The organism is Lacrimispora sphenoides JCM 1415 (assembly GCF_900105615.1).
GTDB lineage: Bacteria > Bacillota > Clostridia > Lachnospirales > Lachnospiraceae > Lacrimispora > Lacrimispora sphenoides.
On the sequence record NZ_LT630003.1, the window covers coordinates 230,686 to 288,356 of the forward strand.

45 protein-coding genes, 1 pseudogene and 1 riboswitch (2 of these 47 only partly in view) are annotated in these 57,671 nt (G+C 45.3%); of the genes and pseudogenes, 28 read left to right on the top strand and 18 right to left on the bottom strand.

The window, feature by feature from the left end; translation table 11 throughout:
• On the top strand, positions 1 to 665 hold the 3' portion of the coding sequence (rhaD, locus tag BMX69_RS00960; protein WP_054790695.1) for a rhamnulose-1-phosphate aldolase. 163 nt of this gene lie to the left of the window's left edge; the window shows 665 of its 828 coding nt (coding positions 164-828); the start codon falls outside the window, past its left edge; it ends in the stop codon at positions 663 to 665.
• A 114-nt stretch (positions 666 to 779) separates the two neighbouring features.
• Here the strand turns inward: rhaD and BMX69_RS00965 are convergent, their stop codons facing one another.
• Positions 780 to 1,745: an IS3 family transposase gene (locus BMX69_RS00965; protein ID WP_054792199.1), complete on the bottom strand. Its 966-nt coding sequence runs from the start codon at positions 1,743 to 1,745 to the stop codon at positions 780 to 782.
• Positions 1,742 to 2,419, bottom strand: coding sequence for a helix-turn-helix domain-containing protein (locus BMX69_RS00970; protein ID WP_054792198.1), 678 nt, complete (start codon positions 2,417 to 2,419; stop codon positions 1,742 to 1,744). Before BMX69_RS00970 ends, BMX69_RS00965 begins: the two co-directional genes overlap by 4 nt.
• Positions 2,420 to 2,991: 572 nt before the next feature.
• On the opposite strand from BMX69_RS00970, the gene ltrA reads away from it, so the two are divergent.
• Positions 2,992 to 4,275, top strand: coding sequence for a group II intron reverse transcriptase/maturase (gene ltrA, locus BMX69_RS00980; RefSeq protein WP_054792197.1), 1,284 nt, complete (start codon positions 2,992 to 2,994; stop codon positions 4,273 to 4,275).
• Positions 4,276 to 4,629: 354 nt separating this feature from the next.
• A complete protein-coding gene (locus BMX69_RS00985; RefSeq protein WP_100041292.1) occupies positions 4,630 to 5,352 on the top strand; it encodes a GntR family transcriptional regulator in 723 nt (240 codons plus the stop codon).
• A gap of 64 nt (positions 5,353 to 5,416) precedes the next feature.
• Here the strand turns inward: BMX69_RS00985 and BMX69_RS00990 are convergent, their stop codons facing one another.
• The gene (locus BMX69_RS00990; RefSeq protein ID WP_100041293.1) at positions 5,417 to 6,502 is read right to left on the bottom strand and encodes an aspartate aminotransferase family protein; all 1,086 of its coding nucleotides are present in this window, start codon (positions 6,500 to 6,502) and stop codon (positions 5,417 to 5,419) included.
• A gap of 698 nt (positions 6,503 to 7,200) precedes the next feature.
• Here BMX69_RS00990 and BMX69_RS00995 point away from each other — a divergent pair.
• Genes BMX69_RS00995 through BMX69_RS01015 form a run of 5 tightly spaced genes read left to right on the top strand, consistent with a single transcriptional unit; the run spans position 7,201 to position 12,670 of the window.
• Positions 7,201 to 8,148, top strand: a complete 948-nt coding sequence (locus BMX69_RS00995) for an ABC transporter permease (RefSeq protein WP_100041294.1) — start codon at positions 7,201 to 7,203, stop codon at positions 8,146 to 8,148.
• A gap of 9 nt (positions 8,149 to 8,157) precedes the next feature.
• On the top strand, positions 8,158 to 9,039 hold the full coding sequence (locus BMX69_RS01000; RefSeq protein ID WP_330387575.1) for an ABC transporter permease: 882 nt from the start codon (positions 8,158 to 8,160) through the stop codon (positions 9,037 to 9,039).
• A 30-nt stretch (positions 9,040 to 9,069) separates the two neighbouring features.
• Positions 9,070 to 10,053 carry an ABC transporter ATP-binding protein gene (locus BMX69_RS01005; protein WP_054792169.1) on the top strand — a complete coding sequence of 328 codons (984 nt, stop codon included), beginning with the start codon at positions 9,070 to 9,072 and terminating at the stop codon, positions 10,051 to 10,053.
• Between the two features lies 1 nt (position 10,054).
• Positions 10,055 to 11,020 (top strand): ABC transporter ATP-binding protein, encoded by a 966-nt coding sequence (locus BMX69_RS01010; RefSeq protein WP_100041296.1) that lies wholly within the window; start codon positions 10,055 to 10,057, stop codon positions 11,018 to 11,020.
• A 54-nt stretch (positions 11,021 to 11,074) separates the two neighbouring features.
• Complete coding sequence (locus BMX69_RS01015; protein WP_100041297.1) at positions 11,075 to 12,670, top strand: ABC transporter substrate-binding protein; 1,596 nt, start codon at positions 11,075 to 11,077, stop codon at positions 12,668 to 12,670.
• A 206-nt stretch (positions 12,671 to 12,876) separates the two neighbouring features.
• Here BMX69_RS01015 and BMX69_RS01020 read toward each other — a convergent pair.
• A pseudogene (locus tag BMX69_RS01020) lies at positions 12,877 to 14,087 on the bottom strand (IS110 family RNA-guided transposase).
• Positions 14,088 to 14,384: 297 nt separating this feature from the next.
• Between BMX69_RS01020 and BMX69_RS01025 the strand changes: the two are divergent.
• Positions 14,385 to 15,146 (top strand): creatininase family protein, encoded by a 762-nt coding sequence (locus BMX69_RS01025; protein ID WP_100041298.1) that lies wholly within the window; start codon positions 14,385 to 14,387, stop codon positions 15,144 to 15,146.
• 21 nt (positions 15,147 to 15,167) lie between these two features.
• Positions 15,168 to 16,244, top strand: a complete 1,077-nt coding sequence (locus BMX69_RS01030; protein WP_054791399.1) for a M42 family metallopeptidase — start codon at positions 15,168 to 15,170, stop codon at positions 16,242 to 16,244.
• Between the two features lie 79 nt (positions 16,245 to 16,323).
• On the opposite strand, the gene BMX69_RS01035 is transcribed toward BMX69_RS01030, so the two are convergent.
• Positions 16,324 to 16,968 (bottom strand): MICOS complex subunit MIC60, encoded by a 645-nt coding sequence (locus BMX69_RS01035; protein ID WP_100041299.1) that lies wholly within the window; start codon positions 16,966 to 16,968, stop codon positions 16,324 to 16,326.
• A gap of 371 nt (positions 16,969 to 17,339) precedes the next feature.
• Between BMX69_RS01035 and BMX69_RS01040 the strand changes: the two genes are divergently transcribed.
• The 4 genes from BMX69_RS01040 (at position 17,340) to guaB (ending at position 21,754) form a co-directional block, all read left to right on the top strand.
• Entirely contained in the window at positions 17,340 to 17,630 is a 291-nt protein-coding gene (locus BMX69_RS01040; protein ID WP_025231717.1) for a co-chaperone GroES, read from the top strand.
• Positions 17,631 to 17,707: 77 nt separating this feature from the next.
• A complete protein-coding gene (gene groL / locus BMX69_RS01045; RefSeq protein ID WP_054791400.1) occupies positions 17,708 to 19,327 on the top strand; it encodes a chaperonin GroEL in 1,620 nt (539 codons plus the stop codon).
• Between the two features lie 256 nt (positions 19,328 to 19,583).
• Positions 19,584 to 20,093 (top strand): DUF6106 family protein, encoded by a 510-nt coding sequence (locus BMX69_RS01050; RefSeq protein WP_054791401.1) that lies wholly within the window; start codon positions 19,584 to 19,586, stop codon positions 20,091 to 20,093.
• Between the two features lie 206 nt (positions 20,094 to 20,299).
• A complete protein-coding gene (gene guaB, locus BMX69_RS01055; RefSeq protein WP_100041300.1) occupies positions 20,300 to 21,754 on the top strand; it encodes an IMP dehydrogenase in 1,455 nt (484 codons plus the stop codon).
• 58 nt (positions 21,755 to 21,812) lie between these two features.
• Here guaB and BMX69_RS01060 read toward each other — a convergent pair whose 3' ends face one another.
• From BMX69_RS01060 to BMX69_RS01075, 4 genes are all read right to left on the bottom strand, one after another.
• Positions 21,813 to 22,217 carry a DUF3842 family protein gene (locus BMX69_RS01060; RefSeq protein WP_025231721.1) on the bottom strand — a complete coding sequence of 135 codons (405 nt, stop codon included), beginning with the start codon at positions 22,215 to 22,217 and terminating at the stop codon, positions 21,813 to 21,815.
• Positions 22,218 to 22,320: 103 nt separating this feature from the next.
• A complete protein-coding gene (locus tag BMX69_RS01065; RefSeq protein WP_100041301.1) occupies positions 22,321 to 23,757 on the bottom strand; it encodes a PTS transporter subunit EIIC in 1,437 nt (478 codons plus the stop codon).
• Positions 23,758 to 23,795: 38 nt separating this feature from the next.
• The gene (gene murQ, locus BMX69_RS01070) at positions 23,796 to 24,701 is read right to left on the bottom strand and encodes an N-acetylmuramic acid 6-phosphate etherase (protein WP_100041302.1); all 906 of its coding nucleotides are present in this window, start codon (positions 24,699 to 24,701) and stop codon (positions 23,796 to 23,798) included.
• Positions 24,658 to 25,593 (bottom strand): MurR/RpiR family transcriptional regulator, encoded by a 936-nt coding sequence (locus BMX69_RS01075; protein WP_100041303.1) that lies wholly within the window; start codon positions 25,591 to 25,593, stop codon positions 24,658 to 24,660. Before BMX69_RS01075 ends, murQ begins: the two co-directional genes overlap by 44 nt.
• Positions 25,594 to 25,802: 209 nt before the next feature.
• Here BMX69_RS01075 and BMX69_RS01080 point away from each other — a divergent pair, with 209 nt between their 5' ends.
• Positions 25,803 to 26,654, top strand: a complete 852-nt coding sequence (locus tag BMX69_RS01080; protein ID WP_157724376.1) for a PHP domain-containing protein — start codon at positions 25,803 to 25,805, stop codon at positions 26,652 to 26,654.
• On the opposite strand, the gene BMX69_RS01085 is transcribed toward BMX69_RS01080, so the two are convergent.
• Positions 26,639 to 28,048 (bottom strand): spore germination protein, encoded by a 1,410-nt coding sequence (locus tag BMX69_RS01085; RefSeq protein ID WP_100041305.1) that lies wholly within the window; start codon positions 28,046 to 28,048, stop codon positions 26,639 to 26,641. The two genes, BMX69_RS01080 and BMX69_RS01085, sit on opposite strands and share 16 nt — an antisense overlap.
• 427 nt (positions 28,049 to 28,475) lie before the next feature.
• On the opposite strand from BMX69_RS01085, the gene BMX69_RS01090 reads away from it, so the two are divergent.
• On the top strand, positions 28,476 to 29,348 hold the full coding sequence (locus BMX69_RS01090) for a YitT family protein (protein WP_100041306.1): 873 nt from the start codon (positions 28,476 to 28,478) through the stop codon (positions 29,346 to 29,348).
• An 84-nt stretch (positions 29,349 to 29,432) separates the two neighbouring features.
• Here BMX69_RS01090 and BMX69_RS01095 read toward each other — a convergent pair whose 3' ends face one another.
• Both BMX69_RS01095 and BMX69_RS01100 read right to left on the bottom strand, forming a co-directional pair.
• The gene (locus BMX69_RS01095; RefSeq protein ID WP_100041307.1) at positions 29,433 to 30,821 is read right to left on the bottom strand and encodes an MATE family efflux transporter; all 1,389 of its coding nucleotides are present in this window, start codon (positions 30,819 to 30,821) and stop codon (positions 29,433 to 29,435) included.
• 130 nt (positions 30,822 to 30,951) lie between these two features.
• Positions 30,952 to 31,392, bottom strand: coding sequence for an FMN-binding protein (locus tag BMX69_RS01100; protein WP_025231729.1), 441 nt, complete (start codon positions 31,390 to 31,392; stop codon positions 30,952 to 30,954).
• 230 nt (positions 31,393 to 31,622) lie between these two features.
• On the opposite strand from BMX69_RS01100, the gene addB reads away from it, so the two are divergent.
• The 11 genes from addB to xdhC all read left to right on the top strand — a co-directional run bounded on the left by addB (position 31,623) and on the right by xdhC (position 49,399).
• Positions 31,623 to 35,084 carry a helicase-exonuclease AddAB subunit AddB gene (gene addB, locus BMX69_RS01105; protein WP_100041308.1) on the top strand — a complete coding sequence of 1,154 codons (3,462 nt, stop codon included), beginning with the start codon at positions 31,623 to 31,625 and terminating at the stop codon, positions 35,082 to 35,084.
• A complete protein-coding gene (gene addA, locus BMX69_RS01110; RefSeq protein WP_100041309.1) occupies positions 35,074 to 38,763 on the top strand; it encodes a helicase-exonuclease AddAB subunit AddA in 3,690 nt (1,229 codons plus the stop codon). Before addB ends, addA begins: the two co-directional genes overlap by 11 nt.
• Before the next feature lie 82 nt (positions 38,764 to 38,845).
• Positions 38,846 to 39,892: a selenide, water dikinase SelD gene (gene selD, locus BMX69_RS01115; protein ID WP_100041310.1), complete on the top strand. Its 1,047-nt coding sequence runs from the start codon at positions 38,846 to 38,848 to the stop codon at positions 39,890 to 39,892.
• A 4-nt stretch (positions 39,893 to 39,896) separates the two neighbouring features.
• Positions 39,897 to 41,039, top strand: coding sequence for an aminotransferase class V-fold PLP-dependent enzyme (locus BMX69_RS01120; RefSeq protein WP_100041311.1), 1,143 nt, complete (start codon positions 39,897 to 39,899; stop codon positions 41,037 to 41,039).
• A complete protein-coding gene (locus BMX69_RS01125; protein ID WP_025231734.1) occupies positions 41,036 to 41,941 on the top strand; it encodes a selenium metabolism-associated LysR family transcriptional regulator in 906 nt (301 codons plus the stop codon). The genes BMX69_RS01120 and BMX69_RS01125 overlap by 4 nt, the downstream gene beginning before the upstream one ends.
• Before the next feature lie 66 nt (positions 41,942 to 42,007).
• Positions 42,008 to 42,244 (top strand): putative Se/S carrier protein, encoded by a 237-nt coding sequence (locus BMX69_RS01130; protein ID WP_100041312.1) that lies wholly within the window; start codon positions 42,008 to 42,010, stop codon positions 42,242 to 42,244.
• A gap of 272 nt (positions 42,245 to 42,516) precedes the next feature.
• Positions 42,517 to 42,612: riboswitch (purine riboswitch) on the top strand.
• Positions 42,613 to 42,763: 151 nt separating this feature from the next.
• A complete protein-coding gene (locus tag BMX69_RS01135; RefSeq protein WP_100041313.1) occupies positions 42,764 to 44,044 on the top strand; it encodes an amidohydrolase family protein in 1,281 nt (426 codons plus the stop codon).
• 79 nt (positions 44,045 to 44,123) lie between these two features.
• Positions 44,124 to 45,518, top strand: coding sequence for an NCS2 family permease (locus BMX69_RS01140; RefSeq protein WP_100041314.1), 1,395 nt, complete (start codon positions 44,124 to 44,126; stop codon positions 45,516 to 45,518).
• Between the two features lie 188 nt (positions 45,519 to 45,706).
• Entirely contained in the window at positions 45,707 to 47,989 is a 2,283-nt protein-coding gene (gene xdhA, locus BMX69_RS01145) for a xanthine dehydrogenase subunit XdhA (protein ID WP_100041315.1), read from the top strand.
• Positions 47,990 to 48,023: 34 nt separating this feature from the next.
• Entirely contained in the window at positions 48,024 to 48,905 is an 882-nt protein-coding gene (gene xdhB, locus BMX69_RS01150; RefSeq protein ID WP_054791404.1) for a xanthine dehydrogenase subunit XdhB, read from the top strand.
• On the top strand, positions 48,905 to 49,399 hold the full coding sequence (gene xdhC / locus BMX69_RS01155) for a xanthine dehydrogenase subunit XdhC (RefSeq protein WP_092240116.1): 495 nt from the start codon (positions 48,905 to 48,907) through the stop codon (positions 49,397 to 49,399). Before xdhB ends, xdhC begins: the two co-directional genes overlap by 1 nt.
• A gap of 80 nt (positions 49,400 to 49,479) precedes the next feature.
• Here xdhC and BMX69_RS01160 read toward each other — a convergent pair whose 3' ends face one another.
• The gene (locus tag BMX69_RS01160; RefSeq protein ID WP_100041316.1) at positions 49,480 to 49,944 is read right to left on the bottom strand and encodes a TspO/MBR family protein; all 465 of its coding nucleotides are present in this window, start codon (positions 49,942 to 49,944) and stop codon (positions 49,480 to 49,482) included.
• Between the two features lie 36 nt (positions 49,945 to 49,980).
• The gene (locus BMX69_RS01165) at positions 49,981 to 50,877 is read right to left on the bottom strand and encodes an AraC family transcriptional regulator (RefSeq protein WP_100041317.1); all 897 of its coding nucleotides are present in this window, start codon (positions 50,875 to 50,877) and stop codon (positions 49,981 to 49,983) included.
• Positions 50,878 to 51,017: 140 nt separating this feature from the next.
• Here BMX69_RS01165 and BMX69_RS01170 point away from each other — a divergent pair, with 140 nt between their 5' ends.
• The gene (locus BMX69_RS01170) at positions 51,018 to 53,267 is read left to right on the top strand and encodes a glycogen/starch/alpha-glucan phosphorylase (RefSeq protein WP_054791406.1); all 2,250 of its coding nucleotides are present in this window, start codon (positions 51,018 to 51,020) and stop codon (positions 53,265 to 53,267) included.
• A 70-nt stretch (positions 53,268 to 53,337) separates the two neighbouring features.
• Here the strand turns inward: BMX69_RS01170 and BMX69_RS01175 are convergent, their stop codons facing one another.
• The 4 genes from BMX69_RS01175 to BMX69_RS01190 form a co-directional block, all read right to left on the bottom strand.
• Positions 53,338 to 54,798, bottom strand: coding sequence for a uracil-xanthine permease family protein (locus tag BMX69_RS01175; protein ID WP_100041318.1), 1,461 nt, complete (start codon positions 54,796 to 54,798; stop codon positions 53,338 to 53,340).
• A gap of 194 nt (positions 54,799 to 54,992) precedes the next feature.
• Positions 54,993 to 55,937 carry a carbamate kinase gene (arcC, locus tag BMX69_RS01180; RefSeq protein ID WP_025231745.1) on the bottom strand — a complete coding sequence of 315 codons (945 nt, stop codon included), beginning with the start codon at positions 55,935 to 55,937 and terminating at the stop codon, positions 54,993 to 54,995.
• 109 nt (positions 55,938 to 56,046) lie between these two features.
• Positions 56,047 to 57,240, bottom strand: coding sequence for a knotted carbamoyltransferase YgeW (gene ygeW / locus BMX69_RS01185; RefSeq protein ID WP_100041319.1), 1,194 nt, complete (start codon positions 57,238 to 57,240; stop codon positions 56,047 to 56,049).
• A gap of 183 nt (positions 57,241 to 57,423) precedes the next feature.
• On the bottom strand, positions 57,424 to 57,671 hold the end of the coding sequence (locus BMX69_RS01190) for a YgeY family selenium metabolism-linked hydrolase (RefSeq protein ID WP_100041320.1). The gene runs 1,063 nt beyond the window's last position; only the last 248 of its 1,311 coding nucleotides appear in the window; its start codon lies beyond the right edge, outside the window — the gene reads right to left on this strand; it ends in the stop codon at positions 57,424 to 57,426.

Sequence of the window (57,671 nt, forward strand, 5' to 3'; positions counted from 1 at the left end):
AGCCCATCGGAACCTGTGTAAAGGGTCTGGCAGGAGAGTATTTCATGGTGACGGGAAGCGGGAAGTATTTCCGCAACGTGATCCTGGATCCGGAAGCCAATACCTGTATCATTGAGGTGGATGAAAGCGGTGAGAATTACAGAATCCGCTGGGGATTAGTAAACGGCGGGCGTCCCACCAGCGAGCTGCCTTCCCATCTTATGAACCATGAAGTAAAAAAAGAGGCTACATCCGGTAAACACAGGGTGATCTACCATGCCCATCCTGCCAATGTAATTGCCCTTACCTTTGTTCTTCCATTAGAGGATAAAGTCTTCACCCGGGAATTATGGGAGATGGCAACAGAATGTCCGGTGGTTTTCCCGGACGGCGTAGGTGTGGTTGGCTGGATGGTGCCAGGCGGACGAGACATAGCAGTGGCAACCAGTGAGCTGATGAAGAAGTACGATGTGGCTGTATGGGCTCATCACGGCTTATTCGCTTCCGGAGAGGACTTTGACCTGACCTTTGGTCTTATGCATACGGTAGAAAAGTCTGCAGAAATCCTTGTTAAGGTGCTTTCCATCCGTCCGGATAAGCTTCAGACCATCACACCTCAAAACTTCCGTGACCTGGCGGTTGATTTTAAGGTGAATCTGCCGGAAGAATTTTTGTATGAAAAATAACCTGTAAAAATGGCACTGGAGAGCGTAAGTGATATGCCCCCTGTCAAGTAGACAGGATAAATATCTAAAATGAAGTGCCGAAAAACGATCACACATATTTGTGTGGTCGTTTTTCTATGCACACCATTTCTCTTTATATTTCTCAATTCGTTTGTTTTCGGGAATCGGGTATTCTTTTGGCCTTTCGGAAGATAGCGCTTCGGTTCTTACTTCCAACGGTGTTTTACAATGATATCTATCTTGAGGACGCTCTTTCCTATAAAACCTTATATAATCCTTTATTGCATATCTCAATGATGCTTCATCCATGATTTCATACATTTGGTACATCTCTGTTTTAATGATACCCCAAAAGCCTTCTGTAGGACCATTATCAATACAGTGACCAACTCTGGACATTGATTGTTCCATTTCCTGAACTTTTAGTTTATTTTGGAATACTTTACTTGTATATTGAAAGCCTCTATCACTATGAAAAATAGGTTTTGCATGGGGATTTGAAGAGATTGCTTTATCAAATGTTTTAAATACCAGCTTGCTATCATTCCTGCTACTGATTACATATGAAACAGGATACCTGTCATACAGATCTATGATTGCACTTAAATACAATTTCTTTCTTTCGCCGGGTACTTTGAATTCGGTTACATCTGTTGTCCACTTCTCATTTGGAGCTGTTGCATAGAAATCTCTATTAAGCTTATTCTCAGATATTGTTTCAGGTGTAGATGAATTATATTTCTTCTTTTTCTTCCTGATGACTGAATGTATGCTTAACTTCTTCATAATCCTGTGTACTCTGTTTTGGCTATAGTTGGTATGATTGAAGTTATTAATCCATGAAGTCATTCTACGATAGCCCAGGATATGGCGAAAGCGTTCGTCGTATTCTTTGATAAGTTCTGCAAGCTCAATATTTCCTAATTCCTGTTCCGGAGTCTTACGATGTAACCATTTATAATAAGCTGCCCGGGATATTCCAAGCTGTTTACACATCCATTCGATACTCCATTTCTTTGTTTCATGAAAATATCCAACAGCTAAATATTTTGTTTCGTAGCGCAGTTTGCCAAGTCTCACATCCCTTCGAATTCTTTCACTTTTTTTAACAATTCAACTACCATATCTTTTTCTTCAAGTTGGCGTTTGAGCCTGAGATTTTCCCGACGCAAACGTTCTAATTCACCTACCTCATCATCGGTTTTATGGCGACCACGTTTATCTGATAATCCCTCTTCTCCATTAGCGTCGTACTTTTTCACCCAGGAATAGACCTGACTGTATGAAACATCATAGATGCTTGCAGATTCTTTATAATCACGATTATGTTTAAGACAGTATTCAACGATTTCTTTACGTTCTTCAATAGATGTTCTTCTTCTTGCTTCTGCCATATAGACCTCCTTTTTAGGATTATAATCCTTAAGTTCTCTATTGGCATTATAACGCTTTATCCAGTTTCTGAGTACCTCTCTGGAAGATATATTGTATTTAGCAACGATATCATCTACACTTCCTTCGCCTGATAAAACAGCTTTAACACATATAATTTTAAAATCAGATGAATAGGAAGTGTTACCTGATTTGTGAGCGAATGCTGCAATTCCATAAATCGTATATTTTGAAATCCATTGTCTTAAGGTTTTACTTCCAATGTTATATTTAGCAGATATATAATCGTAGGAACCAACTCCATCAAGATACTCCTGTGAAACCTTTGCACGGAATTCAGGAGTATGTGGTGATTTTGCCATAAAATAATCCTCCATAAGTAGATTTTGGTTATTTACCATGTCTACTTATGGAGGATCATATCAAAGCTTTCCGGTGTCTTTTTGTTTGCGCGCCATGGGCGCGCTCTTATGGGTGCAAGTCCCAAACATGCCCAGGTAGTGGGAAATGTATAGCTAAACAGCAAGGGTGTCCATCGTGAGGTGGAATCTGAAGGAAGCTGTAAGCAAACCTCTGGTCTGACGGACAGAAATCGCATATAAGGCTAGGCTTTGAGAGATAAGTTGGCAAAAGACAACGAAGTCTAATAACTACCACATTTGTAGAAGCAGAGTAAATGCGGCGGATATATGGAGGGAAAGAGCGTACACCTTAAGCGTGGAGGTCTCACAGCGGTTTCATTAGCCGAGTAACAACGAACTGTGAGAAGTCAGCCGAGTCCATAGTAGTGAAGAAGTTTCTGTAATGGAAATGGAGCGAAGGGGCGAACAATCAATCAGTTGGAGTAGGTCTCGTATTGCAGAAATGACAACATCTGCCGTAATCAATCGGGATAATGGTGGTCAAATTTAGCGAGACGGAAAGGAAACAATGCATGGACACAAGTAGTCTAATGGAGCAGATACTAAGTAAAGAAAATCTTAATACAGCATATCTGCAAGTTGCACGAAACAAAGGTGCAGAGGGCGTGGACGATATGAAGTACACAGAACTCAAGGAACATCTTGAAAAGCACGGTGAAACCATTAAGGAACAGTTGAGAGCAAGAAAATATAAGCCTCAACCAGTACGCAGAGTAGAAATACCAAAGCCAGACGGTGGTGTCAGAAACCTAGGAGTAGCAACAGTAACAGACCGATTCGTACAACAAGCAATAGCACAGGTATTAACACCAATCTATGAAGAACAGTTCCATGACCATAGTTATGGATTTAGACCTAATAGATGTGCTCAACAAGCGATCATCACGGCACTTGATATGATGAATGATGGAAGCGCTTGGATTGTGGACATTGACTTGGAAAAGTTCTTTGATACAGTAAATCATGATAAGTTAATGACCTTAATAGGGAGGACAATCAAAGATGGCGATGTTATTTCTATCATCAGGAAGTTCTTGGTTAGTGGAATCATGGACGATGATGAGTACAAGGAATCAGTGATAGGAACACCACAAGGTGGCAACCTTTCACCACTTCTTGCAAATATCATGCTGAATGAACTTGACAAGGAGATGGAACAAAGAGGACTGAACTTTGTTAGATACGCAGACGATTGTATTATCATGGTCGGAAGCGAAATGTCTGCGAAGCGAGTGATGAGAAATCTCACGAAGTTTATTGAGGAGAAACTAGGTCTAAAGGTAAATATGTCAAAGAGTAAGGTGGATAGACCGAGCGGTCTTAAATACCTCGGATTTGGATTTTACTTTGACAGTAGAGCACATCAGTATAAAGCAAAGCCACATGCAAAATCAGTAGCGAAGTTCAAGGCAAGAATGAAACAGATTACTTGTAGAAGTTGGGGAGTAGGAAATGACTACAAAGTAAAGAAACTCAATGAACTTATCAGAGGGTGGATTAACTACTTCAAAATCGGAAGTATGAAAACGCTCTGTGCAAAGATGGATAACAACATTCGCTATCGACTGCGTATGTGCATTTGGAAACATTGGAAAACACCACAGAACAGAGCTAAGAATCTTATAAAATTAGGCGTACCGGGTTGGTCAGCATGGAAAATGGCATACCTACATGGATATGCAAAGCCAGCAAGATGTCGAGATGTACACCAAGCAATAAATAACAAGAGATTAGCCTCATTTGGACTAATCTCAATGTTAGATTACTACACCGAAAGGTGTTACTTGTTAAGTTGATTGAACCGCCGTGTACCGAACGGTACGCACGGTGGTGTGAGAGGTCGAAAATTTCTCAATTAGAGGAATTTTCTCCTACTCGATTATGGGGTTTAGCCTGTTGGGCGTAAGTGGCCTTCTCTTTAGGATAGATACGGTAGTTTTCTGGTTGAAAAAAGTAGATGATTGTAAATATGAATTGTGATATAATGAGTTAAAAAGTTATAAAAAAAAAGCTATAAAATATAAAGGCGATTCGTATCATCTGTGCAAGATTCACTAGGAGCGATGTGGATTTATGAATCCCAAATTAGTGCTAAGCGATGGGTGGTTCGCACAGGATAAGAAATTTTTAAGGAAAGGAAAATATGTAACATGGCAATAGATAAGAAAGGAAATCTTTCTCAATTCGCAGCCGATTATGTTCGCCAGGAGATTCTTCAGGGAAGGTTCAAGCATAAGGAAAAAATTGTAGAACAGGAGCTTGCAGAGAAATTAGGGATGAGCAGGGGACCTGTGCGGGAAGCGCTAAAAATATTGATGCACGAAGGTTTTGTAGAATATGAAGCCAATAAAGGCTGTACCGTGACTCTTCTCTCTCCTAAGGAAGCATATGAGATATTTTTTCTTAGGGGAAGTTTGGAAAAGATCGCGTTGGAATTATGCGACGGTCATCTTCTAAAAGATTGTATATTTCTAATGGAAGAAGCTCTGGAAGGGATGATCTGTGAGGATGAACTGGGGGACATGCCCCGTCTGGTTAGCTGTGACGAACTGTTTCATAAGCAGATTCTTAAGTCCGGTCAGATGGAACGGCTGATAAAGTTGTGGGAGAGTATGAGCCCCATGAATGGTGCCATGTTTCTGACTGCAAGAAACAGCAGGAATAACAGTGCCATGAATGAGCTTTTGAAGGAAAAGTATGTTGTTAATGGTCCAACATCCACATATGAAATTCACAAAGAACTTTTAGAAGTAATCAAGATGGGAGATTTGGAAAAATCCAAACAAGCACTGGATAACCACTACCAGGCAACCGGAGAGCGGATTTACCGTATTGGTATGAAGCTGGAGAATAAAGAGTTATTTTTTTCATAGTTATAATTGGCTGATAAAAAATCAGAGATCTTTTTGACCGTGGTCAGAGATCTCTGATTTTTTATTATTCTTTGGAATTTTTGGGATATTGATTCAGAATATGACAAATATACTGCATCTCCTTTCCCCCATATCTTTGATCGCAGGGCAGCGATAACACATGGTCATAGATATATGCCGCATCAGGATGGCCGGTTAATTGAACAGAAGAAGGAATCGGCCAGTATGCAGTGCTGCTTATACCGTTAGCCGTCAGATAGTCCTGGATTTGTTTCCGGTTTTTTGCAAAGAAAGTAAAGTGACTGGGGACAGTTTCTTCTGCAAGCTCAGGAAAGACTATGGTAAGATCCGGTGAGAGCATCAGGTGTTCCAGAAGATAACGATAATTTTCCCGGCGTTTCCGTCGGATGGTATCAACATCGATGTGTTTTATGATATTGATTGATTCCGGATCGCTTTCATAGGAGTCGAAAATCTGTCGGAGCATAATTTCCGCATCCCAGAATACCGAGGTTGCAGCAGCCAGTTTTTGGGTTGCTATTGGGTCAGAAGAATGACACCAGGTTTCTTTTTCAAGCATGGACGCTGTTCGCATAGCCAGGTGAGGGAAGGAGGGCTCCAGCAGCCTTTTTGTAAAGTGACCATGGGTTTTCATTGCAAAACCGCCTGAGGGAATACCGATCCATTTGCGCAGACTCCCGGCAATATAATCACAGCAGGGATCGATTCCGTTCCATGAAAGGATAGAATGGGTGGTATCCTCTATTATGCGGACACCACATTTCCTGCATAAATGAACAAATTCTCTGTCATAGGTGCAGAAACCATAATAACCACAGAGGGAAAGAACACTGATCTGATTAAGGACGGACTTATCAAATACCGGTGTCATCGACCGGTCAACATCATAAAAAAGCAGCTTATAACCAGCTTTCTTAAAAGGAGCCAGAACAGTCTCGCAGGTATAGATAGGAACGTAAGCAATTCGTTTATGGTCAGTCAACATAATGTCTTCAAGAGCATAATAGATGGCGCACCGGCCAGACATCAGGAAAGCAAGATCCCCTGAATCTGGACATAATTCTTCAAAAAAGTGGTTCTCTGTTTCTGCCAGCTGTTCAAAGCTGAAATAACCGCCAATATTTTTCATGTAATTTTCCTCTTTAAGTTAAATAGCATTTATTCATGCTTACTAAAAGCGCACGATTATTTTAGTTACGGTAATACTTAATAACCATTACTGATTACCTGATTACTTATTTAAAAATCAGTACCCACACACTTTAGTATAGCAGATACAGATATTGTACACAATAAAAATGTAAGTAAATAAAAAATATTGTTATACAATAAATAATATTGTTGACAATCATTATAGATTGTTTTATAATTTTCTTAACAAAATAGAAGGCGCAAAATCAATTTGATTTTGTTGATGAATGGAAATCAATAGTGTATGCTGTTAATTTCAATGTGCGATGACAAAGGGGTCACGTGCGGAGTCTGCTCAGGCAGGCTCTTTTTAATACCTACATATAAGCATTGACCGTTAAATTCTATCGTTAAAGTGAAATTTTTTAATGAAATGCAGAAGTGATATAGATAAATTACTCGATGAAAGACAACATTGAGATCATCAATCGCAGTAAAGTTATTCTTCCTGTTTAATTGATGATTTAATTCCTTTTACGTATTTTAGGGTGTATTTCAACTTCCGATATGGTGATTGCCTATCTGGATCGATCAATGGCAAGGAAATACACGAACCTACAACATCTTAAACCGCATAGCTTCTATTTAGAATATGTGAAGAAAAGCTATGACTATATAATTAAGAGGAGAAGGAGTATGTATAAGTACATGATCAAACGGCTTCTGATGTTAATCCCGGTCATTATCGGAGTCACTTTTATTGTGTTTTTCATCCTGAATCTGTCGCCAGGTGATCCAGCGGCGATTATTCTGGGGGATCAGGCCACTGCGGAAGCACTGGCTATGAAGCGTGAGGAACTGGGATTAAATGATCCTCTTCTGATTCGCTATGGGCGCTATCTGGTAAGGATGCTTCACGGTGATTTGGGAACATCTTACAAAAACAGTTTAAGTGTCTGGGATCAGGTGATCAGCCGGTTTCCAAATACAGCAATGCTGGCAGTTGCGGCGATTCTGGTGGCGTTGGCAATAGGGATCCCGGTAGGAATTATATCAGCCAAGAACCAATATTCAGCACTAGATAACATTTCTATGGTAACTGCTTTGATCGGGGTATCCATGCCCAGCTTCTGGATGGGACTTCTGCTGGTTATTGTGTTTGCCTTAAAGCTTGGCTGGCTCCCTTCCCAGGGCATGGGCCAGGGCCTTGCTCCGCTTCTTAAAAGTCTGGTTCTGCCGGCGGTTACCCTGGGAACCAGTGCGGCGGCAACCATTACCCGTATGACCCGTTCTTCCATGCTGGAGGTAATCCGGCAGGACTATATCGATACGGCTCGAGCCAAAGGTGTATCGGAAAAGATTATTACTTATCGTCACATGCTGAAGAATGCCATGATTCCGATCATTACGGCGGTAGGACTTCAGTTTGGTACTCTTCTTGGCGGAGCGATGCTGACTGAGACCGTATTTTCCTGGCCTGGTCTGGGACGGCTTATGGTAGAGGCAATTAAATCAAAGGATATTCCTCTGGTTTTAGGATCTGTGATCTTTCTGGCAGTAATGTTTACGGTTGTGAACCTGGCTGTGGATATTGTCTATGCTTTTGTAGATCCGCGTATTAAGTCCCAGTATAAGAGAAAGTAGGTGCGGCTGGTGGAAGGAAAAAAACAAAGATCTTTATGGGCTGAAGCCTGGAGACGTTTTAAAAGGAACCGTCTGGCAATGGCGGGATTGTGTTTTATTTTTTTGCTGATTATGATAGCAGTCGCTACTTCGGTAATTGACCTTGTTACCAATAAATCTTTTTACTTATCATATGTGGTTAAGCAGAATCTGACAGGCAGACTTTTACCACCAAGTCTGAACCATCCGTTTGGTCTTGATGAGTTTGGCAGAGACATGCTGCTACGGATGCTGTGGGCAACCCGTTATTCCCTGTTTATGGGAACCGTGGCAGTTTCCGTCTCCTGTATCTTTGGCGGGATGCTGGGGGCAATTGCAGGTTATTATGGAAAGGGTGCGGATAATCTGATTATGCGCTTCATGGATATTTTGCTGGCCATTCCCTCCATGCTGCTGGCCATCGCCATTGTTGCGGCTCTGGGAACCAGTCTGGTTAATGTTCTGCTGGCTATTTCCATTGCCTATATACCGACCTTTGCGAGAACGGTTCGGGCACCGGTTCTGACTGTGAAAGATCAGGAGTACATAGAAGCTGCAAAAGCGATCGGCTGCAGTGATTTAAGGATTATATTTAAATATGTACTGCCCAATTGCATGGCTCCGATTATTGTTCAGATAACATTAAGCATTGCCGGAGCGATTCTGTCCATTGCCGGTTTATCCTTCCTTGGTCTTGGAATACAGCCGCCAACGCCGGAATGGGGAGCCATGCTCTCCAACGCCAGAAGTTATATCCGTGATTCCTGGCATGTGACAGTGATTCCGGGTTTAGGGATCATGCTGACGATTCTGGCCCTGAATGTGGTGGGAGATGGTCTTCGTGATGCTCTGGATCCGAGACTGAAAGATTAAATCCTTAACAGGAGAAAGGCGGGACAACTTATGGCAGGCGGGACATTACTGGAAGTAAAGAATATGTCGATTCGGTATGAGACGGAAGACGGAGCCGTACAGGCGTTAAATGGTGTTGATATCAGGATTGGAGTGGGGGAAACTCTGGGGATTGTGGGCGAAACCGGTGCCGGAAAAACGACCCTTGCAAAAGGAATTATGCGTCTGATCCCCACACCGCCCGGAAAAATTATAAGCGGTGAAGTATTATATGGAGGAAGGAATCTTTTGTCTCTATCCTTAAAGGAGATGCAGGAAATCCGGGGACAGCATATATCTATGATTTTTCAGGATCCTATGACCTCTTTGAATCCGGTACTGACAGTTGGGGAACAGATTATGGAAGTGATTGCACAGCACAATCATCTGACTCCCAAAGAAGCGCAGAAGCAGGCAGAAGATATGCTGGAACGCGTAGGCATTCCGGCTGGACGGTTCTTAGAGTATCCCCATCAGTTTTCCGGCGGTATGAAGCAGCGTGTGGTAATTGCAATTGCACTGGCATGCAATCCGCGGCTTCTGATAGCCGACGAGCCGACGACGGCACTGGATGTAACGATCCAGGCACAGGTGCTTGATATGATCCACAAACTAAAAGCGGAGAATGATACGTCGATGATGTTAATTACCCATGATCTGGGGGTGGTGGCACAAAACTGTGATTACGTAGCGATTGTGTATGCCGGGGAGATTGTAGAATATGGAAATCTCCGGGAAGTATATAAAAATACCAGTCACCCGTATACCCAAGGTTTATTCGGATCGATCCCCAGTCTGACAGCGGATGTAAAGCGTCTTCAGGCCATTGAAGGGATGATGCCGGACCCGGCCAGAATGCCGAAGGGGTGTAAATTCTATGAGCGCTGTAAGTATTCAACCAAAGAATGTGAATCAAATACCCCTTTGATGACTGCGCTTGAAGGAACTCATCAGGTTCGGTGTTTCCGTTACAGCAATGGGCAGGGAGGTAATTAATATGCAGGAAAAAAAAGAGATGCTGAAGGTTGAGGGACTTAAAAAATATTTTCAGACTCCTGCCGGGATGCTGCATGCAGTGGATGATGTAAACTTTTCTGTCCGGGAAGGTGAAACGTTAGGAGTAGTAGGGGAATCCGGATGCGGAAAATCTACGATGGGACGTACGATTTTACGCCTGCACGAACCAACCGCAGGAAGTGTGTATTTTCAGGGGAAGAATATTACCGGTTATGACCGAAAGCGGTTAAAGGAATTAAGAAAGGACATGCAGATGATTTTCCAGGATCCCTTTGCTTCCTTAAATCCGCGGATGACTGTAAGCGAAGCGATTATGGAACCGCTGCTGGTTCAGGGGCTTTATAAAGCAAAGGATCCGGCGATCCATGCCCAGGTAGATAAAATTATGGATCTGGTGGGTCTTGCAAAACGTCTGGTGAATGTGTACCCTCATGAGCTTGATGGCGGAAGAAGGCAGAGAATCGGCATTGCCAGAGCCCTGGCGGTAAATCCGAAATTTATTGTCTGTGATGAGCCGGTATCAGCACTGGATGTATCCATTCAGGCGCAGATTTTGAATCTGATGCAGGATCTTCAGGATGAACTGAATCTGACCTATCTGTTCATTACTCATGATTTATCGGTTGTGAAGCATTTTGCCACGGACATTCTGGTTATGTATCTGGGGCAGATGGTCGAGATGGCACCGTCTAAGAAGCTGTTTGAAAATCCGATGCATCCTTATACCCAGGCACTTTTATCAGCAATTCCAGTGCCGGATCCGGATTTTAAGATGGAGCGCATTGCAATGAAAGGGGAGTTAACATCGCCGATCAATCCCGAACCGGGCTGCCGGTTTGCCAAACGCTGTCCCTATGTCAGCCAGGTATGTACCAGCCGGGAAACGGTATTAAAAGAGATGGAGCCGGGGCATTTTGTCAGCTGTCAGATGGTTCAGAATACATAGCGGGATAAATTCTGGAATAGTCCAGTGTTTATAAAAAAAGAGAGGAGTTATCGTATGAAAAAGACATGGAAAAAAGTTGCAGCTTTGATACTTGTTGCAGCAGTATCTGTATCTGCTGCAGGGTGCGGCGGTTCCGGCGCAGACAAGGAAGTACAAGGCAATGCCCAGACGTCCGGCGAAAAACCGGCAGGTGGGACAGATACCGGCTCAGGAGAGCACAAAGACACACTAATCTGGGCTCAGGGAGCTGATATCACATCACTGGATCCTCATCAGGGGAAAGAAACTACGGCTGTTCAGGTAACCAAGCATATCTTTGATACATTGACCGTGGTAAATCCTGAGACCGGCGTACTGGAACCCTCGTTGGCAGAAAGCTGGGAGCAGACTTCTGATACCAGTTATAGATTTAAACTTCGCCAGGATGTAAAATTTCATGATGGTTCCCAAATGACAGCAGAGGATGTGAAATTTTCTCTGGACCGTGCAATTAAATCTGCAGCGGTATCTTATATCGTAGACTTTATCGATACGGTCAATGCAGTGGATGAGTATACGGTGGATATTACCCTGGATGCCCCATATGCACCGGCACTTCGTAATTTGTCTGTCCCCTTTGCGGCAATTGTCCCTAAGAAAGCAGTAGAGCAGGACGAAGAGGGATTTAAGCTTCACCCAATTGGCTCCGGTCCCTACAAATTTGTTGATTGGAAGCAGGGAGATTCTGCCCGGCTGGAAGCATTTGACGAATATTGGGGAACTCCGGCGGTGACCAGGAATCTGGTAATGCGCGTTATTCCTGAGGCATCCCAGAGAACGATTGCACTGGAAACGGGGGAAGTCGATCTTGCCTATGATATTCTCCCTAATGATATAGCCAAGATCAATGATAATCCTAAGCTGGCGCTGTTTGAAGCCCCATCACTGTCTTGTTACTATATCTCCATGAATATGAATAAGGTACCATTTGACAATGCAAAGGTCAGATCGGCACTTAATTATGCCATAGATCGCCAGACACTGATTGATACGATTGCCTGCGGTGCCGGTCAGCCTGCGGATGCGATCATCGCACCATTGGTATTTGGCTACTATAGTCCGGGTGCCTATGAGTATAATCCGGAGAAAGCAAAGGAATTACTGGCGGAAGCAGGTTATCCGGATGGATTTACCACCAGCATCTGGGTAAATGATAATCAGGCACGGGTTGAGATCTGTCAGGCGATCCAGGCTATGCTTCAGGATGTCGGCATCACCTGCAATGTGGAGGTGATGGAATTTGGAAGCTTTATCTCCCGTACCTCAGCCGGAGAGCATGACATGGGATACTTTGGCTGGGTGACATCAACCACCGATGCGGATTATACCTATTATTCACTGGAGCATTCCAGTCAGCAGGGGGCTGCAGGTAACCGTTCCTTTATCAGTGATCCGGAAATTGACAAGCTGATTGAGACCGGAAGAAGCAGTGCAGATGAACAGGTTCGCCTGAAAGCATATGAGGATCTGGCGGTTAAGTTAAAAGAAATCGGCAACAATGTACCGATTTACTATAATTCCATCACAGTAGGGGCCAGTGCAAAAGTAGAAAATTTTGTGATCGATCCGATCGGATACCATAAGCTTGATCAGGTAAAGGTAGCAAAATAATGTTGCGGAAACAAGGATAAAAAGGACAGGAGGGTACTGCATGGTATGTGGTACCCTGCTTGTGTGAATCAAATATTTAATTTAGCCTGCAAATAAAAAGTCAATAGGAAATTAATAAGATTTGCAGAAAAAGTTTTATGCAGTGTTTTTTGTATCACAAACAGACCACCGCTAAACGCTGGTCTGAAAAAGCTATGAAGCCAGAGTTATTCTGACTGGGGAAGGGAATCTAAGTATTCTTTCACCCGTCCGTAGTAGATTCGCAGAAACTTGTTGGCACCGGCAGTCATGTAGACATAGTAGGATTTCCCCTGAGAGCGTTTTTTTGACATAAACTCGTAGACTGGATCATCTGCTGGGGATGTCTTAATTAATACGTCCATGACCTGAAATAAAGTCTTGCGGAGTTGGGCAGAGCCACGTTTTGAAGTGCGGACACTTTGCTGCTCGTAAGCCCCTGACTGGTTTGCCCCTGGATCAACTCCGGCAAATGCTGTAATCGCTCCCCGGTGAGAAAAACGGGCTACATCGCCGATTTCAGCCATGAGCTGGGGACCAAGAGATGGGCCGACACCTTTCATAGCCATAACAATCGGGTATTCCGGAAGTTTGGCCGCAGTCTGGTTCATCTTGCTGCGAAGTTCTTCTACGATTTTGGAGGCAGTGTCTAGTTGGTCTATCGCCTGTTTTATGAGCATTTTGGTCATTGGATCTTTTGAAAGAACTGCTATAAGGTTTTCTGAAGCAGTGTAAATTTCTCCTGGTTTATCAGGCTGGAAGTTATAGCCTTTGCGCCTACACCATTTCTGATAATGCTCTGTAAACGCAGGGAGGGACATCTTGCGAACACAGTCTACATGCCAATAAGCAGATGCAAAATCAACCCATTTCTGGCTGCCGTCACTGCGAACAGGGCTGTCAAAAAATCATTGGCACCAGGATAGGTCTGATCAAGTAAAGAGATTAAGTTGTTTTTGAAGGAGGTCTTCTGCTTCATGTAGAAATCAAACTGCCGATTCATGGTTTTGAGTTGAGTGCGTATTTCATCCATAAGACTATACTGTTTCAAATCGGTCCAGTTGTCAAGAGTATAACGGGCAATTTTTATAGCATCTGCTTTATCCGTCTTGACTTTACGGAGAGAGTTGTTGCCAAAATCTTTGATGAGTTTTGGATTAACAGCACTGACAAACAGTCCGGCACCGGAAAGCCAGTGAGCCATTGGCTCATAGTAGCGTCCGGTGTGCTCCATAACGATTCTGGTGTCACCGTCCAGGGACTGGATATGGGAGATAAGTTCATTAATCCCACTGGATGTATGCAGGACCTCAAAGGGACTGGAAACAATTTCACCGAAGGGGCGAAGGATGGCAATCATACTCTTACCTTTGGAAACATCAACACCGACAGCATTCATAAATATGTTACTCCTTAAAAAATGATAGTAGCAATGGATCCAGGTTTACTCATTGCCGATTCAATCTACTGTGGTGTGACACGAACGTGCTGGGAAAGCAGTTCAACCTGCATAAAACGAACGCTGCGAATGAGGAGCTGGTTGGCAGACTAAATTACGGACGTGAAGCCCAAGGAGGTGACCGCCGGACCAATTGCTCTCTACATTCTAACAGCTTAAGCAACAAGAAGGAATATGGACAAGGCTGGTTTGTCATGTACCATAACCTATAAAATTATTGTAGTAGGAGACGAGAAAATGAGATTAGCAAATTTGACCTGGCCCAAAGCAGAGCGGTATTTTAAAGAAAATGATATGGTGCTGGTACCCATAGGAAGCATCGAGTGCCATGGAAGACATCTGCCTTTAGGAACGGATACCATAATACCGGACCGGATTTTGGAACTGATCGAAGCGAAAAACGATATTCTGATTGCGCCCACCATTCCTTATGGAGCCTGCCAGTCGCTGGCGGATTATCCGGGCACCGTGAATATTGACATGGAGGTGCTGTATCAATTTTTATACCAGGTGATAGATAACCTGTACCGTCATGGAGCCAGGAAGATTCTTGTACTCAACGGTCACGGCGGAAACATTAAGGTGATAGAACGGGTTGGACTGGACTTTCAAAAAAAAGGAGCCATGGTAGTCATGTTAAACTGGTGGCTGATGGCATGGGATATGAATCCAGCCTGGAAGGGCGGCCATGGCGGCGGAGAGGAAACGGCAGGCGTTATGGCTGTGGATCCAGATCTGGTTGATGCTTCAGAAATCGGTGGTTCACTGGAACTGAAAAATATAAATGAGAATCTGGTCGCTACCGGTTTTCGTTCCATTCGTTTCAAAGGAGTAGAGTTTGAAGTTCTGCGCTCAACACCGGAAGTGACGGACAACGGTTGGATTGGACCAGATCATCCCAATACGGCAACTGTGGAATGGGGGATCGAGATGATTCAGACGACTGCAGACTATGTAGTGGATCTGATTGAGGAACTGAAGACAGTCGAGCTATCGTAACTTTATAAAGGAGAGTGTGGAATGGATAAGAACCAGACGCTGCAGATGATTGGAGCGATATCGGATGCCAATGGGGTATCAGGATTTGAGGATCTGGTGGTGGAAACAGTGCGGAAACATGCGGGTGGGCTGGGGAGCTTTGAGGAAGACAGCCTGCGTAATCTCTACATATACCGGAAGGAAAACAAGGGAGGACGGATGATCGTTCAGCTGGATGCCCATAGTGATGAGGTAGGTTTCATGGTACAGGCCATTCGCCCGGATGGAACTCTGCAGATGATACCTTTAGGAGGCTGGGTAAACAGCAATATTCCGGCTCACCGGGTCTGGGTAAGAAATGCAGACGGAGAATATATTCCAGGGATTACTGCCAGCACGCCGCCCCACTATATGACCGAGGCGCAGCGGAATGCACCTCTGGATATCCGGGATATCACCGTGGATATCGGAGCTGTATCACGAGAGGAAGCGGTTGAAAAGTTTCATATCCGGATCGGGGAACCGATAGCACCGGATGTAAGCTTTGAATACCAGGAAAAGCACGATCTGATGATCGGCAAGAGCTTTGACTGCCGGTTGGGCTGTGCTTCTATTATAAGTACGTTACAGGAACTGGACGGAATGGAGCTGGATGTGGATGTGATTGGAGGATTTGCTTCCCAGGAGGAGGTAGGTGTCCGCGGAGCCAGTCTGACCTGCCAAAAGATTAAGCCGGATATTGCGATTGTATTTGAAGGCTGTCCGGCGGATGATACCTGTGTGGCAGCCTATGAGGTACAGACAGCGATTAAGCAGGGACCAATGCTTCGCCATATCGATGCCAGGATGATTACCAATCCACGTTTTCAGCGGTATGCTCTGAACTTGTGCAAAGAGCTTGGGATCCCGGTACAGGAGGCAGTCCGCCGGGCCGGCGCAACCAACGGAGCGGCCATTCACTTATCCAATCAAGGGGTTCCTACAATTGTGATCGGAATACCGGTACGGTATGCTCATACCCATTATGGAATTTCTTCTTATGAGGATTATCAGAATGGGGTACGGCTGGCCTGCGAAATATTGAAGCGTTTGAATGAAACGGTGATCCGCAGTTTTTAAGATGATGTAAAAGATCAGGAGGAAGAATCAGATGAAAAAAAGCCACTGGAGAGCGCAGGCTTTCCAGTAGCTTTTATGATTAATCCATCTCTTCTTCCACAATGGTAGTAGTTTCATCGGCCAGTTCTTTCATCGCTGCTCCGGTGGACTTCGCTGCTTCCTTTGCCGCATCAATCCCATCCTTTGCTGCATCTTTTACTGCTTCGGCAGCAGTTTCTGTTGTTTCTTTTATCGTATCCGCAGTCTCTTTGGCTTTTTCTGCCAGTTGGTCTGCGGCTCCGGCAGCGTAATCCAAACCGCCATCTTCCGTAAACTCTTCGTCGTCTAAAAACTCGTCTGTCTGTTCTTTTGCAGAGTCAAACATGTCCTTTGCGGTAAATGCCACGGCTGAAGCCGCTTCTTTTGCCGTATCAGAAACAATGCTCGCTGCATCCTTTACTAAGTTTTTTGCCGCACTTACCGCATCCTTGGCAGCATCTGCCATATGGTCAGCGGCAACCTTAAATTCATCCTTATTTGCATGCAAAGAAACATAGTTGCGGTTCATCGTACTGTCAATTTTGGAAATGTCGTCATTTCCCTCATCCTCAAAGTCGTGAAAATTTTCTTCCAGTTCTTTGTGGAAGGATTTGTATTTCGTAAAGTAAGAGATGCCGGCAGCAACAACGCCGGCCACAGTGGCCAGTGCCACGAATTTTCCAAACCCATTACCCTTTTTTGCCATTTGAAACACTCCTTTCCTTATTACCGTCCATGTATTCTGGGCATAGAGGTATGCCTGCAAGTTGCTTCCTTGTCACGGCTTATGCTTGATGGGCATAATGGTGCGCTTGTAAGGCGCTTCATTCTCTTAGTTATTGTAATACGTTCATCCGAAAAAATAAAGGTATATAATAAGAAAATTTCTATAAACTATGTAAGTAAAGGAGAAAATCGTACAAATATGGTAAAAATGTAAAAAAAATATAAAGTTAGCACTCAACTATTGACAGTGCTAATAATGAGTGATATAACTTATTATGTGAATAAAATAAAACTTCTTTCGGATGGCCAAAGAAAGAAATAATAAGCAGAAAGTTATGAGGAGGAATTGCAATGAAATTAGTACCATTATTTGACAAAGTTGTGTTAAAACCATTGGTTGCAGAGGAGACAACAAAGTCCGGTATTGTTCTGCCGGGTCAGGCAAAAGAGAAGCCGCAGCAGGCGGAAGTCATCGCAGTAGGACCTGGCGGTCTTGTAGACGGCAAGGAAGTTACCATGCAGGTTAAAGTGGGCGATAAAGTAATCTTCTCCAAGTATTCAGGAACAGAGATAGAGACCGGAGAAGAGAGCGAGAAATATGTGATCGTTAAACAGAATGACATATTAGCAGTGATTGAGTAATCAAGAAGGCGATACCGCTTCGTAAGGTTTTAGATAGTACGTATATTTATTTTAACAGAAAACTGGAGGAATGAATCATGGCAAAGCAGATTAAATATGGCGTAGATGCCAGAAAAGCACTTGAATCTGGAGTGAATCAGTTAGCAGATACTGTTCGTGTAACTTTAGGGCCTAAGGGCAGAAACGTTGTACTGGATAAATCTTTTGGTTCACCGCTCATTACAAATGACGGCGTTACCATTGCAAAGGAAATCGAGCTGGAAGATGCTTTTGAGAATATGGGCGCTCAGCTTGTTAAAGAGGTTGCGACTAAGACCAATGACGTAGCAGGAGACGGTACTACCACAGCTACCGTTTTAGCTCAGGCTATGATCAATGAAGGAATGAAGAACCTGGCAGCAGGTGCAAACCCAATCGTTTTAAGAAAGGGTATGAAAAAAGCGACTGAAGCAGCAGTAGAAGCGATTGCAAAGATGAGCGAGCCGATCAAAGGCAAGGCATCCATCGCAAGAGTAGCAGCTATTTCCGCATCAGATGATGAGGTCGGCGAGATGGTAGCTGACGCTATGGAGAAAGTTTCCAACAACGGCGTTATTACTATTGAAGAATCAAAGACCATGAAGACAGAGCTGGATCTTGTGGAAGGTATGCAGTTTGACAGAGGTTATATTTCTGCTTATATGTGCACCGATATGGAGAAGATGGAAGCTAATTTAGATGATCCATACATTCTTATTACCGATAAGAAGATCTCAAACATTCAGGAGATCCTTCCTTTATTAGAGCAGGTAGTTCAGTCCGGCGCAAGACTTCTCATCATCGCAGAAGATGTGGAAGGCGAGGCTTTAACAACCTTAATCGTTAATAAATTAAGAGGAACCTTCAACGTAATCGCTGTAAAGGCTCCAGGCTATGGCGACAGAAGAAAAGAGATGTTACAGGATATCGCTGTTTTAACGGGCGGTACCGTGATCTCTGATGAACTGGGATATGAGCTTAAGAATGCTACCCTTGATCTTTTAGGACGTGCAAAATCCGTAAAGGTTCAGAAGGAAAATACCGTAATCGTAGACGGCTGCGGAGATAAAGAAGCAATCACTGCAAGAATCGGCCAGATCAAGGGCCAGATCGAAGAGACTACTTCTGATTTTGACAGAGAAAAATTACAGGAAAGACTTGCTAAATTATCCGGCGGTGTAGCAGTAATCCGCGTAGGCGCTGCAACAGAAACCGAGATGAAGGAAGCAAAACTCCGTATGGAAGATGCTTTATCTGCAGCAAGAGCAGCAGTTGAGGAAGGCGTTATCGCAGGCGGCGGTTCTGCTTACGTTCATGCCATCAACCAGATTGAAGAACTTGTTAAGAATTTAGAAGGCGATGAGAGAACCGGCGGAAAGATCATCTTAAAGGCTCTTGAATCTCCATTATACCACATTGTAGCCAATGCAGGACTGGAAGGAAGCGTCATCATCAATAAGGTGAGAGAGTCCAAGGTAGGAACCGGCTTTGACGCATACAAGGAAGAATACGTAGACATGGTAGAAGCAGGCATCCTGGATCCGACTAAGGTAACCAGAAGCGCACTTCAAAATGCTACAAGTGTTGCATCTACCTTATTGACAACAGAGTCCGTTGTTGCTAATATTAAAGAAAAAGCACCTGCAATGCCAGCCCCAGGCGGAATGGATATGATGTAATATTCACGTAAGCAATGAGCAGTGCGAAACAGAACATGAAAAAATTTACGTTGTGCTTGCACATAAGAAAATTTTTCCATGTTCTGTTTCATAGGGCGAACGCCCGTGAGCGGGTAAAGCCACAGGCTTTACCCGCTGCACTGCGGACTTCCGGTACTCCAGACACCCACCCACCCCACACCCTAACCACACCCTAAATCAGGATAACTCCTTCCCCTAAGCGCCATGCAGGAAACAAGAAAGGACCCAAATCGTTATGAATGAAATGTATGCAGAATGGCTAGTGAAGCGAAAATCACCGGCCTATACCATGTTGATAAAAATTGCGATGGGAATCCTATGCGTAATTGCATTTTTCCTCTCCATGTCTCCGGTTTTCGGAATCTTTGGAGTGCTTATTCTGCTTGCAGCCGCAGCCGCCACATATTTTGTATTCCGCAACAGCGAAGTAGAATTTGAATACTTATTTGTGACTAACACTCTATCCATTGACCGGATCTACGGCAGAAGCAAGAGAAAGAAGGCCTGGGAAAGCTCCATGGAAGGGATCCAGATCGTAGCTCCCACCGGTTCCACGGAGGCCAGGGATCATGAAACAAAAAACATGAAACTACTGGATTTTTCATCCCACGTACCGGGAGCAAAGACTTATACATTAATCAGCCAGTCCGGTGCTGAAACAACAAAGATCATATTTGAACCTAACGATAAGCTGCTCCAGTGCATGAGGATGACAGCGCCCCGTAAGGTTGTGAAAGAAGTATAACGAAAAAGGAATCAGTCGGTTTTGCAAAAAACCGCCCGGTTCCTTTTTCGTTACAGGAGAGACTTCTTTACTGTCCATGAGTGACGGAAAGAAACCGGAAAATGTCCGTTGACAACCCCTGTAAAATTTGTTAAACTATGTAACTAACAAGTAAAAAGACTTATTAGTTTCATTAATAAAAATATAAAGAAGGAGAGGAAAAGTTAATGGGTACAATAATTGGCGAAGGCATAACTTTTGATGATGTGCTGTTAGTTCCGGCTTATTCAGAGGTCATTCCTAATCAGGTTGACTTAACGACCAACCTTACAAAAACCATCAAGCTCAATATACCGCTTATGAGCGCAGGCATGGATACCGTTACCGAGCATCGCATGGCAATTGCCATGGCAAGACAGGGAGGTATCGGCATTATCCACAAGAATATGTCCATAGATGAGCAGGCAGAAGAGGTTGATAAGGTAAAGAGGTCAGAAAACGGCGTCATAACGGACCCATTCTATCTTTCCCCGGAGCATACATTAAAAGATGCGGATGAACTCATGGGTAAGTTCCGCATTTCCGGAGTGCCGATCACAGAAGGAAAAAAACTGGTGGGAATCATCACCAACCGGGATTTAAAATTCGAAGAGGATTTCAGCAGGAAGATCAAGGAGTGTATGACTTCTGAAAACCTGGTAACAGCCAGAGAAGGCATCACCCTTATGGAAGCAAAAAAGATCCTTGCAAAAGCAAGGGTAGAAAAGCTTCCGATCGTTGATGAAGACTTTAATTTAAAGGGCCTTATCACCATCAAGGATATTGAAAAGCAGATCAAATATCCGTTGTCCGCAAAAGATGGACAAGGAAGACTTCTGTGTGGAGCTGCCGTAGGAATTACAGCCAACGTTCTTGACCGTGTCGACGCCCTGGTAAAGGCAAAAGTGGATGCAGTAGTTTTAGACTCCGCTCACGGACATTCCGAAAACGTTCTCCGCTGCGTGAAAATGATCAAAGAAGCTTATCCGGCTCTTTCCGTCATTGCAGGAAATGTAGCAACCGGAGAAGCAACAAAGGCTCTCATAGAAGCAGGAGCTGATGCAGTGAAGGTAGGAATCGGACCAGGATCTATCTGTACCACCCGTGTGGTAGCCGGCATCGGCGTTCCCCAGATCACGGCTGTCATGAACTGCTATGCAGTTGCTAAGGAATACGGCGTACCAATCATAGCTGACGGCGGAATCAAGTATTCCGGAGATTTAACAAAGGCCATTGCAGCCGGCGGAAGCGTATGTATGATGGGAAGCATGTTTGCAGGATGTGACGAAAGCCCGGGAACCTTTGAACTGTATCAGGGCAGAAAATATAAAGTATACCGTGGTATGGGTTCCATCGCTGCCATGGAAAACGGAAGCAAAGACCGTTACTTCCAGACGGATGCCAAGAAGCTGGTTCCGGAAGGAGTGGAAGGCCGTGTGGCTTACAAAGGAATGGCAGAAGATACCGTATTCCAGATGCTTGGCGGCTTACGGTCCGGTATGGGATACTGCGGAGCAATGAATATCAAGGCCATGCAGGAAACCGGAAGATTTATAAAGATTACGGCAGCCTCACTTAAGGAAAGCCATCCCCATGACATCCATATCACAAAGGAAGCACCAAACTATAGCATTGATGAATAAATAGACGCTGGATGAACCGAAGGTAAATCTAACATTTTCATAGACAAAGAGGTGGAGATCATAAATGATTCTCCACCTCTTTGATTACCAGGGCAATGGATTCCGTTAAAGTCAGGTTTTCACAGCCCACTACATAATGATTGCATTTGTTCACCGGTATAAGGATCTTATATGCACGGCTTTTTCCGATGGCCTCAGCCATGGCTGGAGTGATCTCTCCCAGCAGAGAATCGGCAATGACGATCCCAATAGGACCGATGATAATATCTGCATCCCGGCTGGCCACAAGGACCGGATTCTCACCGGTTGCTCCTGCATCGGCTCCTGCCTTTAACATGGCAGAAGTGGCAATAGAATTGGTCCCGATGGCAATGACTGAAAGACTGGGAAAGGACTTTTTTAACTGAGCGATGACGGACTGCCCCATTTTACCGCCCTGCCCGTCAATGATAACGATTTTCATGTCTTCGTCCTCCTTATCCCTCTATTGTATTATAGGGAAGGACAGAAATCAAGTGAAAGGCCAAGGGGGCAGTCTGATAAGGGTTCTTATTCATCCGAAAAGCTTAAGCTTTTGCAACTTCATCTTCCTTAATAAACAGGCTTGTAATGATAAATCCGGCAATGTAAGCGATCACCAGTCCCATAAAATAATTGAGCATATTAACAGGGCTGCTCATGATGGGAATGGCTAACAGGCCCGAAGGGCTCCAGGCAATGCTCCTTACATGCATGAGCATCACATAGGCACCGCCGAATCCGGCTCCCAATCCAGCAGTTATGAACGGTTTACCAAGCGGAAGAGTAACTCCATAAATAAGCGGTTCGCCGATGCCTAAGAATCCGGAAGGCAGTGCACCGATGATAACGCTCTTTAAGCGTTTGTTTCCGCTTCGTTTTGCTTTTAAATAGATGGCAATGGCTGCACCTACCTGCCCAGCGCCTGCCATGGCCAGGACCGGGAATAAGGAGACTCCGCCCATTTGTTCCAACTGAACCGCATAGATGGGAACCAGCCCATGATGCAGTCCCAAAAGGACCAGGGGAAGGAATACGGCTGACATAATGTAACCGGATAAAACGCTGACGACCGGATTTGCGGAATTTACAAGGAGGGATAATGCCCAGACCAGCCCGTCAGATAAAAAGCCAGCGGCCGGCATCAGCACCAGTACAAACAAGGTTCCGGTGATTAAAATGCTTAAGAATCCGGTCAGCATGATATCAAGGACATCGGGAACATGTTTGCGCACCCAGCGTTCTACTTTGGAGAGGACCCAGACACCGATGATCACGCCGATGATCCCGCCCTTGCCGCTAATTAAGGTTGAGCTGTTTGGGATCTGTTCATTGTAAAGACCAAAGAACTTTGATATATCCGTGATCTGTGACATAATGCTCATAGAACCGATCATGCCGCCCAGGGCAGGTGTCGCTCCAAAGCTTTTTGCTGCATTGACACCGGTAAAAATTGAAAAATAACCGAGAAATGCACCGCCGAACAGCTTTAGCATGGTGACAAGAAGAGTCCAGAAGCTGCCTCCCAATATCTGCGCTTCCACGCCCTGGCCGATGATATTGGCCACACCGTTGCATAAACCGGCTGCTACGATAGCAGGAATCATCGGAATAAAGATATCGGAGATAACCCGTATGCTGCTCTTTAACCCGTTTCCTTTCTGGCCGGCCTTTACTGCTTCTTTGTTTTGCTGCCAGGAAGCATTGGTGGAGAGCCCTTTGCCGCCAAGCTCACTAGGGATTCCTAAGCCGAGGCAGATATCCATGAGCTTTCTGGCCTTTCCAGGTCCGACAACTACCTGAACATCAATTCCGTTTGCAACCAGGCCAAGAACTCCGGAAATCTCTTTCAGTTCCTTCTCCTGCACCAGATCAGGATTCTTTACCTTTAAACGAAGGCGTGTCATGCAGCTGGCCGCGGCTGCAACATTTTCTTTCCCTCCCGATAATTCCAGGATCTTTTGAAGCAATACTTCATTTGTCATAATAGACACCTCCATAGTTGAAATGAATAAATTGATAGTTAATCAGAATCCCTTTTCATGCATGCGCGGATATGCCCGCGGGATTCCTTTAATTTCTTTTCTGCTTCTTTTGGCCCTGCGCCTGTTCGTTTCATTGCTATGGCTAACTTAACGCTCCCTCCTGCTTCCTTTAACAGTCTTCTGGCTTCATCACGAGTTATTTCTGTGGCAGCCATCAGGATGTTTTCTGCCCTGGAGCGCAGCTTCTCATTGCTCTGCACCACATCTACCATCAGGTTCTGGTATGCTTTTCCGATGCCCACCATGGCTCCGGTGCTGATCATATTAAGTATCATCTTCTGGGCGGTCCCGGCTTTTAACCGGGTGCTGCCGGTCAAAACCTCCGGTCCCACCACCGGTTCGATGGCCAGGTCTGCATAAGTTCCAATGAGGCTTCCCTCATTGCAGGCTATGGATACGGTCCGGCAGCCTATGCTTTTTGCATAGCTTAAGGCAGCCGATACATAGGGCGTCCTTCCGCTGGCCGCAATGCCCACCACCACATCTTTTGGGGATAAGGGCAGGGCTTTTAAATCTTCAATGCCAAGGGACTCAGAGTCCTCGGCTCCTTCCACTGCCTGCCTGATGGCCCTGTCCCCGCCGGCAATCAGGCCGATGACCATACCCGGGTCAACCCCAAAGGTGGGAGGGCATTCGGAACTGTCTAAGATGCCGAGTCTCCCGCTGGTCCCTGCTCCCATGTAGATGAGCCGGCCTCCGGCCTCAAATGCTTCACAGACCCATTCCACTGCTCTGGCAGTCTGTGGCAGGACTCTTTCCACAGCCTCCGCCACCTTCCTGTCTTCCTGGTTCATAGCCGTCACCAGTTCGAAAGGTGTCATGGTGTCTAAATCCATGGTATCAGGATTGCGGCTTTCTGTTGTCATCTTGCTTAAATCTACCATGATTGATTTCCTCCTCATTATACGCTTCGTCGAAAGGTTCAAAATACGACGGATTTTTCTTGGAAATATGCGTTTTGCGCCACTGTGACAGAGAATATTGGCTGTTGTGGTTGGCGTATGCAGTATACAGAATATCAATGATGTTTAACTGGCTGATCCGGCTTCCCATGGCTCCGCTCCGGAAGATGGATTCGTTGGCAGCCACATAAAGGTTGTAATCCGCCATTTCCGAAAGCGGTGATACGGCAAAACGGGTGATCAGGATGAATTTTGCCCCTACCTGCTGCATGGTCCTGGCGCACTCGATCATTTCCATGGTCCTGCCGGAATAGGAGATCATCAGTCCTAAATCATCCCGGCTCATGTTACGGGCCTGCAAAAGCTGGGAATGCCAGTCATCATTTAAGATGCAGGGCTTGTTGATCCGGAGGAATTTTAAATAGGCATCCCGGGCCACCAGAAGGGAAGAACCGATTCCGAATAAACAGATGGTTCGGCATTGGCATAAGAGGTCAATGCAGTTTTTAAGAGCGGATATATCGGTTAAATTTCTGGTATCCTCTAAGGAGGCGATGTTTTTATATGTAATTTTGTCGACGATCTGTTCCAGAGTATCGTTCTCTGTAATCTCCTCCATTTTTTCCCTGGTATTTTCCTGCCGGATGGCCAGTTCACAGATCAGGGCAGCCTTCATTTCCTTGTACCCGGAGAAACCAAGTTCATGACACAGCCGGATAACGGTGGAAGAGGAAGAAAACCCTTTTTCTGCCAGAGCGTGGACGGAAAGCTTCACCGCCTGTTCCGGCGTGTCTAACAGGTACCGTACGACGCCTGTCTCAGCAACACTCATCTCTTTTTGATATTCTCGCAAACGAACCAGTACACTTTTCATTTTTATTTCCCCTTGTTGTTGTATTAGTATATGCAGCTTGGATTAATAGTTCAAGACATTAGGCTTCTTATGAAACTTTATACCATATATTGGAGGAAATGTCTGGTTTTTGTCTTGTCCTATGCCAAAGATTGGGCAATTTGTTGACCTGTATATAAGATAAGTCTATAATGAGACTATTAGAACCCTTACGTTTAAGGAGGTCATTGATGAAAGCGGACTTTCATATGCATTCCTGTTTTTCTGACGGAAGTGAAACTATAATGCAAATTTACTCACTGGCAAAAAAGCAGGGCCTTAGGGCAGCAGCCATAACGGATCATGATACGGTATTGGGCCTTAAAGAAGAAGAAAAGGCGTCAAAAAAGTATTGTATTCCTTTTATACCGGCTGCAGAGTTTACGGCTGCAGAAAAGGGAATGAAATTTCATGTACTGGGATATGGGATCGATCCGGAGAATCCGGAGCTGCGTAGGTATTCCATCAGCTTTCTGGAACAGATGAATGAACGGTCAAGGCATCAGATCTTAAAGATGCAGCAGGCTGGAATAGAGATTGAGGAAAAAGAGTTTTTCGAAAAGGCTGGAGGCGGACCGCTTTACCGGGCAAAGCTTTTGGGAGTTCTGGCTGACCATGGACTCCTTAGAAGAGAAGATATTATGAAGAGCCTGCCCCTTTATTTTGGAAAAGGAGCTCCCTATGAGGAAGAGGATCGTTTTTCTTATAGAAGTTTCTATAAAATATGTGGGATGATAAAGGAGGCTGGGGGAAATGTGGTTTTGGCTCACCCCGGGAAAATAAAGAGAAAGAACATACAGCTTTATGATGCCCTTTTAAGAGAAGAATGTCTGGACGGCGTTGAAGTGTACCATCATGATAACCCTGAGGATGTCCGGGCAGAATTATTGGCTGTGGCAGAAAACCGGCATTTAATGGTCACCGGCGGCAGCGATTACCACGGTATTTACATGAAGAAGCCAGCTCTTCCGGGGGCTGAGGAGCTGCCGGAAGAACTGGCGGAAGGATTAAAGCATCTGTTAACCGGTTACTTCTCCCTGTGAGGAAGCCTTCCCCGAAAGAACCGTTTTTTCAGTTCTGAAAGGTGGAATGGAATCAGGGGATAGATATAACTTTTTCCGGCTATGGTTTTATTAAACACAATTGCGCCTATGGAAAGCGCAACGCCGCCTACGAATCCCCAGAAATTCAGCAGGGCGGTGGTGATCAGCATGATCAGACGCATGAATTTAAAGGCATAACCCAGCTCAAAGCTTGACTGGGAATAGTTGGCAATGGTCACAAAGGCCATATAAAGCATGGTCTCACTGTTAAACCAGCCGGATTTTACGGAATATTCACCCAGTACAATACCGGCGATCACACTGAGGGGAGTAGTCAGCATGCTGGGAGTGTTGACAGCTGCAAGCCTCAGACCGTCAATGGCAAATTCCAGAATCAGGAGCTGAAAAAGCAGGGGAACCTGGGGCTGTTCTGATAAGCGGATAAATTGCAGCCAGGAAGGGATCATTTCCGGATTTTGCATAAAAAGCAGCCACATAGGTGTTAAATACAGGGTCAGAATGGAGATGACCAGGCGGGACAGCCTAAGGTAAGTCCCAGTCACAGGAGGAAAATAATAGTCATCGGCTTCCTCGATGATATCAAAGACAGAGGAAGGTAAAATCATGGCTGAGGGAGAGTTGTCCACCAGGATAATAATGTTTCCTTCCAGTATGGAAGCAGCGGCAGTATCCGGCCGCTCGGAAAATTTGAATTTGGGGAAAGGGTTTAACCATTTATGGGGATAGATGCACTCTGCAAGGCTTTCCTGGTTCATGGTAAGGGCATCGACTTTAAGCTTGCTGATCCGGTCCTTGATCATGGTTAAAAGATTTTCATCATGCCGCCCCTTGAAGTAGCAGATGGCGATATCGGTGTGGGAGCTTTCTCCGGCATTCATGACTTCTATGGTAAGCTTGGGATCACGGATCCTGCGGCGGATAAGAGCGGTATTAAAAACCAGGGTTTCCACAAATCCATCTCTTGATCCTCTTAGAACTTTGTCTTTTTCCGGCTCTGTGACGCTTCTGGCTGGATAACTTCGGCAGTCCACGGTCAGGCATTTGTCGTACCCGTTAACGAACAGGCAGGATACTCCGGTCAAAAGCTGTTTGATCATGGTTTCATCGTCTTTTACGAGCCCCACTTGACCATAAGGGAGAAACCTTTTGGAAAATTCATGGGCATCCGGCGGCATATCCTCAGCCGGAATGGATAATAAGTTGTCCAGGATCTTCTGCCACGCATCACTCTGGGTAAACCCTTCAATGAAGTAAAGGCAGGCTTCCTGTTCCCCGATATAAAAGGTCCGGTAAACGATGTCAAAGTTTCCGGCTACATCAATCTTTGTGTTTAGGTAGTTCATATTATTGGAAAGGCTGTTGGAAAATTCCATGGCGATGATCTCCTTGCAAATAAAAAGTGTCCATAGTGCGGGCGGTAATAAAATAAGTATGTGCATTTTCCATGAAATTATGTTTTATAAATTCTGTACGTATTCCGAGGACTTTCGACATGATCTTGTATGAAAAGATATTAAAACGGCCCTTTTTTATAAAAAGTCTTTTAGTAAAATGTACTAAAAACATTGACTTTTTAGGCAATAGATGATATTATCGTCCATGTGAGAAGCACAAAGGAATTCCTTGTGTGCGTGATTTTGGCATGGGGATGCCAGGTAGCAGAACTGAATAATGTGACGGTTCAGATCGTGACGGGGGATTGCCTTCTGTGGGGGAAGGGCAATCCTCTATTAATTTAAAAAAATTTGATACAAGAGAAGGATTTACATATAATATCATGTAAAGATGAGGAGGAATTTTATGTGGAAGAAACTTAGGAGAGATAAGCGCGTCCGCAATGCAATGACGGCCGTGGCAGTTGTAGTCTCCGCACTTTTACAGACCTATGTTATCCAGGCGTTTATTAAGCCTGCAGGTCTTCTGTCAGGAGGATTTACGGGCATTGCAATTTTAGTTGACCGGGTGACGTCCCTTTATGGGTTTAATATTTCTACTTCCCTGGGCATGATCGCTTTGAACATTCCGGTTGCATGGGCCTGCAGCAGGAATATCAGCAAACGGTTTACGTTTTTTTCCTTGATGCAGGTTTTTTTAACCAGCGCATTTTTAAGGATATTTAATTTTTCACCTATATTCGATGACAGAATTTTAAATGTTATTTACGGCGGTGTCCTCTATGGGTTTGGCATTGTTCTTGCTCTTCGCGGCAATGCTTCCAGCGGGGGAACGGATTTCATCGCCCTGTATGTTTCCAATAAGACGGGCAATTCCATCTGGTCCGAGGTTTTTATAGGAAATGTGCTTCTGCTTTGTATTTTCGGTGGAATCTTCGGATGGGATTATGCAGGGTATTCCATTTTGTTCCAGTTCGTAGGAACGAAGGTGATCTCCACCTTTCATCACAGATACGAAAGAGTTACCCTTCAGATCACCACAGTAGAGGGGCCAAAGCTTGCTAGTAAATACGTTGAGGCATTCCATCATGGAATATCCTGCGTGGATGCGGTGGGAGGCTACAGCAAAAAGAAGATGTACCTTCTTCATACCGTGGTGTCTTCCTATGAGGTGGCCGACATTGTGGCGCTGTTTCATGAGGTGGATGAGCATGTGATCGTAAATATGTTTAAAACCCAGCAGTTTTACGGGACTTTTTACAGGGCTCCCATGGAATGATCCCGGCAATCCCTTAAACCGGAAGCGAGACATTTACTGCTTAAAAATGCAGTAAATGTCTCGCTGGGTAAGGGTTTAAACCAATTATTTTTTTATAAAAGCGGGGAGCCGTTTTCTCCTCAATTTGCCGAACCAGTTAAAGTATATGATGAATAATAACGAGGTAACAGCCCAGGTCAATGGGTAACTGAAAATCACAGTTTCAATGGTAGGACGCAGGGGAACTGCCACGCAGATCCAGATCACACGGAGCGCACAGACCCCAAGGCTTGTGAGGATCATGGGAATCCAGCAGTCACCGGCTCCGCGAAGGGAACCGGAGTAAATTTCGATGCAGACGTATGTAAAAAATGTGGGAGCAAGGTAACGGAGTATTTCCGTTCCTTTTTCAATTACGGCCGCATCGGTGGTAAACAGCAGATAAACGTAATTACCAAAGGTATATAGAAGAACGCTGAGCCCGATGGCCGCGGTAAAGCTCATAGCCAAGCAGACCCGGATTCCTTTGTAGACCCGGTCTTTTTTTCCGGCTCCGTAATTCTGTCCCACAAAGGTAGTGATGGAGATACCGAAGGCGCTGATGATCATCCAGAACACGCTATCTATCTTTCCGTAGGCTGTCCATGCGGCAATGGTGTCGGTTCCCAGAGTATTAACGCTGGACTGGATGATGATGTTGGAAGAGGAGTACATAACGGATTGAAGTCCCGCAGGAAAACCGATCCTTATGATGCGCCGCAGCATATCCCGGTCGATCCTCACGGCTTTTAGGTTCAGATGGTAAGCTCCGCTTGTCCGGATTAAAACAAGAATCACAAGAACAGCACTGAGGAGCTGGGAAAGTATGGTGGCAAGGGCAGCTCCCATAACGCCCATATGACAATAAACGACGAATATGATATCAAGGATGATATTGGTAAAGCAGCTAGCGATCAAAAAGTAAAGCGGGCGTTTGGAATCTCCAATGGCCCGAAGGATTCCTGCCCCCATATTGTAAACAAGATTAGGGATCACTCCTACAAAATAGATCCGCATGAACAGGACCGCATAATGCAGGATATCATCAGGCGTTCCCATGGCCTTTAAGGCGTAAGGCGTTGCCGGAATGCCGATAACCATGATAACTGCTCCGCATACGATGGAAAATGCGATGGCAGTGTGGACCGCACGGCTTACTTCTTCCTCCTGTCCGGCTCCGAAAAACTGGGAAATGGTGACACCGGCACCGGATGAAAGCCCTATGAAGAACCCGATCAAAAGATTGATAAGGGGTCCCGTAGGGCCTCCAACGGCTGCCAGTGCTTCTTTTCCGACGAATCGCCCAACAATGATTGCATCGGTGGTATTATAAAGCTGCTGAAAAAAAGTTCCAAATAAAATGGGAAAGAAAAACAGAAGAAGCTGTTTCCAAATCACTCCCTCTGTAATCTGATTTTGCTTATGTGCATCTGTTATGTCCGCGTTCTGGTTCATATCTGTTTCCTCTTTCCTGCCCGAAGTATCCGGGCATAGAGGGATACCCTTAGGGTGTTTCCTCATTCAAGTAATTATGTAGTCTTTTTTTCCATTATACTGTCAAAAATGGAAAAATACAATCCCCGCCTTACTCCGTTATCTGCGCTTTCGCAATGGCCTGATCCACGGCTTTTAGAAGCACGCCCGAAGTATAGCGGGATTCGGTTGCATAGGATACGTTCTTTGTGGACTGATTATTAATAATCTGCTGTGATAAGTTATCCATGGCCGGCTGCATCAGGGGATACATGGTGGTGACGGCTTCGCTCAAAGGAACCAGGGTAACGGAAGTGATTTTTTTGGAGTCAACCGTAACCTCCACATTGATATCCTGACTGTTCAACGTAATGACAGAGGAATACACTCCCGGAACATAGTGCACAGGATCGCCGGAAGTCGGAACAGCATCCTTCTTCGGGCGGAACATGACTAAAAACAAAGTGATGAGTAGGATTCCAAGGCCAACGAAGATTGCAGTATAGATGATTTCTTTCATTCGTAAAACAACTATTTTTGTTTTAGAGCTCATAAAAAAGGCCCTCCGTACAGTTTTGTTATAATGTATGAATGGGTCCGGGGGTTTCATACCTAAGATTTCATTGTTGGAGAAGGAAATCTGTGTTAAGATGATAAACGAACACGAGTTTTGGTTTTGCAAATAGAGGAAACACCCTGTGGGTATCCCTTTACACCCGATAGAGCGGGGTGGGCCCTGCCCAGAGAACATGGGCAAATTACAAGAAAGGAGACGAAAAAGCTATGTCCCTTCAATTGATATTGGGCGGTTCTGGTTCCGGTAAGACCTTCCGCCTTTATACGGAATTGATCCGTCAGTCCATAGAACAACCGGATACCCGGTACTTCGCCATTGTACCGGAACAGTTTACCATGCAGACCCAGAAGGAAATCGTTTCCCTTCATCCAAACCACGGGGTCATGAATATTGATATCGTAAGCTTCAAACGTCTTGCCTACCGGGTATTTGAGGAGCTTGCCATTTCAAGTCCCCAGGTTCTTGACGATATGGGAAAATCCATGGTGCTGCGGAAGGTAGCTGCCAATAAGAAAAAGGACCTGGTCCTTTATAAAGAACATTTATCAAAGTCAGGGTTTATCTCCCAGCTAAAGTCCATGCTGTCAGAGCTTTACCAGTACGGCATAACACCGGAGATGTTAAATGAGGAGATACCTGATACCATAAGTCCTATGCTTCGACAGAAGCTTTCCGATATTTCTATCATTTATCAGGGTTTTAAGGACTACATAAAGGATAAATATATTACCACGGAGGAGATTCTGGATGTGCTGTGCAGGATCCTTCCACGGTCAGAGCTGATTAAAAACAGTGTGATCACCCTTGATGGCTATACCGGCTTCACCCCAGTCCAGTACCGGATCCTGGAGCTGTTTCTCCGCTGCAGCAAACGGGTCATCGTCACAGTGACCATAGACCCTGCCGAAAACATGAGCAGAAAATCCGGCGTTCAGGAATTATTTCACATGAGCCGCCAGATGATCCGTAAATTAAATGAGCTGGCAAAAGAGACAGGGGCCGGGAAAGAGAAGGATATTCTTCTTAAAGATCATCCGGCTGTCCGTTATCTGGGTGAAGCCGGTGGAGAGAACCGGGAAGGACAGGGCTGCGGGGAAAATGCCCTGGATTTTCTGGAACAAAATCTATACCGCTATAGAGGAAAGTCCTGCCGGGAAGGTTCCGGTTCCATACGTCTGGTCAAGGCTTTAAATCCAATGGAGGAAATCGCTTTTGTGATCCGCTCCATGGAAGAGGAGATCCGGGATCAGGGACTTCGTTACCGGGATATGGCGGTCATCACCGGAGATATCCAGGGCTATTCCAACGAAATCATTCATCAGTTTCAGCTAAATGGAATCCCTTATTTCCTGGACAATAAAAAAAGCATATTAAAGAATCCAATGGTGGAGTTAATCCGCGCTGCCATGGAGATCATTCAAAAAGATTTTTCCTATGAATCTGTTTTTCGCTATTTGAGAACCGGCCTCATTGCGGCCAAAGAGGATGAGGAGAAAATAGACCGCCTGGAAAATTATGTCATTGCCATGGGAATCCGTGGATTTAAAAGATGGGATGCCAAGTGGGAAGGCTGGTACCGGGGAGGCAAGGAGCTTAATCTGGAAGAACTAAATGAATTCCGGGAAGCGCTTATTACCCCTTTAAGAAGCTTACGGGAGGCCTTTAGAAACCCGGAATCAACGGTGGCTTCCATGACCGCGGCCGTTACAGCCCTTCTTATGGAGACAGGGATCGAAGAAAAGATGCTGGTCTTTGAAGAAAAGTTCCGGGAAATGGGAGATTTCACCCTTGCCTTGGAATACAGCCAGGTTTATGGGCTGGTCATGGACTTATTTGACCGCCTGGCAGGGCTTTTAGGAGAAGAGCATGTAAGCCGCAGAGAGTATGGGGAAATTCTGGACGCCGGATTTTCGGAGATCCAGGTAGGCCTGATTCCAGCCACCGTGGACCGAGTAGTGGTGGGTGATATCACCAGGACCAGGCTGGATCATATTAAGGTATTGTTTTTTGTAGGGGTCAATGACGGGATCGTGCCGGTAAAAAAGGAAAAAAGCAGCCTGTTTACGGACCGGGAAAGAGAATTTCTGGGAACTCATGATATGGAGCTGGCTCCTACTGCCAGGGAAGAGGGATTCCGGCAAAGATTTTATCTTTATCTGGCCCTTACAAAACCAGAGAAACGGCTGGTTTTATCCTATGCAGCCATGGAGGGCAGCGGGAAAAGCCTGCGTCCTTCCACTCTGGTGGGCGAACTGAAAAGACTGTTTCCTGGACTTTCGGAAGTCTCCCCTTTAAGGACGGCAGTTCCTCTGTCCATGAGAGAGGCAAAGGACCGGCTGGCGACCGGACTCCGCGAGTTCGGAAAAACCGGGGAAGACAGAAAGCTTTTGGAACTTTTTAAGGCATTTCTTTTATCGGAGGACCATAGGGAGGAAGGAAAGCGGCTGGCAGAGGCTGCTTTCTATGCCTATGAACAGAGGGGAATCGGAAAAGCGGCGGCAAAGGCTCTCTACGGTTCCGTCATAAGCGGAAGTGTTACGAGAATGGAGCAGTATGCCTCCTGCGCCTATGCCCATTTCTTAAATTACGGGCTGGAGTTAATGGAAAGGCAGGAATATGAGCTGGCTGCCATGGATATCGGAAACCTGTTTCACGATTCCATTGACTTATGGTTTCAGCGCATGAAAGAAGAAGGAAGGGATTTTAAAACCCTGACTGAGGAAGAGAGGAAACGCCTGGTCCATGAATGCGTAACTAAGGTGACGGAGGAATATGGCAATACCATTTTAAAAAGCTCTGCAAGAAATGCTTATCTGGCAGGCAAGGTGGAACGGATTACGGACCGGACGGTGTGGGCTCTTTCCGAGCAGTTAAAAAAAGGAGATTTTGTTCCGGTGGGATTTGAGGTTTCCTTTTCTGCTGCCGATCAGTTAAATGCCATGAGGATTCCTCTCTCAAAGGAGGAAGCCATTCATTTAAGAGGCAGGATCGACCGCATGGATTTATGCGAGGATGAAGAAGCGGTCTATGTGAAGATCATTGATTACAAGTCAGGAAGCACAGCATTTGACTTAACGGCCCTGTATTACGGCCTTCAGCTTCAATTGGTGGTCTATATGGATGCAGCTTTGGAGATGGAGGAGCGGAAAAAACCGGACAAGCCTGTGGTTCCTGCCGGGATCTTTTACTATAACATCAACGACCCTGTTATTGAAAGAGACGGCGAAATGACAGATGAGGAGATAAACGGGAAGATATTGAAACAGCTTCGCATGAACGGCCTGGTCAACAGTGATTTAGATGCCATCTCTCACCTGGATCATGAGATCGAGACGGAATCCGACGTGATTCCTGTTGCCATGAAAAATGGGATTATTCAGGAAGCCAGGTCATCGGTTGCAGGCGGTAATCGTTTTTCTGCACTCAGGCAGTTTGTGCGGGAAAAATTAACGTCAGAAGGAAGAGAGATCCTTGAGGGGGCCATCGATGTAAATCCCTATAAGCAGGGGAACCGCAGCGCCTGCGATTACTGCCCTTACCATGCGGTCTGCGGATTCGACTTAAAGACAACCGGATATGGTTTCCGGAAATTTAAAGCCTTAAAATCTGAAGAAATATGGCCGGTCATTGAAGGAGAAGAAGAGGAAGGAGAGTCAAATGGCGATTAGCTGGACAGAGGAACAAAAGGCCGTCATTGAGAGCAGAAACAGAAATCTCTTGGTATCGGCGGCAGCAGGAAGCGGTAAGACAGCCGTATTGGTTGAACGGATTATCCGAATGATCACGGAAGGAGAATCTCCGTTAAGGATCGATCAGCTTCTGGTCATGACCTTTACAAAGGCGGCTGCCGATGAAATGCGGGAACGGGTGTTAAAGGCCGTAGATGAAAAGCTTATGGAGAATCCGGACAGCTCCCATTTACAGATGCAGGCAGCCATGATCCCCTATGCCCAGATCACCACCATTGACAGTTTCTGCCTGGGACTTATTAAAGATCATTATAATAAGCTGGATATTGACCCTGCCTTCCGGGTGGGGGATGAGGGAGAGCTTATTCTTTTACGGGCTGATGTGATGAAGGAGATGCTGGAGGAGTATTACGAGAAAGCGGATCCCTTATTTGAGAAGTTTGTGGAAACCTATGCCACGGGAAAGTCTGACAGGGGAATTGAAGATTATATCATGCAGGTGTTTACCTTTTCCCAGAGCAATCCCTGGCCCCTCCAGTGGCTTGACCGGTGCAGGAAAGAGCTTGAAACTTCTGATATGGATCAGATCATGGATACGGGCTGGATGAAATTTTTAATGCAGGATGCCGGGCTTCAGCTATCGGAATTAAAATTTCAGGTGGAAAAGGCCATGGAGGTCTGTGAGGAAGAGAACGGGCCGGAAGCCTATCTGCCCATGCTGGCTAATGACCTCCAGCTGCTGGACCGCTTAAGCCTTGCCGAGGATTATGAGGCGTTTAATGAGCAGTTAAAAAAGGCCTCCTTTGACCGTCTGGCTTCCATTCGGAGCAAGGATATTGATGCAGAGAAGAAGGCGTTTGTAACGGGAATCCGTGACCGGGTGAAAAAGGCGGTTGGAAAGCTTTTTGATTTATACTGCTTTGAATCGCCGGAGGAGGTTCTTTCCGATATCAGGGGAACCAGGGACGCGGTGACGACCCTGCTTCATCTGGCAGGAGAATATGCCCGAAGGTATCAGGAAAAGAAACGGGAAAAGAACCTGGTGGATTTTAATGACTTGGAGCATTATGCTCTGGAGATACTGCTGACAAGGGAAGAGGGTAACACGGTGGCCACTGAGGTGGCAGATGAGCTCAGCAGGCAGTTCGAGGAAATCCTGGTGGACGAATACCAGGACAGCAATGATGTGCAGGAAGCCCTGATCGGCAGTATTTCCAGAGAACGGTTTGGAACTCCCAACGTATTTATGGTTGGCGATGTGAAGCAGAGCATCTACCAGTTCCGTCTGGCAAGGCCCCAGCTGTTTTTAGAGAAGTATGACTCCTACTCGAAAGAGGAAGGAAAATACCAGAAAATCGAGCTGCACCAGAATTTCCGAAGCAGGGATGAAGTCCTTAGAAGCATTAATGAGGTATTCTACCAGATCATGACTAAGAATTTGGGGAATATACAGTATACAAAGGACGCAGCACTCCATCCGGGAGCAGAATTTCCTGAGGAAGAGGGCCGCGCGGGAGAGAAAACAGAATTCCTTATGATCCATGGGTCAGGGAACTTATTAAAGCAGCTTGATGACGATGCCGTCGATTATACCAGCCGGGAGATTGAGGCAAAGGTCATTGCAGGGAAGATCAAAGAGCTTACGGATCCGGTAAACGGTCTTTTAATCTGGGATAAAAGGTTCGGAGGAAAGGGAGGCTACCGCATCGCAGGATATGGAGATGTGGTGATCCTGCTGAGATCCTTAAGCGGCTGGGCGGAAGACTTTGTGAACGTCCTGATGAATGAAGGGATTCCGGCCTATGCGGAACGGAAAACCGGATATTTTACCGCTCCTGAGGTGGAAACCATTCTTTCCATGTTAAATATCATTGACAACCCCATGCAGGATATCCCTCTGGCTGCAGTATTAAAGTCCCCCATTGGCAGGGTGACGGATGAAGAAATGGCTCATTTGATGGCTGTCTGGAAAAAGACGGCTAAAAAAGGCCAGGACAGGGGATTATATGGAGCATGGCAGCATTACAGAAAGGAATATGGAGAGATAGATGATCCGGAATATCGGTCACTGTTTCATAAGCTGGAGACTTTTTCTGAACTGCTTTCCCATTACAGGGAAAAGTCAACCTATCTTTCCATTCATGAACTGCTTTATGATCTGTATGAAGGAACCGGATACTATGATTATATTTCCGCCATGCCGGCAGGAGAAGTCCGGAGGGCCAACCTTGCCATGCTGGTGGAAAAGGCGTCTGCCTATGAGCGGACCAGCTATACCGGATTGTTCCATTTTATCCGCTATATTGAAAACCTGAAAAAATACGATACGGATTTTGGGGAGGCTTCCCTGGCCGGGGAGGAGAACACGGTCCGGGTCATGAGCATCCATAAGAGCAAGGGGCTGGAATTTCCGGTGGTGTTTCTTGCTGGTATGGGGAAAAAGTTTAATAAGCAGGATTCCTATGGAAAGATCCTCATTGATCCGGACTTAGGGATAGGAACTGACCATCTGGACCTTGAACGGCGTGTCAAAGCGCCTACCTTAAAAAAGCATGTCCTGGGTCGAAAAATGAACCTTGGAGCCATGGGGGAGGAGCTTCGTGTGCTCTACGTGGCTATGACAAGGGCAAAAGAAAAGCTCATCATGACCGGACTTGACCGGTATCTGGACAAAAAGCTGGAACGTTTTGCGGATATCATAAGAGTAAAGGGCCAGATTCCCTTTACCATTCTCGGTTCCGCGGATTCCTACCTGGACTGGATGCTCATGAGCCTGTCGGGAAAATATTCTCCTTCCCAAATCCTGAGGGAGGAAGGGGCAGACACCGGGAATCTGATTTTAAAGGAATTGTCGGTTTCCGGTCTGGTAGGAGAAGAGATTGAACGGCAGGCTGAAAAAAAGCTGACAAAGGATGCTCTCCTTTCCCTTGATACGGTCAGGGTTTATGATCAGGAGTTTGCGAAAGACCTAAGGGCTGCGTTTGATTACCGTTATCCCCATGAGGCGGATACCAGGCTTCATACCAAGCTGACTGTATCCGAGTTAAAAAAACAGGGTCAGTTTACGGATGAAGAGGAAAGCGGGTTTCTTCCCACGATTCCTTTATTCCTTAAGGACGAAGGTAAGGAAGAACGCCCGAAAGGTGCATTCCGGGGAACTGCCTATCACAGGGCTCTGGAGCTTTTGGACTTTGGAAAGGTAAGAACAAGAGAAGACCTTCATCATGCCCTGGATGGATTCCGCAGGGATCAGCGGATGGATGAAGAAAGCCTTTCTCTTTTGTCAGAGGATATGCTTCTGGCCTTTTTAAATTCTTCTCTGGGAAACCGGTTGGCTGCAGCCCAGTTGTCAGGACGCTTAAAAAAGGAACAGCAGTTTGTAGTGGGAATACCTGCCCGGGATATGGATGCAGGGGATTCCGATGAACGGATCCTCATCCAGGGAATCATAGATGCCTATATGGAAGAAGAGGGAGGCCTGGTTCTGGTGGATTATAAGACGGATCATATCGGCCCGGGAGAAGAGAACGTGCTGGTAGGGCGGTATCAGATGCAGATGGATTATTATGAGCGGGCGCTGGAACAGATGACAGGGAAAAGGGTAAAGGAAAAAATTATTTACTCCATGACTTTGAAAAAGGAAATCCCCTTGGCTTAAATGCTTTGAAGGGTTGCTAAAAAACGACAATATGTTAAAATAATGATAGAAAATATCTATAAATACAAGGAGAAGAACAGGTATGATACCAGATCAAGAAGTGAGACTTACCCAAATGACGAAAACTGCTGGCTGTGCCGCTAAAATCGGTCCTGGAACCCTTGCCGGGATTTTAGAGAACCTGCCAAAATTTGAGGATCCAAATCTGCTGGTGGGGATTGAAACCTCTGATGACGGTGCCATTTACAAGGTGAATGAGGAGACTGCATTGATCCAGACCCTTGATTTTTTCACCCCTGTGGTGGATGATCCTTATACCTTTGGTCAGATTGCGGCCGCCAATGCACTGAGCGATATATACGCCATGGGTGGAGAACCAAAAGTGGCCCTTAATATTGTAGCTTGGCCAAACTGCGTTAATCCCGCTCTTTTGGGAAAGATTTTAGAAGGCGGAGCATCAAAGGTTCTTGAGGCAGGAGCCGTTCTGGCAGGCGGTCATTCCATTCAGGATGACGAACCAAAATATGGCTTAAGTGTCACCGGGTTTGTTCATCCGGATAAGGTTTTTAAAAACTGTGAAGCCAGGCCGGGAGATGTTCTCATTCTGACAAAGCCTTTGGGAACCGGGATTGTTAACACGGCAGTCAAGGCGGATATGGCATCAGAAGAGGCGAAGCAGGAAGTGATCCGTGTCATGACCTCTTTAAACAGGAAGGCAAAGCAGGTGATCGAACATTATGAAGTTCATAGCTGCACCGATATCACAGGCTTTGGCCTGGCAGGCCATGCTGTCGAGATGGCGGAGGGCAGCGGGGTCACGATTGAGATTACCGTGAAAGACCTGCCTATACAGAAAGAAGCGAAAAGCCTTGCCCAGATGGGACTTATTCCGGAAGGGGCTTACCGGAACCGTTCCTATACAGAGGAAAAGCTGGATTTTGGAGAAGCAGAGGAATATATCCGTGATATTTTCTGTGATCCCCAGACTTCAGGAGGACTATTGATCAGTGTTTCTCCTGAGGATGCAAAAAACATTATGAAGGATTTAAAAGAGGCACAAATGGAGACAGCCTATGGCATCATCGGGCGGGTTGTGGAACAAGAAGGAAAATCAGTAAAGTTGAGGTAAGGCCATGATTTATCTGGATAATGCGGCAACCTCCTGCCAGAAGCCGGAGGAAGTGATAAAGGCGGTAACAGACGCCATGGGCTCTCTTGGGAATTCCGGCCGGGGTGCCCATGGGGCGTCTCTTGATGCGTCCCGCCTGATTTTCGATACCCGCAGGCTCATTGCAGAGTTTTTTCATGCAGGAGATCCTTCCCGGGTGGCCTTTACAGCCAATTCCACAGTCAGCTTAAACATGGCCATCCAGGGCCTGTTTGAACCGGGTGATCATGTGATCACCACCATGATGGAGCACAATTCCGTGCTGCGTCCTTTGTACCGTATGGAAGAGCAGGGGCTGGAGCTTTCCATCCTTCCCGCAGATAAAAAGGGCAGGATCCGGTATGAGGATATTGAGAAGGAAATAAAGCGAAATACAAAGGCAATGGTCTGTACTCATGCCTCCAACTTAACTGGAAATATAAACGACTTAGAAATCATTGGAAGCATCTGTAAAAAGAACGGACTCCTTCTGGTGGCGGATGCTTCCCAGACAGCCGGAGTGTTTGATATTGATATGGAAAAAATGGGGATCCACGTTCTGTGTTTTACCGGACATAAGGGACTTTTAGGACCTCAGGGGACCGGAGGAATCTGTGTCCGTCAGGGAGTTGCCATACGCCCTTTTATGGTGGGAGGAAGCGGAGTAAAAAGCTATTTAAAGACTCAGCCGGAGGAGATGCCGGAGGTTTTGGAAGCGGGAACCTTAAACGGACATGGGATTGCAGGTCTTCACGCAGCTCTTTTGTATCTTGAGAAGACAGGAATCGAAACCATCCGGGAGAGAGAGCTTCTTCTTATGAGACGGTTCTATGAAGGAGTTAAGGATATTCCGGGAGTGAAAGTTTATGGAGACTTCTCAGAAAAAGCCCTTCTTTGCCGTGCTCCGGTGGTGGCTCTCAACATAGGGGATTACGATTCCGGAGAAGTGGCTGACGAGCTGGCCTGCTCCTATGGGATCTATACCAGGGCGGGAGCCCACTGTGCCCCTCTTATGCACCAGGCTCTTGGAACGGTGGAACAGGGGGCAGTGCGTTTTTCCATGTCCCACTATAATAAGGAAGAAGAGATTGACGAAGCCATTCTTGCTGTGAGGGAACTGAGCCTATGAATTTAAAACAATTGGAAGCGTTTGTATGCGTAGCGGAAGGAAAAAGCTTTTCTGCGGCTGCCAAGAAACTATATTTGACCCAGCCTACGGTAAGCGCCCATATCAGCTCTTTGGAAAAGGAATTGGGAGTCCGGCTGTTTGTCCGCACGACTAAGGATGTGGAGCTGTCCAGTGAGGGAGAGCTGCTTTATGATAATGCAAGGCGGATGCTGCAGCTGGAAAAAAATATTCTGAGGGATTTCACTCAGAAGGATTCAAAAGCGGCTAATAAAATCATAGTGGGTGCTTCCACAGTGCCAGGTCAGTATATTCTGCCTCAGATCCTTTCCCTGTTTTCCAGAACCTATCCGGGAAATCAGCTGGAGTTAAGGGAAGCGGACAGCATGGAAGTGGTCCGTATGGTTCAGGATGGGCAGGTGGAAATTGGCTTTACAGGAACCACAGGCTCTGATCCTACCTGTGTATTTGAACCTTTTTATCATGACCGTCTGGTGATTATTACTCCCAATAATGATAAATACCGCCAATATGAGAAAACCGGGTTTCCCATAGAACAGTTTTATGAGGAGCGGTGGATCGTCCGGGAAGAAGGCTCCGGCACGAGAAAAGAAGCGGAACGTTATTTACAGGATATGGGGGTTGATTTAAACCGTCTTGAGATTGTAGCGACCATCAGCAATCAGGAGACTATTAAAAAGTCAGTGGAAGCGGCAATGGGGATTTCCATCATATCCGGAGCTGCTGTGGATGATTATGTAGAGCAGGGCTCCCTGCTTCGGTTTCCGTTGGGGGCCGAAGAGGTTTACCGGAAATTGTACATGGTTTGGAGCAAAAATCACAAACCCGGTAAGGCAGCCAGATTATTCATACGTTTTGTCCGGGAACTTTATGCTTATTTATAGAGTCTTCCTATAAGAACGGAATAACCTATGAAACAGGTATTATTAACGCAGCGCAGGTAAGAGATTATGAGAAAAAAAGAACAAAAAATTGTGATTACGTTCCGTACAACGGCAGAGGCCATTGCCATGGAGTCCCAATGCCAGAAGGAGGGGATACCGGGGCGTCTTATTCCGGTTCCCAGACAGATTTCTTCCGGCTGCGGACTTTCCTGGGCTATGCCGGTTAACTGGGATGGAGAGATAGAAAAATGGATGGAGATGAGGGGACTCCGATATGAGAAGTACGGGGAATATTTGATCTGATCGTTTCAATGGACTATGTGAAATTTTTAACGGATTTAAGTAAAAAGAGTCAGTGGAGAAGGGCTGCGGTTGCTTCTTTATGATTCTTTTTTTTATGCACGCAAGGAAAAAAAGTTATTTATAGAAAAAACCTATGAGTTATTTACCGACAATTATTGGCTAAGTTGGGAAGAATACTACTAATTATAAAAAATGTACAAAAATAAAATGTGTATTGACAAATAGTTGTACAATATGATATAGTCAACCTGTCACAAATTACAGGATTTTTTAGTATCAGTATTCAAGGAACTTATATATGCTCATAATTGGTTGAGCGTCTCTACCAACTACCGTAATAGTTGCCTATAAGTTTCCACGACATAATAAGTCCGGCTTTTTTGCCGTATACTTATAATATGCGTGTGAACAGATGGAAATAGCGGTAGTTTTTTATTGCGTATAATTATCAGAATGTATGGAACGCCGCAATTATGGCTGCCGTATTTTTAATTTTTCTGGTACGGAATAGGAGGTTCTATGACTGGTGGTAAAAATTTTGTGTTAAAAGGGAACATTTGTTACAGTGAAGATGTCCACTCGTTAAAGACGGTGGAGCAGGGGTACCTGATTTGTCAGGACGGGAAGTCGGCAGGAGTTTACAAAGAGCTTCCGGTGCAGTTTGCGGATTATCCTCTGGAAGACTTTGGAGATATGCTCATTGTACCCGGACTTGTTGATCTTCATATCCATGCGCCTCAGTTTGCCTTTCGCGGTTTGGGAATGGATTTAGAGCTTTTGGATTGGCTGAACACCAATACATTTCCGGAGGAAGCCAAGTATGCCGATCTGGAATATGCAAAAAAAGCATATGGAATTTTTGCAGAATCCATGAAAAAAAGTGCTACTACAAGGGCCTGTATCTTTGGAACCATTCACAGGCCGGCCACAGAGCTTTTAATGGACCTGATGGAGGAAACCGGTTTAAAGACCATGATCGGAAAGGTCAATATGGATCGCAATTCGCCGGATTATTTACGGGAACAGGGAGCAGAAGAGTCGGAGCAGGAAACTCTCCTCTGGCTGAAAGAAACAGGATCCAAATATGAGAACGTAAAGCCTATCCTTACACCCCGGTTTATTCCGTCCTGTACCGATGATCTGATGGAACGGCTGGGAAGGCTGCAGAAGGAGCAAGGACTCCCGGTTCAGTCCCATTTGTCGGAAAACCAGGGCGAGGTTAAATGGGTAAAAGAGCTTTGCCCGGCTTCTGAATTTTACGGAGATGCTTATGATCAGTTCGGCCTGTTCGGAGAAAATGGGAAAACCGTTATGGCTCATTGTGTTTCTTCTTCCGAAGAGGAAATTGAATTAATAAAAAATCGTGGGGTTTATGTTGCTCATTGCCCTCAGTCTAATACCAACTTATCATCAGGGATCGCTCCGGTCAGAACTTATCTGGACCGAAAGCTTAATGTTGGGCTTGGAACTGACGTGGCAGGAGGAAGCGGGGAATCCATTTTCCGTGCCATGGCAGATGCCATTCAGGTGTCAAAGCTTAGATGGAGGCTAACGGATGAAAGCTTAAAGCCGCTTACCGTGGAAGAGGCATTTTACCTGGGAACTTTAGGCGGAGGCTCTTTCTTTGGAATGGTGGGAAGTTTCCTGAAAGACTATGAATTTGATGCTTTGGTTTTGGATGACAGCGGTTTGCCTCATCCTCAGGAACTTAACTTAAGAGAGAGACTGGAACGGTTTATCTATCTGTCCGATGACAGGCATTTAAAGGGGAAATATACGGGGGGAAATAGAATTTTTTAGCTTTATTAATTTAAAAAGAACTGCATGGGGCAGATCTTAATACAGCAAAGAAAATATCTAACTATCAAGGAGGTAAAGTATGGAAACACAAAAAAGCGGGGGATTCTTAGAACGGGTTTTTCACTTATCTGAGAATCATACGGATGCAAGGACTGAAATCGTAGCCGGTATTACCACATTTATGACCATGGCTTATATTCTGGCAGTCAATCCAAGCATCTTAAGTGCCGCGGGAATGGACAGTGGAGCTGTATTTACGGCTACTGCACTTGGATCACTGTTTGCCACCCTTTTAATGGCAGGACTTGCAAATTATCCTTTTGTACTGGCACCAGGTATGGGACTTAATGCGTATTTTGCATATACCGTAGTCCTTAACATGGGCTATACCTGGCAGATCGCATTGACCGCCGTATTCGTCGAAGGTATTATTTTCATCATTCTTTCTCTGACGAATGTGCGAGAGGCAATTTTTAATGCAATTCCTATGAATTTAAAACATGCCGTATCCGTTGGTATCGGTTTGTTTATCGCATTCATCGGACTGCAGAATGCAAAGATTGTTGTGGATGGGGCAACTCTCGTTACCATGTATTCTTTCAAGGGCTCCCTTGCGGATGGTTCCTTCAATACCGTTGGTATTACCGTATTATTAGCAATTATCGGCATTCTGATTACGGCCGTGCTGGTAGTAAAAAATGTGAAAGGCAATATTTTGTGGGGTATTATTATTACATGGATTCTGGGTATGATCTGCCAGGCAGTTGGTTTGTACATACCCAATCCGGAACTGGGAATGTTCAGTGTATTCCCTGATTTTTCAGGCGGTTTTGGAATTCCGGATATGTCCCCAACCTTTTTCAAACTGGATTTTACCAAAATCATTTCTCTTGATTTCCTTGTAGTGATGTTTGCATTCTTGTTTGTAGACGTATTTGATACTCTGGGAACCTTAATCGGTGTGGCCTCCAAAGCAGATATGCTGGATAAAGAGGGAAAACTTCCGCAGATCAAGGGCGCATTATTGGCAGATGCCATTGGTACGACCGCAGGGGCATTATGCGGTACCTCTACCATCACTACCTTTGTAGAAAGTGCTGCCGGTGTTGCAGAAGGCGGCAGAACCGGATTAACTGCAGTGGTTTCAGCCATTCTGTTTGGCTTGTCCCTGTTCTTATCCCCGATTTTCTTAGCTATTCCGTCCTTTGCTACGGCTCCGGCTCTTGTAGTGGTAGGATTCCTGATGCTGACTTCCGTCACAAAGGTTGATTTTGTTGATTTTACAGAGGCAATTCCATGCTATATCGCAATTATTGCTATGCCATTTATGTACAGCATTTCCGAGGGAATCTCCCTGGGAGTTATCTCTTATGTTGTTATTAATGTGATAACAGGCAAAGCAAAAGAAAAGAAAATCAGTACCCTTATGTATGTTTTAGCGGTATTATTTGTGCTGAAATATATATTAATATAATAAAAAATTAACCAATAAAGCAGTCTGATTAAAATCAGAATTACCGGTCAACAGACACAGGGACTGGCGGCGACATCACTTTGATAAGCATTTTACGCTTTGAAAAAGTCTCGTCTCCGTCAGTCCTTTTCATAAGGGAAAGACCGGGAAGCTGCTTACTATCAGAATTAAAAATAGGAGGAGTAACTATGATAATCGGAAAAAGTGTTACCCGTGTCGATGCGCTTGATAAGGTCACGGGAAGATCCAAGTACACCGATGATCTTTGTGAGAGAAATGCTTTGATAGCTAAGATTTATCACTCAACCAAAGCCAATGGGGTTGTAACCTCCATTGATACCTCAGAAGCAGAAAAAATACCGGGAGTGGTCAAAGTAGTGACTTGTTTCGACGTACCTAAGATCTATTTCCCAACAGCAGGCCATCCATGGTCAACAGATCCTAGTCACCAGGATGTGGCGGACCGGCTTCTTTTAACGGACCGGGTTCGTTTTTGCGGCGATGACGTGGCAGCAGTAATCGCAGAAAATGAAATAGCTGCAAAGCAGGCAATCGCGGCTTTAAAGGTGGAATACGAGGAATATCCCTTTGTTCTTGACGTCCAGGAAGCCATGGCAGATGGAGCTCCCTGTCTTCATGAGAAATACCCGGGTAACGTATTGGGACATTCCAGCATCAGAAGAGGGAATCTGGAAGAGGCCATTAAAGAACCGGGGCTGACCAAAATTGACCAGTGGTATGACACTCCCGTTGTTCAGCACTGCCATATTGAAAACCATATTTGTTTTGCCAGTATGGAAAACGGAAAAATAACGGTAGTATCTTCTACCCAGATTCCTCATATCGTCCGTAGAGTAGTGGGGCAGGCCCTTGGTATCCCATGGGGAAGCGTCCGCATCATCAAACCTTATATAGGAGGCGGCTTTGGAAATAAGCAGGATGCTTTGTATGAGCCTCTTTGCGCCTATCTTTCAAAGGTGGTGGGAGGACGGCTGGTCAAGCTTGATGTGACCCGGGAGGAAACATTTGTAAGCAATCGTACAAGACACGCGATCCGCAGCCATATCATCAGCTGGGTGCGCCCTGACGGTACATTTGCCGCACGTAAACTGGAGTGCTTTTCCAATCAGGGAGCCTATGCTTCTCACGGACATGGAATTGCAGCAAAGGGCATGAATGCCTTCCCACAGTTATATCCCTGCGATAATATAGAATGCGATGCTTATACAGTATTCACCAATATGCCTGTGGCAGGCGCCATGCGTGGCTACGGAATCCCTCAGGCTATGTTCCCAGTGGAAAGCCAGACCGATGATATTGCTTTGGCGATCGGCATGGATCCGGTGGAATTCCGCCGTAAAAATCTGATGCCCGTAGGCTATGTAGATGGTTTTTCTAAAAACGAAAACTTTTATGATACCTTTAACCAGTGCTTGGAAAAGGGAAAGGCATATATAGATTTTGACCGGAAAAGGAAGGAATACGAAAACCAGACCGGCCCCGTACGCAAAGGCGTTGGCTGCTCGGTATTCTGGTATAACACGGCGGTATGGCCCATCAGTCTGGAATCCGCTTCCTGCCGTATGGTTCTCAATCAGGATGGATCGGTACAGGTGCAGCTGGCGGAGACGGAGATCGGTCAGGGTGCTGATACGGCATTTGCCCAGATGACAGCAGCTACCCTGGGAATTCCTTTTGAAATGGTTCACGTAATTTCCTGCCAGGATACGGATATCACTCCCTTTGGTACTGGTTCCTATGCCTCAAGACAGACCTATGTAGGAGGCTTTGCCATAAAGCAGACGGCGCTCTTATTAAAAGAGCGGATATTAAAATATGCTTATGAGCTGACCCGGATGCCGTCCTTTAACCTGGATATCATAGATGGAAAGATCGTACGGACCACAGATGGAAGAGAACTTATGACCTTAGGTGAACTATCCACGGAGGCTCTTTACAGTCTGTCTCACAGCGAGCATTTGACCTCTGAGAGTACTTATCAGATAAAATCCAATGCCTATTCCTTTGGATGCTGCTTTGCCGAGGTAGAAGTGGATATTCCCATGTGTAAAGTGAAACTGGTTGATATCATCAATGTCCATGACTGCGGCCAGCTGATCAACCCGGCCCTTGCTGAGGCTCAGGTCCATGGAGGAATGAGTATGGGAATCGGCTATGCCCTTTCAGAACAGCTTCTTATTGACGCAAAAACTGGAAAAACTTTAAATGATAATCTGCTGGATTATAAATTGTCTACTACCATGGACCACCCTCATCTGGAGGCCCAGTTTGTGGAAAATTATGAACCTACCAGTGCATTTGGAACAAAGTCTCTGGGTGAACCTCCGGCCTGTCCGGTGGCTCCGGCAATCCGTAATGCCATTTTAAATGCAACAGGCGTGAGCATGTACCAGATACCAATGACATCCCAGGCTTTATTTAAACGGTTCAAGGAAGAGGAACTTTTCTGAACTGTAACAACTTGATAGCAAGGAGGAAGGCTCTATGTATGATATGAAAGCATTATATGAAGCAAATACCGTAGAAGAGGCGGTAAAGCTGCGTATGGAACATCCGGAAGCACAGATCATAGCTGGCGGCAGCGATGTTTTAATACAGATGCGGGAAGGAAAACGTGCCGGTAAGGAATTGATCAGTATTTATATGATCGATGAAATGAGAGGTGTGAAACTTGACGAGGAAGAGGCCATACGCATAGGCTCTCTCACCAGTTTTTCCCATATTACGAAGGATCCGATCATCCAGGAATACATCAACGTTCTTGGAGAAGCAGTAGATATGGTTGGCGGTCCCCAGATAAGAAACATTGCAACAATCGGAGGAAACACCTGCAATGGTGTTACATCAGCAGATTCGGTATCTACGCTTTTTGCATGGGATGCAGTGATCGAGCTGACTGGCCCGGAAGGAATCCGTCGGATCCCTATCAGCGATTTCTATATTAAAGCAGGAACCGTGGATATTAGAGAGGGAGAACTTCAGACGGCAGTGATCATACCAAAGAATAGCTATGAAGGATATAAGGGCCATTATATCAAATACGCCAACAGAAACGCCATGGATATCGCTACCACAGGATGTTCCGTAAATGTCAAGCTGTCAGAGGATAAAAAGACAGTAGAAGACATCAGGATCGCTTTTGGAGTAGCAGGCCCGATTCCCATGCGCACGAAAAGCGCAGAACGACTGGCGAAGGGGCAGCCGGTATCGAAAGAACTGGCAGAAGCCTTCGGAAAAGAAATCCTTGAAGATATCAATCCTCGTGATAGCTGGCGGGCCTCAAAGGATTTCCGTAAGCACATCGCCGTGGAAATGGCAACCCGTTGTTTCATAGAGTCAGTGAAACTTTCAGGAGGTGAGATCTAATGCCGGCACAATATAAATTAGTGAAATGTACCATCAATGGAAAATACACAGAAACAATGGTGGATGTACGGGCTTCCCTTACCGATATGCTGAGGGATGATTACCGCCTGACTTCCGTAAAAAAAGGCTGTGAGGTAGGGGAATGCGGAGCCTGTAACGTGATCATAGATCATGAATGCTTCAATTCCTGCATCTATCTGGCTGTTTGGGCAGATGGAAAAAGTATCACAACCTTAGAAAGCCTTATGGGTCCAAATGGAGAGCTTTCCGACATCCAGCAGGCATTTATCGACGAGGCAGCGGTTCAGTGCGGATTCTGCACGCCGGGATTTATCATGTCAGCGGTAGAAATTTTGGAAAGCGGAAAAGAGTATACCAGAGATGAGCTTAGAAAGCTGATGTCCGGCCATTTATGCCGGTGCACGGGCTATGAGAATATCTTAAATGCGGTAGAGAAAACCATGCTCCGCAGATTAGGAAAATTACCATCCTAAATACAGCTAAAAAGGAACAGTTGAAAAGGAGCAAGGCCAAAGCAACAGAAACGTTGCCGTAGCCTTGCTCCTTTCTTCATTCAATTAAGAAACATAATCCCCAGGTTTAAGTACCCGGTAAATGTGATCCAAAGTAAATAAGGAACTTGCAAAACTGCTGCATCCGGATTGACAGTCCAGAAGGCAGATATCATTTTTACAACAGAGTACCAAAGGAAAAGGAGAATCAAAAATGACAGCAGATAGTTTTTTAGGTTAAAAAACACCAGGCTCCGGAGGAAGTTAAGCAGCAGCTGGATTCCATATAGCCGGAGAGCCTCTCCTTTTCTGTGAGACGGCGAAGAGACGGCAAGATAGGAGCCGAACCCCATGAGGATATATAATGCGGTCCATATGATCGGAAGGAGCCATATTGGGGGAGAAAGGGCAGGGTGATTTAAGGTTTTATATATGGACAAGCCGTTTCTCGTCAAAAATGCTGTCAAAGCCCCAACTCCTAAGGGAATAGCGGTAAAAGCAGATAATTTTATCTGGTTTTTATCCATATGGCTTCACCTGTCTATGATTTGTTACTATCTTATTCAGCCGGAGGGTGGAATATCCATATGCCGTCTGAATTCCCTGGGAGTTATTCCGAATTTTTCCTTAAAGATCCGGTTAAAATAGGACAGATTGTTAAACCCCGTATCCCCTGCAATGGTTAGTACCGAATCCTCAGAGGACAGGAGCAGCCTGGAGGCCATGGTCAGGCGGTAATCATTTAAGTAAGCGGTAAAAGGCATTCCCATCGTGTTCTTAAAAAATCTCATAAAATGAGACTGGCTCATGCCGCAGGCGTCGGATACTTCTTCTATGGAAAGCGGCCTGTTGTAATGCTGTTCCACATATTTAAGGATCTGCCTGGTCCGCTCCAGCTCTTTTTTGGGGCGGGGTGGAGGAGAGGAAGATGACGCTTCATTGCTCCAGAAAAGAAAAAACAGCTCCATTAATTTTCCTTTGATTAACAGCTCATAGCCCTCAGGGAATGTCTCACGGACCTGATCGATCTGGTCTAAGCAGGAAGCGATTCCACTGTAAAAGGGAATGTCTTTTGTCATGTGCACCGGAAGATTTTTCTGTCCCCGGCTGATGGGGGAGAGATAGGATTCCCAGCAGACATCCGGATGCCTGGAGCGCAGCAGATTTAAGTCAAAGATTATATTCTCATACTCCATGGATTCCTGCTTCCACTTTTCGATGGTATGAAGCTTACCAGGGCTGACGACGATGATGTCACCCCCATGGACCTCATAGGGAACAAAATCCACCGATACCAATCCGGTCCCTTTCTTAATGTAGATGAATTCCATCTCATCGTGCCAGTGCAGCGGAACCTTGCTAAAATCCAGGGGTATGGTGCAGGGGTAAGTCAGGTAAGGAAAACCGGAAGGGTCCTGTTCCCGCTTTTCCTGATAGTTTTCGTACTGTATGATATTCATAAAACACCTGTTTTTCGAAAAAGTTAAGTGGTTGATGATAGTATTGTATCATAATATGCCAGAATGCTGCAAGATAAACACCGCCTGGGATACTATAATACAAGAGTAGCGGTATAGAATGCAAAAAAGGAGTGGATTTTATGAATCTTGAGCAACGGATTATTGAAATATACGGTAAAGCGGTAAATCAGTGTTCTAATAAGGAGATATATTCTGCATTGCTGAAAATTGTCCAGGAGGAAGCGGAAAAAAAACGGCAGGAGGAAGGAAAGAAAAAGGTATATTATATATCTGCGGAATTCTTAATCGGAAAACTTCTTTCCAATAATCTGATCAACCTTGGAATGTATGAGGAGGTCCGTCAGGTTCTTATGAAAAATGGCAAAAATATTTGCGAGATCGAGGAAATGGAGCCAGAGCCTTCTCTTGGAAACGGCGGTCTGGGACGTCTTGCCGCTTGTTTTCTGGATTCTATGGCAACCCTTGGCCTAAACGGAGACGGCATTGGTCTTAATTATCATTTTGGTTTATTTAAGCAAAGCTTTGAGGACCATCTTCAGGTGGAGGATCCCAATCCCTGGATAGAGCAGAATGGCTGGCTTACCCGGACAGAAGTCAGTTATCCAGTGACCTTCGGAGGACTGAGCGTTCGTTCCAGAATGTATAATATAGGGGTGACTGGCTATCAGGGACGGACTAACCAACTTCATCTGTTTGACCTGGAAACCATTGATGAGGAGATCATACAAGACGGGATTTCCTTTGATAAAGAGAACATTAAAAAGAATCTGACCCTGTTCCTCTACCCGGATGACAGTGACGAGGCCGGAAGGAAGCTTCGCATTTACCAGCAGTATTTTATGGTCAGCAGCGCTGCCCAGTATATTCTTGATGAGTGCGTTAAAAAGGGCTGCAAACTTTATGATTTACCAGATTATGCGGTGATCCAGATCAATGATACCCACCCCTCCATGGTGATCCCGGAACTGGTACGTCTTTTAACTCTGAGAGGGATTTCCTTTGAAGAGGCAGCGGAGATTGTCAGCAGGACCTGTGCTTACACCAATCATACCATTCTTGCAGAAGCCCTTGAAAAGTGGCCTATGGAATATTTAGAGGAGGCTGTACCCCAACTGGTGCCTGTCATAAAGAAACTGGATAAACAAGCCCGCAACGTTCATCAGGATCCTTCTGTAGCGATCATTGATGAAAAGGATCTGGTGCACATGGCCCATATGGATATCCATTATGGTTTCAGCGTCAATGGAGTGGCGTACCTTCATACAGAGATTCTGAAAAAAAGTGAATTGAAGAAATTTAATGATATTTATCCAGAGAAATTTTCCAATAAAACAAACGGGATCACCTTCCGCAGGTGGCTTCTCCATTGCAATCCTTTGCTTACGCAGCTGATTACCTCCAGAATCGGAGAAGGGTATAAGAAAAACGCCATGGAGCTGGAAAAGCTGGCTGCGTTTGATGATGAAGCAACCTTAAAAGCAATCCTGGATATTAAAAAGCAGAATAAGACAGCGTTAAAGGAATATCTTATGTTAACCCAGGGTGTGGATATCAATGAAAACTCCATTTATGATATTCAGGTCAAGCGCCTCCATGAATATAAGAGACAGCAGATGAATGCCCTTTATGTGATTCACAAGTATCTGGAGATAAAAAAAGGAAACTTACCGTCCGCCCCGGTCACCGTGATTTTCGGTGCCAAGGCAGCCCCTGCCTATGTGATTGCAAAGGATATCATTCACTTGATCCTGTGTCTCCAGGAGCTGATAAACAATGATCCCCAGGTAAGCCCCTACTTGAAGGTGGTGATGGTGGAAAACTATAACGTATCCAAAGCAGAAAAGCTGATTCCTGCCTGTGATATCTCTCAGCAGATTTCCCTGGCATCCAAGGAGGCCAGCGGGACCGGAAACATGAAGTTCATGCTAAACGGGGCAGTGACTCTTGGAACGATGGATGGTGCCAATGTGGAGATCGCAGAGCTGGTGGGAAAGGACAATATTTATATATTCGGAGAATCCAGTGAAACGGTGATCCGGCATTATGAAAAAGCGGATTATGTATCTAAGGAATATTACGAAACGGATGGGGAGATCCGGGAAGCTCTGGACTTTATGGTAGGAGCAGAGATGACTGCTATCGGCCATAAGGAGAACTTAAAAAGGCTCTATGATGAGATATTAAAGAAGGACTGGTTCATGACCCTGTTAGATTACAAAGCTTATTCGGCTGCCAGGGAAAGGATTTATAAGGATTATGAGGATTCTTTTGTATGGGCGAAAAAGATGTTAATCAATATCAGTAAGGCAGGGTATTTCTCTTCGGACAGGACCATTCTTGAGTATAACCGGGATATTTGGAAACTGTAAAATAATAAATGCCCTTCCGCTTTAAGCCAAAGCTTTCAGCGGAAGGGCATTTTGTTATAATTTTGTTTTATTACGCATCCTGCATAGCAGCTTTTGCCATCTCTTTATCTTCTTTACTCATAGGGAAGCAAAGGCTTGCGCAGATTGATACGATACAGCACACGGCAGCCGGTGCGCTTGTTAATGGCGCAATGGCTTCTAATAAAGGCTGAATGAACGCTGGGAAGGTTTCCACGGCCAGACTCATGGAGGTAAGTCCAATACCAAATGACAGTGTAATACCGATAATGGTTACGTTTCTCTCGGAGAAACCAGCTTTGGCAATCATCTTAATACCATTTAATGTAATCATGGCAAATACAGAAATAATAGCGCCGCCCAAAACTGCATCCGGGATGGTTTGGAAAAGAGCTGCCAATTTCGGAATGAGTCCGCACAAAGCCAAGAATATAGCTCCTACGGCAACGCACCATTTGTTAACGATTTTCGTCATGGAGATAATGCCCGCATTCTGTCCAAACGCGGTGTTTGGCAGTGCGTTAAATACAGCTGCTAACATGGATCCACCCGCATCTGCAAGGATGGCACCGGCTGTTTCTTCGGAGGTAGGTTCCCTGTCAAACGCTGCAATGGTGATACCGCCGGTGTTACCGATGGTTTCCAGTCCGGAAATGACATAAAACAGGGCGAAGTTTAAGATACCAGCTATGGAGAATTTGAGGCCGAAATAAAACGGTAATGGTACGGAGACAACTTTAGCCGCTGTAATCGGTGCAAAATCTACCATACCTAAGGCGATAGACACCACATATCCAATAGCCAGTCCAAAAAGTAAAGCGGAATTCTTTACAATGCCTTTGCCATACTTTTGGAGCAATAATACAAGGACAAACACAAATAACGCCATGCCTACATTTTTCATTGAACCAAATACGCCTGTAAATTGATATTTAGCCGGATTCTCGTTATATGCCGCCAAATTAGCTGCTGCGCCTGAACCGCCGTTAAAGTATCGTGCTCCCGCGCTTAATAAGTTTAATCCAATGGCAATGAGCGTTGTTCCCACCACGATCGGTGAAAACAGATTGGCAAGTCTCTTATAGAAGAACCCCATAAATACTTCAACAAGACCACCAACAAGTGAACAGCCAAGAACCAGCGCGTATATATCACGCGGATCGGTCAGCCCCATGGAAGGTGCGATTTGAGTGGCAACAATGGCAGCCACGGAAACAAATGCAAAGGATGTACCCATGACAATGGGTAGATTCGCTCCTATGCGGTAGCTCTTCCCAAGCTTGAGCGGATACAGCTGAAACAAGGTGGTTATACCGGATACAATCATTGCGGAAGATAACATAACGGTCTTATCCGCTGGCTCTAACCCACAGATACCGGCAATGATAAGTATGGGAGCTAAGTTGCCCGTAAACATAGCCAGTATGTGCTGCAAACCTAGTGGGAATGCAGTTTTAAAACTTGGTCTGCCTTCCAGTTGATAGATCAGTTCTTTGTCGTTTTGCTTATTCAAAGATAGTCCCTCTCTTTACTATAGATTTTCAAAGTCTTATAGGGGACTGTTAAGAAGTAATTTGACAGTCCCCAGTCCCCCTTACAAAACCCCTTTTGTAATGACTAATCATGTCTTCTATGATAGCCGACGACTTTGAATCTTGGTATTTTACCTAATGTAAATATTCTATTATAATAAAAAAATTCATAATTTTACTTATGAATGTGAGTTCCGGTCTTCTCTAAGATTCCATCTTTTGCTTTCTCAAGCAAGGTAATGAGCGCTTTACGCCCTTCCTTGGAATCTGCAAATTTCACGGCAGCCTGAACCTTTGGCAGCATGGAGCCAGGAGCGAAGTGTCCTTCTCCAATATACTTGCGGGCATCGTCTGTTGTGATATCGTCCAACCATTTCTCTTCCGGTTTACCGAAGTTTATTGCTACTTTCTCAACTGCTGTGAGGATGATTAAGAAGTCTGCATCCAGTTCCTCTGCCAGCAATTCACTTGCAAAATCTTTGTCAATAACTGCGCTTGCGCCTTTTAAATGATTTCCCTGAAGGGTAACGGGAATACCGCCGCCTCCGCAGGCAATAACCAGCTGTCCTGCTTCCACAAGGGAGCGGATTGCGCCGATTTCAATAATTTCTGAAGGGCTTGGAGAAGCTACCACACGGCGGTATCCCCGTCCTGCATCTTCTTTTGTGATGTATCCGTACTTTTCCTCAGCCAGTTTCGCTTCCTCTGCAGTCATGAAGTGACCGATTGGCTTGCTGGGAGAGTTGAAGGCAGGATCGTTTTCATCCACACGAACCTGTGTGATCATGGTGGTTACAGGAATGTTACTGATGTTCCTGTTTACCAGCTCTTCTCTTAAAGCATTCTGTAAGTCATAGCCGATATAAGCCTGGCTCATGGCTACACAGACGGAAAGAGGAGTGTTTGGCTGTTTGGGATCTTCCCGTGTTAAAGCGCTCATTGCGTTGTTAATCATACCCACCTGTGGGCCGTTGCCGTGAACCACCACTACTTCACAGCCTTCTTCGATCAAATCAACGATTGCTTTTGACGTGATCTTTACTGCAGCCATCTGCTCTGATAAAGTATTACCTAAAGCATTGCCGCCTAACGCAATAACAATTCTTTTCTTCTTTTCCATTTAGTTATCCTCTTAGTTAAGAATTATTTAAAAGGCACACCCGTATCCATTGGTAGGCTGCAGGTGCGCCTGATATTCTTAAATATGGGGCAGCTGCCCCGATGTGAAATTATTCAAAAATTCTCGGTGTTTTTCCAGATTCCAGCTTCTTTAAGATTTCCTGTGGATTCTCAAATTTGCTTAAGAAGATCATAGCTGCGATTACATATGGCTTGTAGCTTGCTTCTTTGTATAATGGATCGCGGTAACGATCGAATACGGAAGCTACAACTTCACCGTCCTTGCAGCTTACATCGTTGATGTCAGCTGGCAAGCAGTGCATGTAAAGTGCCTTGCCATCTTTTGTGGTCTTCATAAGCTCTTCTGTACAGCACCAGTCTTTGTGGCTTGCGTTCTGAGCCAGTAATTCTTTCTCAAGAGCCTTGATGCCGTCTGTATCGCCTTCACCGTAAAGGTTGGTTCTCTTTTCCATAGCTGCGAATGGAGCCCAGCTCTTTGGATATACAACGTCAGCATCCTTGAATGCGTCAGCCATATCGTTGGATACACGGAAGGAACCGCCGGATTTCTCAGCGTTCTTCTTTGCAACTTCAACAACTTCAGGCATAACTTCGTAGCCTTCCGGATGAGCTAAAACAACTTCCATACCCATACGTGTCATTAAGCCGATGATTCCCTGAGGAACGGATAATGGCTTTCCGTAGGAAGGAGAGTAAGCCCATGTCATAGCCAGCTTTTTGCCCTTTAAATTCTCGATGCCGCCCATTTCATGGATGATGTGAAGCATATCAGCCATACTCTGAGTTGGATGGTCAATGTCGCACTGTAAGTTTACTAAGGTTGGTCTCTGCTCTAAGATGCCGTCTTTATTACCCTGGGTAACAGCGTCCATAAATTCATGCATATAGGTATTTCCTTTGCCGATATACATATCATCGCGGATACCGATAACATCTGCCATGAAGGAAACCATGTTAGCTGTTTCACGAACGGTCTCGCCGTGAGCTACCTGGGATTTGCCCTCGTCTAAATCCTGAACTTCCAGACCAAGTAAGTTACATGCGGAAGCGAAGGAGAAACGGGTACGTGTAGAGTTGTCACGGAATAAAGAAATTCCAAGGCCGCTCTCGAATACTTTTGTGGAAATGTTGTTTTCTCTCATAAAGCGGAGAGCATCAGCAACGGTCCAGACAGCTTCCAGCTCGTCGTCGCTCTTTTCCCATGTTAAGAAGAAGTCATTCTCATACATCTCCTTAAAGTTTAAGGAATTCAGTTTGTCAATGTAATCCTGTAAGGTTTTCATATTGTAGTTAGCCTCCTGAATATTATCTTGTTTTATTGTTATCTATCCTTCATGCAGTCTGCCAGGCATTGATTGGGGAAGGAATGATCGGCAGATTGCAAAAATGATTGTTAGGAGTGGCGGCAGGCCTGGAAGGCCTGCTGCCAGAATTATGGTAAAATAGTTGATAATGGCTTGGTTAAATTATTTGCAGTAAGCGGTTGGAAGTGCTGCATATACAGCTGCACAGGTAACCAGATCCTGTTTCCAGGTCTTCTCGTTAGGAGCATGAGCCTGTGCTTCTGCACCAGGTCCAAAGCCGATGCATGGGATTCCGTTACGGCCCATGATGGAAACGCCGTTTGTAGAGAAGGTCCACTTGTCGGTAAGAGGACGGGCAGTTCTCATAGCAACCGTTTCTTCTGCACCGATTCTTGCATCACCGTAAAGGT

Bases quoted from the DNA above. Each gene is read 5' to 3' on its own strand.
- BMX69_RS00970 (WP_054792198.1), bottom strand. From the start codon at position 2,419: ATGGCAAAATCACCACATACTCCTGAATTCCGTGCAAAGGTTTCACAG.
- ltrA (WP_054792197.1), top strand. From the start codon at position 2,992: ATGGACACAAGTAGTCTAATGGAGCAGATACTAAGTAAAGAAAATCTT.
- BMX69_RS00985 (WP_100041292.1), top strand. From the start codon at position 4,630: ATGGCAATAGATAAGAAAGGAAATCTTTCTCAATTCGCAGCCGATTAT.
- BMX69_RS00990 (WP_100041293.1), bottom strand. From the start codon at position 6,502: ATGAAAAATATTGGCGGTTATTTCAGCTTTGAACAGCTGGCAGAAACA.
- BMX69_RS00995 (WP_100041294.1), top strand. From the start codon at position 7,201: ATGTATAAGTACATGATCAAACGGCTTCTGATGTTAATCCCGGTCATT.
- BMX69_RS01005 (WP_054792169.1), top strand. From the start codon at position 9,070: ATGGCAGGCGGGACATTACTGGAAGTAAAGAATATGTCGATTCGGTAT.
- BMX69_RS01010 (WP_100041296.1), top strand. From the start codon at position 10,055: ATGCAGGAAAAAAAAGAGATGCTGAAGGTTGAGGGACTTAAAAAATAT.
- BMX69_RS01015 (WP_100041297.1), top strand. From the start codon at position 11,075: ATGAAAAAGACATGGAAAAAAGTTGCAGCTTTGATACTTGTTGCAGCA.
- BMX69_RS01025 (WP_100041298.1), top strand. From the start codon at position 14,385: ATGAGATTAGCAAATTTGACCTGGCCCAAAGCAGAGCGGTATTTTAAA.
- BMX69_RS01030 (WP_054791399.1), top strand. From the start codon at position 15,168: ATGGATAAGAACCAGACGCTGCAGATGATTGGAGCGATATCGGATGCC.
- BMX69_RS01035 (WP_100041299.1), bottom strand. From the start codon at position 16,968: ATGGCAAAAAAGGGTAATGGGTTTGGAAAATTCGTGGCACTGGCCACT.
- BMX69_RS01040 (WP_025231717.1), top strand. From the start codon at position 17,340: ATGAAATTAGTACCATTATTTGACAAAGTTGTGTTAAAACCATTGGTT.
- groL (WP_054791400.1), top strand. From the start codon at position 17,708: ATGGCAAAGCAGATTAAATATGGCGTAGATGCCAGAAAAGCACTTGAA.
- BMX69_RS01050 (WP_054791401.1), top strand. From the start codon at position 19,584: ATGAATGAAATGTATGCAGAATGGCTAGTGAAGCGAAAATCACCGGCC.
- guaB (WP_100041300.1), top strand. From the start codon at position 20,300: ATGGGTACAATAATTGGCGAAGGCATAACTTTTGATGATGTGCTGTTA.
- BMX69_RS01060 (WP_025231721.1), bottom strand. From the start codon at position 22,217: ATGAAAATCGTTATCATTGACGGGCAGGGCGGTAAAATGGGGCAGTCC.
- BMX69_RS01065 (WP_100041301.1), bottom strand. From the start codon at position 23,757: ATGACAAATGAAGTATTGCTTCAAAAGATCCTGGAATTATCGGGAGGG.
- murQ (WP_100041302.1), bottom strand. From the start codon at position 24,701: ATGGTAGATTTAAGCAAGATGACAACAGAAAGCCGCAATCCTGATACC.
- BMX69_RS01075 (WP_100041303.1), bottom strand. From the start codon at position 25,593: ATGAAAAGTGTACTGGTTCGTTTGCGAGAATATCAAAAAGAGATGAGT.
- BMX69_RS01080 (WP_157724376.1), top strand. From the start codon at position 25,803: ATGAAAGCGGACTTTCATATGCATTCCTGTTTTTCTGACGGAAGTGAA.
- BMX69_RS01085 (WP_100041305.1), bottom strand. From the start codon at position 28,048: ATGGAATTTTCCAACAGCCTTTCCAATAATATGAACTACCTAAACACA.
- BMX69_RS01090 (WP_100041306.1), top strand. From the start codon at position 28,476: ATGTGGAAGAAACTTAGGAGAGATAAGCGCGTCCGCAATGCAATGACG.
- BMX69_RS01095 (WP_100041307.1), bottom strand. From the start codon at position 30,821: ATGAACCAGAACGCGGACATAACAGATGCACATAAGCAAAATCAGATT.
- BMX69_RS01100 (WP_025231729.1), bottom strand. From the start codon at position 31,392: ATGAGCTCTAAAACAAAAATAGTTGTTTTACGAATGAAAGAAATCATC.
- addB (WP_100041308.1), top strand. From the start codon at position 31,623: ATGTCCCTTCAATTGATATTGGGCGGTTCTGGTTCCGGTAAGACCTTC.
- addA (WP_100041309.1), top strand. From the start codon at position 35,074: ATGGCGATTAGCTGGACAGAGGAACAAAAGGCCGTCATTGAGAGCAGA.
- selD (WP_100041310.1), top strand. From the start codon at position 38,846: ATGATACCAGATCAAGAAGTGAGACTTACCCAAATGACGAAAACTGCT.
- BMX69_RS01120 (WP_100041311.1), top strand. From the start codon at position 39,897: ATGATTTATCTGGATAATGCGGCAACCTCCTGCCAGAAGCCGGAGGAA.
- BMX69_RS01125 (WP_025231734.1), top strand. From the start codon at position 41,036: ATGAATTTAAAACAATTGGAAGCGTTTGTATGCGTAGCGGAAGGAAAA.
- BMX69_RS01130 (WP_100041312.1), top strand. From the start codon at position 42,008: ATGAGAAAAAAAGAACAAAAAATTGTGATTACGTTCCGTACAACGGCA.
- BMX69_RS01135 (WP_100041313.1), top strand. From the start codon at position 42,764: ATGACTGGTGGTAAAAATTTTGTGTTAAAAGGGAACATTTGTTACAGT.
- BMX69_RS01140 (WP_100041314.1), top strand. From the start codon at position 44,124: ATGGAAACACAAAAAAGCGGGGGATTCTTAGAACGGGTTTTTCACTTA.
- xdhA (WP_100041315.1), top strand. From the start codon at position 45,707: ATGATAATCGGAAAAAGTGTTACCCGTGTCGATGCGCTTGATAAGGTC.
- xdhB (WP_054791404.1), top strand. From the start codon at position 48,024: ATGTATGATATGAAAGCATTATATGAAGCAAATACCGTAGAAGAGGCG.
- xdhC (WP_092240116.1), top strand. From the start codon at position 48,905: ATGCCGGCACAATATAAATTAGTGAAATGTACCATCAATGGAAAATAC.
- BMX69_RS01160 (WP_100041316.1), bottom strand. From the start codon at position 49,944: ATGGATAAAAACCAGATAAAATTATCTGCTTTTACCGCTATTCCCTTA.
- BMX69_RS01165 (WP_100041317.1), bottom strand. From the start codon at position 50,877: ATGAATATCATACAGTACGAAAACTATCAGGAAAAGCGGGAACAGGAC.
- BMX69_RS01170 (WP_054791406.1), top strand. From the start codon at position 51,018: ATGAATCTTGAGCAACGGATTATTGAAATATACGGTAAAGCGGTAAAT.
- arcC (WP_025231745.1), bottom strand. From the start codon at position 55,937: ATGGAAAAGAAGAAAAGAATTGTTATTGCGTTAGGCGGCAATGCTTTA.
- ygeW (WP_100041319.1), bottom strand. From the start codon at position 57,240: ATGAAAACCTTACAGGATTACATTGACAAACTGAATTCCTTAAACTTT.